A 55,846-nucleotide genomic window follows, 5' to 3' on the forward strand; every position below is an offset into this window, starting at 1 on the left:
GCTCCGCCCCGCCCCCTCCGCCCGCCGCGCCCCGCCCGCCCCCGCCCGCCCCCGCTCGCGCCCGCGGCATCGCGAGGGGGTCGGATTCCGACATCCGCGTCGGCCCTCCGCAGCATCCCTGTCGGAATACGACCCTCTCGGCGGGCGCGCGGGCGCGCGGGCGCGCGGGCGCCGGCGCGCGATCGCTAGCATGACGGCATGGGGGCGACGACGGCGACCGGGGGCAGGCGGCTCTCCGTCAACGCGCTCCTCGACGGCGCGGTCTTCATCTACGCGGGCGTCGCGGCGATCTGGCTCGCCTGGCTCGTGCTCAGTCAGTCCTTCGAGTTCGGCTGGTTCGGCATCCTGTTCTTCGTCGCGTTCTGGCTGCTGCTCGCCTACCTCGTGCTGCCGCGGCTGCACCGCATCCTCACGACGATCTACGTCCCCGACTACTTCATCGGCCGGGCGCGCACGAGCGACGGCCTGCTCGGCGACCCCGTGAACCTCGCGCTGCTCGGCGAGGAGGGCGCCATCCACGAGGCGATGCGCCGGGCGGGGTGGACCCGCGCCGACGACGTCGACGCGGCATCCAGCTGGCGCATCATCCTCTCGACGATCACCCGCCGCAGCTACGACGAGGCGCCGGTGAGTCCGCTCTTCCTCTTCGGGCGGATGCAGGACTTCGCCTACCAGCAGGAGGTGGAGGGCAACCCGGCGAAACGGCACCACGTGCGCTTCTGGCGGGCGCCGGAAGGCTGGCTGCTGCCGGGCGGGCGCCGCGTCGACTGGCTGGCGGCCGGCACCTTCGACCGGGCCGTCGGTTTCTCGCTGTTCACCCTGCAGATCACGCACAAGATCGACGCCGACACGGATGTCGAGCGCGATCACATCGTGCGCACGGTGGTCGGGTCCGGGGTGCCGGCGGCGGTCGACGTCATCCGCGACTTCTCCACCGGCTACCACTCCCGCAACGGCGGCGGTGACACGATCACCACTGACGGCGATCTCCCGGTGCTCGCCCTCGGCTCCGCGGTCGGACGGGCGAGGGATGCCTCGGCCGGGGCCGTCCCGTCGGTGACGCCGGCGGGGGCGGATGCGGCATCCGCGTCGATCCTCGCGGACGCCGAGCCGGGCGGGCCGGCCGACCGCCTCGGGGCCGACCACGTCGGGGCCGACCGCCTCGGGGCCGACCACGTCGGGGCCGACCATCTCGGGGCGGCGAAACGCGCCGCGTTCGAACCGTTCACCCGCCTCGCCGAGCGTGACGCCGAGCGGGCCGCGCTCGCACGGGTGCACCGCCGCCCGGCCGCGACCTCGCTCGGGGCGCTGCTCATCGTGGTCCGCGTGCTGCTCGGCGTGATCTGGCTGATCGGCCTGTACGTGCAGTGGCCGACGGTCGTGCGCGAGCTCGACCTCGTGGCCGACGGCGTCACGGAGGGGGAGGTGTCGGCGTTCGTGCTCGGCTCGATCCTCGTCGTCGGCGCGGTCGTACTGCTCGCCGAGCTGGTGTTCGCGTGGCTCGTGTTCCGCGGCAGCAACTGGGCCCGCATCACGGTGATGATCGTCGCGATCCTCAGCACGTTCGTGTCGGCCGTCGACTACTTCGGCGGCGGCCCGGAGATCACGATCCGCACGACGCTGCTGACGCTCGCCGTCGACATCCTGGTGCTGCTCGCGCTCTCGAGCCGCTCGGCCCGCGCCTACGCCCGCCGGCACGCTCCCGCCCCCTGACCCTCCTCACACAACTCAGGAACATGTGGCAGTTATGCCGGGCGAGGATTCTCGGATCCCGCGGCCCGGCGCGGATCTCGCGCGGGGCGTTCCTGAGTTGTGTGAGAGGGGAGGGGGCTCAGTGCGGCGCGTGGTACTCGGCCTCGCCGCGGCGCCAGTAGCCCTTCACCACCACCTGCTCGGGCGAGAGGCCCCAGCGATCGAGCACGAGTGCGCGCCCGGGCTTCACGATCGCGTGCTCGGCGGCGACGAACGCGAACACCTCGCCGGCGGGCCGCTCGTCGGCGCCGAGCGCGTCGAGGGCGGCGATGAGCGCCGCACCCGGCGCGCGTCCGTCGCGGTGCACCCAGCGCAGCTCGGTGCCGGCGGGCGCCTCGAAGGCGGGCTGGTGCGCGGCGTCGGGCACTTCGACGAGCACGAGCCCGCGCGGCGTCGCGTCGCCCTCGCGGGAGAGTCGGGCGAGGAATCGACGGATGGCGGGCAGCGCCGTCTCGTCGCCCGCGAGCAGCCAGCCGTCGGGTTCGCCGGTGATCACCATCGAGCCGCGCGGGCCGCCGACGCCGATCACGGAGCCGATCGGGGCACGGTCGGCCCAGCGGCCGGCGATGCCGTGCTCGCCGTGCACGACGAACTCGATCTCGAGCACGCCCGCGTCGCCGTCCCAGGCGAGCGGGGTGTACTCCCGGCTCGGGCACTCGCGCAGTGCGTCCACGTCGGCGGCGGCCGCGACGTCGGAGGTGCCGTCGGCCGGCTGCGCGCCGGGGAAGAACAGGCGGAGGTGGTCGTCGCTGCCGAGCGAGTCGAAGCCGCGCAGCGCGTCGCCCTCGAGGCGCAGGCGCAGGTAGTGCGGCGCGAGCCGCTCGCGCGCGGTGAGCGTGACGGGGCGGAACACGAGGTCACGGGGCACGCGGTCGAGCGTGAAGGGCATTGCGGGTCCTTTCGGGGTGGCGCGGATGGCGGTTCAGAACTCAGGAACGGATGCCTCGGCCGCCGCGTGATTCCGCGGCATCCCGAATTCCTCGCCCGGCATAACTGCCAGATGTTCCTGAGTTGTGGGAGGCGGGGCGGTAGTAGACGGCGAGGCGCTGCCCACCGTGCTCCACGACCTCGACGGGGGTGTCGAACACGGCGGAGAGCACCTCGGGCCGCATGATCTCCTCCGGCGTCCCCGAGGCGACGACCCGGCCCTCGGCGAGGGCGATGATCCGGTCAGCGTAGGCCGAGGCGAAGTTCACGTCGTGCACGACGAGCACGATCGTCTTGCCGAGCTCGTCGGCGGCGTCGCGCAGCCGCTGCATCATCGCGGCTGCGTGCCGCATGTCGAGCGCCGCGAGCGGCTCGTCGAGCAGCACCACCTCGGTGTCCTGCGCGAGCACCATCGCCACGAAGGCGCGCTGGCGCTGCCCGCCGGAGAGCTCGTCGAGGAAGCGCTCCTCGAAGCCCTCGAGGTCGAGGAAGGCGAGCGCCCGGTCGACGGCTTCCCGGTCGGCGGCGGTCAGCCGGCCCTGCGAGTGCGGGAAGCGTCCGAACGACACGAGCTGGCGCACCGTGAGCCGGGCGACGAAGTGGTTCTCCTGCTTCAGGATCGAGACGACCTTGGCGAGCTCGCGGGGCTTCGCCGTCACGACGTCGAGGCCGCCGACCCGCACCCGTCCGCTGTCGGGGTCGAGCAGACGCCCGACGATCGTGAGCAGCGTCGACTTCCCGGCGCCGTTCGGGCCGACGAGCGCGGTGATCCCGCCCTCGGCGATCTCGAGGTCGACGGGCCCGAGCGCGCGGGTCGCCCGGTAGTGCTTGTCGACCGCTTCGATGGTGATCAACGCAGCCCCTTCCTGAGGATGACGACGAGGAACGCGAGCCCGCCGACGAACTCGATGACGATGCTGACGAGCCCGGCGGCGGCGAAGACGTGCTGCATCACGAAGTAGGCGCCGAGCAGGGTCGCGAGCCCGAGCAGCACGGCGACCGGCAGGACGTGGCCGTGCCGGTCGGAGGAGACGAACTGGTAGCTCATGATCGCGACCAGGAAACCGAAGAACGTCATCGGCCCGACCATGGTCGTCGACACGGAGACGAGCACGGCGACGACGACGAGCAGCACCACGATCTCGCGGCGGTAGCGCAGGCCGAGGCTGGTCGCGGCATCCCGCCCGAGCGCGATGACGTCGAGCGCCGCGCGCCGCCGCCAGGCCCACACCGCGATCGCCGCGACGACGAGGGCCGCCCACGGCAGCACCTCGGGGTTGCCGCGGCCGATGCTGCCGTAGAGCCGGGCGGAGAGCACGTCGAACTCGCTCGGCGTGAGCATCCGCTGCATGAACGTCGACACCGAGCCGAAGCCGACCCCGAGCACGACGCCGACGAGCAGCAGCACGTGCAGGTTCGCGCGCCTGCCCGAGAACAGCCAGCCGTACAGCAGCGTCGCGAAGAGCACCATGAGCGCGCTCTGCGCGACGATCTTGCCGACGCCCTCGACCTGCGTCGCCGCCATCCCGAACACGAAGACGAGCGCGGTCTGCAGCAGCGTGTAGAGCGCGTCGAAGCCGAGGATCGACGGCGTCAGGATGCGGTTCCCGGTCGCCGTGTGGAACAGCACCGTCGCGAGGGCCTGCGCGGCGGCGACGAGTGCGATCGTCGCGACGGCGACCGAGCGGCTCTGCACGATCACCCAGAAGCCGGGCTGATCGGCGGGCACCGGGTTGCCCCAGACGAGCAGGCCGACGGCGAAGAGGGCGGCGGCGGCACCGGCGACGATCGCGGCGAGCGGGACGCGCCGTTCGCGCGGGCGGCGCGCCGCCGAGGGAGCGGCGGGCCGGGCGGATGCCTCGACGGCGCTCAAGAGCGCACCGCCCGCTGCCGGAGGAGCAGGGCGATGAACACCGCGCTGCCGACGATCCCGAGCACCATCGACACGGGCACCTCGAACGGCATCCGCACGGTGCGCCCGACGAGGTCGCAGGCGGTGACGAGCACGACGCCGCCGACGCACACCCAGGGCAGGTTCGAGCGCAGGTCGTCGCCGCGGACGAGTGACACGATGTTCGGCACCACGAGCCCGAGGAACGGCAGGAAGCCGACGACGACGACGGTTACGCCGGTGGCGACGGCGACGAGGCTGGTACCGAGCAGCACGACGGCCTCGTAGCGGACGCCGACGGTGGTCGCGACGTCGCGACCGAGTCCGGCGACCGTGAGCCGGTCGGCGACGACGAAGACGAGGATGGTGACGATCGCGACCGCCCAGAGCACCTCGTAGCGGCCGCGGACGACGCTCGTGAAGCTGCCCATGAACCAGGTGCCGAGCAGCTGCAGCGCGTTGTTCGTCGCGGCGAGGTAGGTGGTGACGGCGCTCACGACGGCGCCGAGCATGATGCCGATGAGCGGCACCACGAGGGTCGAGCGGAGTGCGATGCGGCGGAGCACCGCGAGGAAGACGAGGGTGCCGGCGAAGGCCGCGAGCGAGGCGACGAGCATCTGCACGGGCAGCGGGGCGGTCGGCACGAGGAGAAGGGTGACGAGCAGGCCGAGGGCGGCCCACTCGGTGGTGCCGGAGGTGGTGGCGTCGACGAAGCGGTTCTGGGTGAGCATCTGCATGACGAGGCCGCTGACGGCCATCGCGCAGCCGGCGAGCACGAGCGCGATCGTGCGGGGGACGCGGGTGATCCAGAGCATCTCGCTCCCGCCCTCGGCCCCGACCACGTCGTAGACGCCGACGAAGAGGGAGGCGGCGAGCAGGGCGATCGCGAGGGCGATCGCCGCGGGCAGGGCGAGCACGCGGAGGCGGGCGCCGCGACCGGCGCGCGCCTCCGGCCGGGCGGCGGGGTCTGCCGCCCGGGCGTGGGACGTGTCGAGGCTCAGGATGCCGCCCCGAACGCCTTCGCGAGCTGCTCGTAGACCCCGGTGTAGGTCTGGATGTCCTCGCGGAGGTAGAACGCCGGGTCGACGTAGACGACCTGCCCGTGCTTCACGGCGGTGACGTTCGCGAGCGCCTCCGAGCCCTCGATGAGCTGCTTGGCGGGGACGTAGCCCTCGGCGTCGGTCATGGCGCCTTCGCGGTCGATCACGACGATCCAGTCGGGGTTCGCGGCGGCGATCGCCTCGACGCTGATGTCGTCGCCGTGCGAGACGTCGTCGGCGGCCTGTTCGATGCCGGGCTTCAGCCCGAGCGCGGGGTAGAGCATGCCGAGACCGCGGCCGGTGACCGGCGCGATGTAGGAGATCTCGCCGCCGGAGGTCATCAGGCTGACGACGGTCGAGCTGCCGTCGTAGGCCTGCTCGGCGTCGGCGACGGACTGCTCGAAGTCGGCGACGATCTTCGCCGCCTCCTCTTCGCGGTCGAAGATCTGGCCGAGGATCTCGACCTGGCGCACGAGCTCGGCGGCGGGGTCCTCGCCCTCGCGCGGCGCGATCTCGATGACGGCCGCGTCGGGGTTCTGGCTCACGATCTGGTCGTACGACTCGGCGAAGCGGTAGCCGCCGATGACGAGGTCGGGCTGCGCGGCGACGATCGACTCGAGGTTCGGCTCGAAGTGGGCGCCCACGTCGAGCACCGCCTCGTCATCGGTGTACTCGGGCCAGATGTCGGTGCCCATGACGCCCTTGGGCGCCGCAGCGAGCGGGATGTCCCAGGCGGACAGGGTCTCGAAGACGTGGTTGTCGAGGGCGACGACGCGCTTCGGGTTCACGGGGACCTCGACCTCGCCGTGATTGTCCTCGATCGTGACCGAGGTGGCGGCCGGGGTGCTCGGTTCGGCCTCGGCCGTACCGCTCGCGCAGCCGGCGAGGAGGAGGCTCGCGGCGGCGAGCGCCCCGGCGGCGATGATCGACTGGCGTCTGGGCATGCGGAAATCCCCGTTCGTAGGAGTGTGCAAGGAATGCCGACCCCTCGTCGCGTCGACTAAGGTGAGGCTAACCTCAATCGACAGCGAATTTCAAACCCCGGCGTGCGCCCCGCAGGGGACCGCCGTGCACCCCTCGCAGACCACGGACTGCTGCCGGCACGAGGCATCCGGGCAGTTCGCCGTGCGGTTCGTCGCGGTGCCGCAGCCCGCGCAGCGACCGATCACCTCGGCGTGATCGCTGAAGTCCACGGAGCCGCGCCCGTCGAAGACGTAGAGCGAGCCCTGCCACAGCCCGTCGTCGCCGAAGCGCTCGCCGTAGCGCACGATGCCGCCCTCGAGCTGATACACCTCGCCGAAGCCGCGGCTCGCCATCAGCCCCGACAGCACCTCGCAGCGGATGCCGCCCGTGCAATAGGTGACGACCGGGCGGCCCTTCAGATGGTCGAAGTCGCCGCGGTCGAGCAGCTCCACGAAGTCGCGCGTCGTCTCCGTGTCCGGCACGACCGCCCCGCGGAAGCGGCCGATCTCCGCCTCGAGCGCGTTGCGGCCGTCGAAGAAGACGACGTCGTCGCCACGTTCGGCCACGAGCTCGTGCAGCGCCTCGGGGTCGAGCCTGGTGCCGCCGCCGACCACGCCGGACTCGTCGACGACGAGCTCGCCGGGCGCGCCGAACGAGACGATCTCGTCGCGCACCCGCACGCTGAGCTTCGGGAAGTCGAGGCTGCCGCCCGCCTCGTCGAGGCCCGTGCCCTCGCTCCACTTGAAGTCGATCTCGCGGAACGGCGCGTACTCGCGCGTCTTGCGCACGTAGCGCTTCAGCGCGCCGAGCTCACCGCCGAGCGTGCCGTTCAGTCCGTCGGCCGAGATCAGCAGTCGGCCGCGCAGCCCGAGCGACTCGGCGAGGTCGCGCTGCCAGAGGCGGATCGCCTCGGGATCGGCGATGGGGGTGAACACGTAGTACAGCAGGATCTTGGCGACGGCCACCCCGAAATCCTACGTGGAGCCGCGACGTAGGCTGGGCGGAGGACCGGATGCCCGGGCCGCCGCGTGGATCGACGGATGGCCCGGCGAACGACGGAAGGACAGAGATGTTCGATTTCGACCCCTACGAGCAGCTGCAGCGTCTGCGGCCGATGGGCTCCTTCGCCCTGACGAGCGACGACCTCGAGCCGGGCCGGCCGCTCGCCGAGGCGCAGCGCGGGGCCGGCCGCGGCGGGGGAGACGTCTCGCCGCAGCTCAGCTGGTCGGGCTTCCCGGCCGAGACGAAGAGCTTCGCCGTGACGTGCTTCGACGCCGACGCCCCGACGGGCTCCGGCTGGTGGCACTGGGCGGTCGCGAACATCCCCGCCTCGGTCACGAGCCTCGCCGCGGGGGCCGGGGCGCCCGACGCGCTCGCCACGGGCGCGCTGCCCGAGGGGGCGCTCGTGCTGCAGAACGAGAACCGCGAACCGCGGTACCGGGGATCCGGCCCGCCCGCCGGCAGCGGCGTGCACCGCTACTACTTCGCCGTGCACGCGCTCGACGTGGCGCACCTCGACCTCGACCCGGCCGTCGCGACGCCCGCCGTGCTCGGCTTCAACTGCTTCTTCCACGGGCTGGCCCGAGGCATCCTGATCGGCACCGACGTCAACCCCGCCGACGCCGACTGAGCCGGTCCGGCCGGCCGGGCTAGTGCTTCGTGCCGCTGAGGGCGAGCACGCCGCCGAGGCCGATCATCATCACGCCGCCCGTGGCGGCGAGGTGCTCGGCGCGCTTCGGCGAGCGGGCGAACCAGTCGCGCGCGGAGCCCGCCGCGAGCGCCCACACCGAGTCGCAGGCGAGCGCGAGCACCACGAACACGACCCCGAGCGTGGCGAGCTGCAGCGGGATCGCCCCCGCCCCGAAGTCGACGAACTGCGGCAGCACGGCCACGAAGAACGCGATCGTCTTGGGGTTCGTCACCCCCACCAGCACGCCCTCGCCGAGCAGCCGCCACGGCGACCGCCGCGCGACCCGGCCGGTGATCGCGGCCGAGGCATCCCTCCGGTGCCGGATGGCCTGCACGCCCAGGTAGGCGAGGTAGAGCGCCCCGACGATCTTCACGATCGTGAACAGCACCACCGACTGCGCCACGACGACGCCGACGCCGAGCGCGACGGCCGCGACGAGCGGGATCATGCCGAGGGCGTTGCCGACCACGCTCAGCAGCCCGCCGACCCGGCCGAGCGCCAGCGAGCGGCCGATCACGAACAGCACGCTCGGACCGGGCACGACGATGAGCACGACCGACGCGGCCACGAAGGCCCAGAGGTTCGAGGCGGGGACCATGCGAGGATGCTACTCCGCTAGCGTGGCGGTGTGAGCCCCCACATCTCCGCCACGGTCGCCGACGGCGTCGGCCACGTGACGCTCGACCGCCCCGAGGCCATCAACGCCCTCTCCTACGAGATGGTGCGCGAGCTCTCCGGTGTGCTCGAGGCGTGGCGGCGCGACACCGAGGTCGGGCTCGTCGTGCTCGACGGCGCGGGAGAGCGCGGCTTCTGCGCCGGCGGCGACATCCGCGAGCTCTACGGCTACGCGACGAGCGACGGGCATGAGGACGCGCGCGCCTTCTTCCGCACGGAGTACCGGCTGGATGCCGCGATCGCCCACTACCCGAAGCCGGTCGTCGCCCTCATGGACGGCATCACGATGGGCGGCGGTATCGGACTCGCCGGGCACGCCGCGATCCGCGTCGTCACCGAGCGCTCGCGCGTGGCGATGCCCGAGACCCGCATCGGCTTCACCCCCGACGTCGGCGGCAGCTGGCTCCTCGCGAAGGCGCCCGGCGAGCTCGGCGTGCACCTCGGCCTGAACGCCAGGACGATGGATGCCTCGGACGCCCTCTACGCCGGCTTCGCCGACGCCTACGTGCCCTCCGAACGGCTGCCGCACCTCGTGCAGGCGCTCGCCGAGCGTGCCGACCCGGGCAGCCCGGCCGAGATCGTGATGCTCTTCGACGAGACGCCCGGCCCCTCGAAGCTCGCGCTCGCGCGCGACTGGGTGGACGCGTGCTACTCGGCGGCGTCGGTCGCCGAGATCGTGCGGCGCCTGCGCGAGCACGGGCACGAGGATGCCGCGGCCGCCGCCGACGAGCTCGAGACCCTGTCGCCGACGGCGCTCGCCGTGACGCTCGCCTCCGTCCGTCGGGCGCGCACCCTGCCCAGGCTCGAGGACGTGCTGGAGCAGGAGTTCCGCGCGGTCAGCTGGTTCCTCGACCAGCCCGACCTGCACGAGGGCATCCGCGCCCGGGTCATCGACAAGGACCGCGCCCCGCGCTGGAACCCGCCGGAGATCCGCGACGTGCCGCTCGACCTGCCGGGCCGCGTGCTGGAGACCCCGGTGCCCGGCGGCGGCGTGTTCGCGTAGCTCGCTCCGACGGGCGCGAGTCGCTCGGCCGCGCGAGTTGCACTACGATCGCCACGGCGCGCCCGGCCGTAGCGGCGCGCCGCGCGTTTCGGTGTGCGACTCGCACGGTCGGGGCCGAGCGGGGCCGGGGCCGAGGGGGCGGGGCCGAGCAGGGCCGGCTCAGGCGCGGGGGGCGCGCGCCTCGGCGAGGCAGGCCTCGAGCGCGACCCAGGAGAGCATCGCGCACTTCACCCGCATGACGTACTTCGAGACGCCGTGGAAGGCGATGGCGTCCTCGAGCAGCTCCTCGTCGGGCTCGCCCGCGCCCTGCGACCGCAGCATCGCCCGGAAGGCGTCGATGCGCTCGCTCGCCTCGGTGACCGTGCGGCCCGCCATGAGGTCGACGAGCGCCGAGGCGGAGGCCATCGAGATGCTGCAGCCGTCGCCCTGCCAGGCGAGCTCCTCGATGCGCTCGCCCGACTCGTCCAGGCGGATGCGCATCGTCAGCTCGTCGCCGCAGGTGGGGTTGTACTCGTGGTGCTCCGCGGCCGCGTGCTCGAGCGGCCCGTCGCCGTGCCTCGCCTTGGAATGATCGAGGATGATCTGCTGGTACAGCCCTTCGAGCCCGCTCACGCCACGACCCCCGTCTGCTCGCCGGCGCCCGCGACGCCGAAGAAACGGCGCACGCCGCCGAGGGCGTCGATGAAGCGGTCGACCTCGTCCTCGGTCGTATACACGTGCGCGCTCGCGCGGGTCGTGGCGGTGACGCCGAGCGCCCGGTGCAGCGGCTGCGCGCAGTGGTGCCCGACGCGCACGACGACGCCCGCCTCGTCGAGGTACTGGCCGACGTCGTGCGCGTGCACGTCGTCGACGACGACGGAGACGAGCCCCGCGCGCTCCTCGCCGGGCGGCGGTCCGATCAGCCGCACGCCGGGCAGCGCGGCGACGGCCTCGACCATGCGTGCCGCGAGCGCGGACTCGTGCCGGGCGACCTCGGCCATGCCGAGCTCGTCGAGGTAGCGGGCGGCCTCGGCGAGGGCGACGACCTGGGACACGGGCTGCGTGCCGGCCTCGAAGCGGTGCGGCGCGGGCAGGAACTCGGCGTGCTCGAGCGTCACCCGGGTGATCGTGGAGCCGCCGGTGCGCGCCGGCGGCAGCGCGTCGAGCAGTTCGGCGCGGCCGTACAGGCCGCCGATGCCGTTCGGCCCGAGCATCTTGTGCCCGGAGAACGCGGCGAAGTCGACGCCGGAGGCGGCGAGGTCCGTGGGCCGGTGCGGCACCGACTGGCAGGCGTCGAGCACGACGAGCGCCTCGGGGGAGCGCTCGCGCACGAGGGCGACGAGCTCGGCGACCGGGGCGAGGAAGCCCGTGACGTTCGACACCTCGGCGAAGGCGACGACGCGGGTGCGCGGCGAGAGCACGGCGGCGAGCTCCGCCGGGCCCCAGAGGCCGCGCTCGTCGACGCGGACCGGGCGCAGCACGGCGCCCGTCCGGGCGGCGAGCCGCTGCCAGGGGATGAGGTTCGCGTGGTGCTCGGCCTCGGTCACCACGAGCTCGTCACCGGGGTGGAGGGCGAACCGGGATGCCTCGGCGCCCCCGAGCCCGGCCGAGGCATCCGCCATTCCGAGTGCGACGATGTTCAGCGCGTCGGTGGCGTTCTCGGCCCAGACGAGCTCCCGCTCGCCGGCCCCGACGAAGCGGGCGACGGTGGCCCTGGCGTCCTCGAAGAGCGTGGTGGAGCGGCCGACGGCGGCGCTCGCGCCGCGGTGCACCGGGGCGAGGTGGTGCTCGAGGTACTCGCGTTCGGCGTCGAGCACCCGGGCGGGCCGTTGGGAGGTCGCGGCGGAGTCGAGGTACGCGGGGGCGTGCTCGCCGGCGTCGCGGAAGACGGGGAAGTCGAGGCGGAGATCGGCGACGCGCCGGGCCCCGAGGGTGTCGCTGCTCATCCCTTCCATCGTCCCACGCCCAGCATGGGTGACACCCGGATGCATGTATACATTCGTGCGGAATCTCGCGGCCGATTCCGTATGGTAGCGTCACAATGTATACATCGAGCGGGAGGTGCGGATGCGGGCCAGCGAACGCGCGTACCAGCGGCTGCGCGAGGAGATCCTCGACGGCGAGCTCGCCCCCGGCGCTCCGCTCGGTGAGGTCGAGCAGGCTTCCCGTCTCGGCGTCTCCCGCACCCCGGTGCGCGAGGCGTTCGCCCGCCTCGAGGCCGACGGCCTCGCCACCGCCGCCTCGGCCCGCGTGCTCGTCGTCGCCGAGCTCAGCCCCGGGAGCATCGCCGCGCTGTACGAGCTTCGGGAGGCGCTCGAGGAGCGTGCGGCCCGCCTCGCCGCGGAGCGCCGCGACCCGGCGCCGTTCCTCGCCGTGCGGCGCCGCATCGTCGCCGCGACCGAACGGCTCGACGGCGGCGCCGACGGCCTCGCCGAGTACTACGGCGCGATCGCCGAGCTCGACGAAGCGGTCGACCGCGCCGCCGGCAATCCGTTACTGACGGCCGCGCTGCGCGGCGCGAGGCTGCACTCCGCACGGGTGCGCCGGCTCGCCAGGCATCACCCCGCGCGACTCCGCCGTGCGGCCGAGGAACACTTGCTCATCGTCGACGCGATCATCGACGGCGACGCCTCGCTCGCCGCGCACGCCACCCACGTCCACCTGCACCTGAGTCTTCGTCACGCCCTCGCCGCCATCGGCGGGCGGAGCGTAGCCTGACACCGACCGAACACCGAAGGGATCCCCGATGCAGACGCACCACCTGCGCACGCACCGCAGCGACGAGCACCTGCCCCGCGAGGGCCAGCTCGCCTGGCAGCTCGCCGAGCTCGCCGCCGACCCGGTCGAGCTCGACGCCGACGTCGTCGACATGGTGGTGAATCGCGTCATCGACAACGCGGCGGTCGCCGCGGCATCCCTCACCCGTCGACCCGTCGTGTCGGCGCGCAGCCAGGCCTTCGCCCACCCCGTCTCGATCGGCGGCGAGGGCGCGACCGTGTTCGGTGCCGACCCGGCCCGCCGCACCAGCCCCGAGTGGGCGGCCTGGGCCAACGGGGTCGCCGTGCGCGAGCTCGACTACCACGACACCTTCCTCGCCGCGGAGTACTCGCACCCGGGCGACAACATCCCCCCGATCGTCGCCGTCGCGCAGCACCTCGCCGCCGCCCGCGGGCTGACCGGTCGCGACGTCGTGCGCGGCATCGCGACCGGCTACGAGATCCAGATCGACCTGGCCAAGGCGATCAGCCTGCACCAGCACAAGATCGACCACGTCGCGCACCTCGGCCCGAGCGCCGCCGCCGGCATCGGCACGCTGCTCGGCCTCGACCGCGAGACGATCTTCCAGGCCATCGGCCAGGCGCTGCACACCACCACGGCGACCCGCCAGTCGCGCAAGGGCGAGATCTCCAGCTGGAAGGCGCACGCGCCCGCCTTCGCCGGCAAGATGGCGACCGAGGCCGTCGACCGGGCCATGCGCGGCGAGACCAGCCCCGTGCCGATCTACGAGGGCGAGGACGGCGTCATTGCTTGGCTCCTCGACGGCCCCGACGGCTCCTACGAGGTGCCCCTGCCCGAGCGCGGCGAGGCGAAGCGGGCCATCCTCGACTCCTACACGAAGGAGCACTCGGCCGAGTACCAGGCCCAGGCGTGGATCGACCTCGCCCGCCGCCTGCACGACGCGTACCCGCTGATCCTCGACGACCCGGATCGCATCGAGTCGATCGTGCTGCACACCTCGCACCACACGCACTACGTCATCGGCTCGGGCGCGAACGACCCGCAGAAGTACGACCCGGACGCCTCGCGCGAGACGCTCGACCACTCGATCCCGTACATCTTCGCGGTCGCGTTGCAGGACGGCGCCTGGCACCACGAGCACTCCTACTCCCCGGAGCGCGCCCACCGCCCCGAGACCGTCGCGCTGTGGCGCAAGATCTCGACGGTCGAGGATGCCGAGTGGACCCGCCGCTACCACTCGCTCGACATCGCCGAGAAGGCCTTCGGCGGCCGCGTGGTCATCACGCTCGCCGACGGCGGCGAGATCGTCGACGAGATCGCCGTCGCCGACGCGCACCCGCTCGGTGCCCGGCCGTTCGCGCGCGAGCAGTACGTGCAGAAGTTCCGCCTGCTCGCCGACGGCGTGCTCGAGCCCGGCGAGATCGAGCGCTTCCTCGACCTCGCCCAGCGCCTGCCCGAGCTCTCGCCCGACGAGCTCGGCGGCCTCACCATCACCGCGGGTCCCGGCCTCCTCGCCGGCCTCGCGATCCCCACCGGACTGTTCTGACGGAGGCCGGCCGATGCTCTACGCCACCACTCCCGCCCACGAGAAGCGCGCCGCGTTCCGCGCCCGGCTCGGCACGGGCGAGCTGCTGCGCTTCCCAGGTGCGTTCAACCCGCTGACGGCCCGGCTCATCGAGCAGCGCGGCTTCGAGGGCGTCTACATCTCGGGCGCCGTGCTCTCGGCCGACCTCGGTCTGCCCGACATCGGCCTCACGACGCTCAGCGAGGTCGCGGGCCGCGCGAAGCAGATCGCCCGGATGACGGAACTGCCCGCCGTCGTCGACGCCGACACCGGCTTCGGCGAGCCGATGAACGTCGCCCGCACCGTGCAGGAGATGGAGGACGCCGGCCTCGCCGGGCTCCACATCGAGGACCAGGTGAACCCCAAGCGCTGCGGGCACCTCGACGGCAAGCAGGTCGTCGACGAGCACACGGCGCTGCAGCGCATCCGTGCCGCCGTCGACGCCCGTCGTGACCCGAACTTCCTGATCATGGCGCGCACCGACATCGCCGCCGTCGAGGGGCCGCAGGCCGCGGTCGACCGCGCGAAGGCGCTCGTCGACGCCGGCGCCGACGCGATCTTCCCCGAGGCGATGCGCTCGCTCGCGGAATTCGAGGCGGTGCGGAACGCGGTCGACGTGCCGTTGCTCGCGAACATGACCGAGTTCGGCAAGAGCGAGCTCTTCACCGTCGCGCAGCTGCGCGACGTGGGCATGAACCTCGTGATCTGGCCCGTCTCGCTGCTGCGCCTCGCGATGGGGGCCGCGATGCGCGGGCTCGACGAGCTCGAGGCGGCCGGGGCGCTCACCGGCAAGCTCGGCGAGATGCAGCACCGCTCGGAGCTCTACGAGCTCATCGACTACGAGGGCTACACCCGCTTCGACTCCGGCGTCTTCGATTTCACCGTCGGCGACACCCCCGGCGGTCGCGCCGGCTGAACCACCGGCCGGGCGACCCGCCCGGCCGTCGACCGCGCCGCACGACGGCGATCGATCCCAACGAAGGGCAGCACGAATGACCGAGCAGGAGATCTTCAAGGGACTGGCCGGGGTGCCGGTCGACTACACCGCCATCTCGAAGGTGAACCCCGAGACGAACTCCCTGCTCTACCGGGGCTACCCGGTGCAGGAGCTCGCCGCGCAGTGCACCTTCGAGGAGGTGGCGTACCTGCTCTGGCACGGCGAGCTGCCGAGCGACGCCGAGCTCGCCGACTTCGAGGAGTTCGAGCGGCGCCACCGCGGGCTCGACCACCAGACGAAGCGGATCATCGACGAACTCCCGCTCGAGGCGCACCCGATGGACGTCGTGCGCACCGCGGTCAGCGTGATCGGCGCGAGCGACCCCGAGACGCCCGTCGACACCCCGGAGGCGAACCTCGACAAGGCGATGCGGCTCTTCGCGAAACTGCCCTCGATCGTCGCCTACGACCAGCGCCGCCGGCACGGGCTCGACTTCGTGGAGCCTCGGGACGACCTCGGCTTCTCGGCGAACTTCCTCTGGCAGACCTTCGGCGAGGCGCCCGAGCTCGCCGTGGTGAACGCCTTCGACGTGTCGATGATCCTCTACGCCGAGCACTCCTTCAACGCGTCGACGTTCACGGCCCGGGTGATCGCCTCCACGCTGAGCGACCTGTACTCGGCGGTCACCGGCGCCGTCGGCGCGCTCAAGGGCCCGCTGCACGGCGGCGCGAACGAGGCGGTCATGCACGCCTTCGCCGAGATCGGTCCGGGTGAGGGCGGCGCCGAGCGCGCGGTCGCCTGGCTCGACTCGGCACTCGCCGAGAAGCGCAAGATCATGGGCTTCGGGCACCGCGTCTACAAGAACGGCGACTCGCGCGTGCCGACCATGCGCGACGCGATGGAGCGGATGGTCGAGCACTACGAGCGCCCGGAACTGCTCCAGGTCTACGTCGCGCTCGAGCAGGCGATGGGGGAGCGCAAGGGCATCAAGCCGAACCTCGACTACCCGGCCGGCCCGACGTACCACCTGATGGGCTTCGACACCGCGACCTTCACGCCGCTGTTCGTCGCGAGCCGCGTCGTCGGCTGGACGGCGCACGTGCGGGAGCAGCTCGCCTCGAACGCGCTGATCCGTCCGCTGTCGGTCTACAACGGGGTCGACGAGCGGCACGTGCCCGCCAAGTAGGCGGCGCGGCCGGTCGGCGACCGGCCGGCTCAGCGTGCGGCGAGGGCGTCGGCCAGGTGCACCGCGCGTCCGAGGGCGCCGTACTCGTGCAGGGCGCCGAACACCTCGATGCGGATCGAGGCATCCACCCCGCCCGCGCGCACCGGCTCGAAACCGGCCGTGCGGATGAGCGCCGAGACCGTCGCCCCGGCGACCTCGTCGTTCGTCGCGTAGAACATGACGAACGGCGGATCCTGGTGCGCCGCCTCGGCGAGCGTCCCGGCCGACAGCGCGCCGAAGGCCTTCACGAAGGCCGCCCCCTCGGGCAGCGCGTCGGCGATCATCCGCCCGGCCGAGGCGCGTTCGTCGATGATCTTCACGAAGCCGCCGACGCCGTCGGGGGCGATCGGGTTCGAGGGGTCCACGACGATCCTGCCGACGAGGCGTGCGCGGTGCTCGGCGATGAGGCGCTGCATCACGTCGAGCCAGACCGCGAAGACCACGACGTCGGCGGCGTCGATCGCGTCGGCGACGCTCGCCGAGCGGGCGCGTTCGCCGAGCTCGGCGGCGAGGGCGGCGGCCCTCGCCCGGTCGGTGCCGGCGAGGACGACGCGTTCGCCGCCCCGGGCCAGGTTGCGGGCGAGGGCGGCCCCGATGCGGCCGGTTCCGATGATGGCGACGGTCAAGCGATCCTCCAGAGTCGTGGCGTGGTGCGGACTGCCGGTCCGGAGGTCGATGCGGCGCAGCGGGTCCAGTGTATGGCGCGGTCCCGGCATGCCGCGGGCGCAGCGGCCGACCGCCGGCCGATCGGTCGCACTGGCGGATCCGCACAAGCGCCGGCCGAGGCATCCGCCATCGGGCTGTGCCGACCCTCAACGGAGCGCGCCATCCGCCCGAAGGCCCCTACGCTCGGTGCTCATGCACATGCTCTTCCGGACGCTCCTCCACGTGCTGTTCCTGTCACGGCGCAAGCCGGACCTCGGACACTACGACGTGGCCCGCACCCGGTTCGTCACCCTGCCGACCGATCTCGACATCAACCGGCACATGAACAACGGCGTCTACTTCTCGATCATGGACGTCGCGCGGTTCGACATGCTCGTGCGCAACGGCGTCTGGGGCCTCATGCGCGAGCGCGGCTGGTACCCGGTGGTGGCGAGCGAGACGATCACCTTCCGCAAGTCGTTGCAGCTCTGGGAGCGCTTCACGATCGAGTCGCGGGTGCTCGGCTTCGACGACAAGGCCGTCTACGTCGAGCAGCGCTTCGTGCGGAAGGGCGCCGACGGCCGGCCGGAGATCTACGCGCAGGGCTTCATCCGCGGGCGCTTCCTGAAGAAGTCCGGTGGCACGGTGCCGATGGCCGAGGTCGTCGAGGCGTTCGGTGCCGGGCCCGGCGACGGGCTCCCCGAGTGGATCGAGCGGTGGGGGCAGGACGTGGCGCTGCCGGCGACCCGCGCCGAGGCGCCGTCCGTCTGGAGCTGAGCGGGGCGCGCCCGCGGGCTCGCGCCGGGCTGTTCGCGCCCCCGGCTCACGCTGGGCGGCTCATGCCGTGCGGTTGAGCCCCTCGAGCACGAGGCCGAGCTTGTCGCCGAAGGTGCACGCGAAGAGCTCGTCGACCCGTTCGTCCTCGTCGATGCGGATCGTGAGGTTCGAGGCGATGAGCGTGTTGATGAGCATGCCCTGCGCCATGAAGCGCATGGCTTCGTCGGCGCTCATCACGTCGCGCATGCGGTCGTAGATGCGCAGGAAGCCGCGCCGGGCCACGGGCCCGATGTTCGGGTCGTGGCCGAGGATGAAGCCCTGCATGAGGGCGAGCAGCACCCCCCGCTCGGTCTCCACGAGGTGCACGTAGGCCTCGCCGATGCGCGGGCCCACGGGCTTCTCGGATGCCTCGTCGGCGACCGCGCGGTCGAGGGCCTCGATGATGAGGGTGCAGGTGCGCTCGAGCACCTCGATGAAGAGCTGCTCCTTGGTGCCGAACATGCGCACGACGTAGGGCTGACTGATGCCGGCGGCCTTCGCGACGCGGTCGGTCGTGGCGCCGGCGTAGCCGAGTTCGCCGAACACCCGAGTGGCCGCTTCGAGGATCTGCTCGCGGCGCTCGGTCGCCGGGATCCGGTCCGTCTTCGACACCATGCTTGACATGTTATCAGTCGATTACTACAGTCGCTCCCGTGAAGTAATCAGTCGATTACCACTCCCGTATCCCATCGCTTCCCGAGGAGCTCGGAATGTTCTCCACCGCACGCCGCACACCGGTCTGGCTCGCGATCGTCGCGGCATCCCTGCCGATGTTCATGGCGACGCTCGACAACCTCGTCATCACGAACGCACTGCCCGCGATGGCGGCCGACCTCGGCGCCTCGATCGAGGAGCTGCAGTGGTTCGTGAACGCGTTCACCCTCTCCTTCGCGGCCTTCATCCTCGGTGCCGCCGCGCTCGGCGACCGCATCGGCCGGCGCACCGTCTTCCTCATCGCGCTCGCGGTGTTCACCGCCGCGAGCGCCCTCGTCGCCCTCAGCACCGAACCGTGGATGGTGATCGCGAGCCGTGCCGTGCAGGGCCTCGGCGCCGCGGGCATCATGCCGCTCTCGCTGACCCTGCTCGCCGGCAGCGTTCCCGAGCGGCGGCGCCCGATGGTGATCGGCATCTGGGGTGGCGTGGCCGGGCTCGGCGTCGCGCTCGGGCCGCTCGTCGGCGGCGCGGTCATCGAGGGCTGGAACTGGGAGGCCATCTTCTGGCTCAACGTCCCCGTCGGCGTCATCGCCATCCCGCTCGCCCTCGCCGCCCTGCCGAACACGCTCGGCGCGCGGGTGCGCATCGACCTGCCCGGCATCCTCCTCGCCGGGCTCGGCGTGCTCGGCGTCGTCTTCGGCATCGTCCGGGGCAACGACGCCGGCTGGGACAGCGCCGAGGTGCTCGGCTCCCTGATCGCCGGGGCCGCCCTGCTGGTGGCGTTCGTCTGGTGGGAGCTGCGCGCACCCGCGCCGCTGCTGCCGCTCCGACTGTTCCGCAATCGCGGGTTCACCGCCGCGAACCTCGTCGGCTTCTGGTTCAGCTTCGGCATGTTCGGCTCGGTCTTCGTGCTCATCCAGTTCCTGCAGGTCGTGCAGGGTGCGACCCCGCTCGAGGCGGGCGTGCAGACCATGCCGTGGACGCTCGCCCCGATGTTCATCGCCCCGATCGCCGGCGCCCTCGCGCCCCGCGTCGGCACCCGAACGCTCATCGTCGCGGGGCTCGCCCTGCAGGCCGCCGCGCTCGCCTGGCTCGCCCTCGAGCTCGACCCCGACGTCGCCTACGCCGCCCTGATCGGCCCGTTCCTGATGGCGGGGATCGGCATGTCGCTCGTCTTCGCGCCGATGTCGACGGCCGTGCTCGCGGGCATGCCGGAGGCGGATCACGCGAAGGCGTCCGGCACCAACTCCACGCTCCGGGAGGTCGGCGTCGCGCTCGGTGTCGCCGTGCTCACCGCGGTCTTCACGGGGGCCGGCGGGGAGCTCACGCCGACCGGCTTCGTCGATGCGGCGGTGCCCGCGGTGCTCGTCGGCTCGGCGGGCCTCGTGCTCGCGCTCGTCGCGGCGTTCTTCTTGCCGCTCGGGCGCAGCGGCGGGCGGGATGCCTCGGCCGAGGCGTCGCCGGAGGGGTCGGTCGATGCCTCGGTGCCCGCCGGCGCCGGGCTCGCGGACGCGGCGCAGCGCTAGCTGCGCGCCTGCCTCGGCACGACGATCTCGCGGATGATCAGCAGGATGCCGGCCGAGATCGGGATCGCGACGAGCGCGCCGAGCAGGCCGAGCAGCGTGCCGCCCGCGAGCGCCGAGATCAGCACGATCGTGCCGGGCACCTGCACCGCCTTGCCCATCACCCGCGGGGTGAGGATGTACGCCTCGATCTGCATGTAGATGAGCATCGCGACGAGCACGATGAGGGCTGCCGTGGGCGAGACGAAGAGCGAGACGATCGTCATCAGGATGGTGGTGAGCACGGTACCGATGAGCGGGATGAGCGTCACGAATAGGGCGACGACACCGATCACGAGCGCGTACTTCACGCCGACGAGGCTCAGCAGGATCGTCGAGAACACCGCGTTGAAGAACGCGAGCACGACCATGCCGCTCAGGTACTTGCCGACCGACTGCATGATGCGCTCGCCGTAGTTCTCGACCTGCTCGCGGTTCGAGGCCTTCACCAGGGAGTAGCAGGCGCGCTTCGTGGCGTCGAGCGTGGCGATGAAGTAGATCGAGAGCACGACGACGAAGAAGCCGGTCGACACCGCGTCGACCACGGCCGCGCCGAAGGCGAGGGCGCCGCCGCCGATCGAGGCCCACACGTTCGGGTCGGAGAGGATGTCCTCGACCGACTGCACGACCGCGGCGAGCACCCCGTTCGTCGTCTCGTTTGCCTGCTCGTACCAGCCGGAGTCCTGCAGCTCCTGCACCTGCGCGGGCAGCGTCGTCACGAGCGAGGTGGCCTGCGAGACGAGCGGCGGGATGATCACCCAGATGATGCCGATCACGACGAGCACGAAGAGCAGGATGACCACGACGATCGCGGCACCGCGCTTCAGCCCGTGCCGCTGGAACCAGCGGATCAGCGGATCGAGGCCGAGCGCGACGAAGGCGGCGATGAACACCGAGAGCAGCACACCCTGCAGGTTCACCACGACGATCGCGAGGAGCGCGGCGAGCAATACGCCGAGCGCGACGACGAAGCCCCAGCGCAGCGGATGCTGCGAGAAGAAGGAGCCCCCCGGGCCGCCGGCGGCCGACTCGCGCCGCCGCATTCGATCTGCCGCTCTCACGCGCGTCAGTCTAGGGGCGGGCCGCGTCGGCGACGGGGAGGCTGCGGTAGTGCGCGGCGAACGCGGGGAAGTAGTCGCCCCACTGCGGCATGGCGAGCCCCTGTCTGGCCGCGATCATGCGGTCGAGGTAGTAGTCCCAGCCCGGGCCGATCTCGCCGACGTCGAGCTTGTCGTCGAGCCGCTGCGAGAAGCTCAGCGTCGTCATTCCCCCCGCCTCGCGCAGGTGGCAGTGCAGGCGCCACGCTTCGGGCTGGGTGTCGACGTCGAGGTGGAAGCGGTGCGGCGCTTCGCAGAGCAGGATGCTCACGTTCTGCCACGGGGCATCCTCGCTCTCCGCGGTCATGCGGAAGCGCACGCCGCCCGTCGAGGGACTGCCCGTGTAGGTGCCGATCCAGGAACGGAGGGCGGTCGGGTTCGTCAGGCTGTACCAGACGTCCTCGATCGGGGCGCGGAACAGGCGATCGAACTGCAGATAGCGGCCGTCGGGCTTCAGCTCGTAGTGACCGGTGGGCTTGGCGCTCATCTCGACCCCCTCGTCGTCCGTTTTCCCAGGCTAACCCTCGGCGCTCGGAACCACTAGCATCGTGGCCATGAGTAGCAAGGGGTCGTCGGCCGCCAAGCGCGAAGCCGCCATGGACATCACCGAGGGCAAGTCCGGGCTCTGGGGCTGGCTCGCCGGTCTCATCGTGCTCGCCCTCATCGCGGTGCCGCTGTCGGCCGCGTTCGCCTTCGCGACGCACCCGCACTCGCAGCAGCTCTTCGCGAACCGGCTCGACGAGGTCGGCCCCGGCGCCTATCAGGCGTTCTGGTGGCTCGTGACGATCTTCCTCGTCATCCTGCCGATCCTCGTCGGCTACGCCATCGCGAAGCTCTCGGCGCGCTCGCTCGCCATCGTGGGCGGCATCGTGGCGCTGTTCGTCATCGCCATCCTGGTGCTCGGACAGCTCTTCGTGTTCTGAGCATGATATTTACGCCTTGACTTATATAAGTCTGGGCGTAACTATTGAACCATGCACGCGTTCGACGTCCTCGGCGATCCAGTCCGGCGGCGCATCCTGGAGCTCCTCGCGGAGGGCGAGGCGCCCGCCGGCGCCATCTGCGCGGTGGTCTCCGCCGAGTTCGGCATCACGCAGCCCGCGGTGTCGCAGCACCTGCGGGTGCTGCGCGAGCAGGGCTTCGCCTCGGTGCGCGCCGACGGTCGGCGTCGGCTCTACGCGGTCGACGCCCGCGGACTCGAGCAGGCGAGCGCCTGGCTCAGCCCGTTCGAGCGCTTCTGGCGCGGCCCGCTCGCCGCGCTCGGCACCGAACTGAAGCGCGGGCAACGGGCCCGCCGGGTCGTCGCCGACGGCGTGCACGATCGGGCCGACGGTCCGGTCGATCCACCCGGAGATGAGGAGGAGTGACCATGGTCGACGTGAACGAACAGATCGATGCGGTGACGCGCGAACTGCGCACCGAAGAACTCGACGGCGAACCGTCGCGCATCCAGATCATCGCCCAGGAGTACCCGGCGGACCTCGCCGACGTCTGGGCGGCGACGACCGAGCCGGAGCGGATCGCCCGCTGGTTCCTGCCGGTGAGCGGCACGCTCGAGCTCGGTGGGCGGTACCAGCTCGAAGGCAACGCCGGCGGCGAGGTGCTCGCCTGCTCGCCACCCGCGGAGGGCCGCGCGAGCTACCGCATCACCTGGGAGTACGGCGGCGGGATGTCGTGGGTGACCGTCCGGCTCTCGTCGATCGACGCCGAGCGCACCCGCTTCGAGCTCGAGCACATCGCACGGGTCGGCGACATCCCCGAGGAGATGTGGCAGACGTTCGGTCCGGGCGCGACCGGGGTCGGCTGGGACCAGGCGCTGCTCGGCCTCGCCCTGCACCTCGGCACGCAAGACGCGCGCATCGCGCCGGAGGAGGCGATGAGCTGGATGCTCTCGGAGGAGGGCCGCGCGTTCTCCCGTGCCGCCGCCGACGGCTGGGCCGCCGCGCATCGGGCGTCCGGTGCGGATGCCGAGACCGCGGCGCGTGCCGCCGACGCCACCTTCGGCTTCTACACGGGCGAGATGCCCGGCGCCTGAGCGGCGCGGCCGGGCTGAGCGGCGCGGCCGGGCTGAGCGGCGCGGCCGGGCTGCTCGGCGCGGCCGTGCTCCTCGGCCCGGCCGTGCAGTGCGGGCACGCGTCAGCCGCGCGCCTCGAGTACGGCCATCGCCGCGTTCTGCCCGCCGATCCCGCTGACCGCCCCGCCGCGCACCGCGCCCGAGCCGCAGAGCAGGATGCGCTCGTGCGCCGTCGCGACGCCCCAGCGCTCGGCGTGCGTGGCGAGCGCCCCGCCGGGTTCCGCCCACGGCCACGACAGCGGCCCGTGGAAGATGTGCCCGCCGGGCATCGCCAGCGCGGCCTCGAGGTCGCGGGTCGTCTTCGTCTCGATGCAGGGGCGGCCCGAGGCATCCCTCGCGATCACCTCGGCGATCGGCTCGGCGAGCACCGAGTCCAGCGAGTCGAGCACGGCCTGCTGCAGTCGTTCGCGCAGCTCGTCGGCGCCGAAGCGCTCACCGAGCCGATCGGCGGCGTGCAGCCCGAAGACGGTCAGGGTGTGCGCGCCGGCGGCGGCGAGCTCCGGCGAGAGGATCGAGGGGTCGCTCAGCGTGTGGCAGTAAATCTCGCAGGGGAGCGGATCAGGGATGGCCCCGCGGGCCGCCGCACGGAACGCCGCCTCGAGCTGCGAGGCGAGCTCGTTGATGTGGAAGGTGCCCGCGAAGGCCTGCTCCGGGGCGACCTCGGGGTCGCGGAGGCGGGGCAGCCGGGTGAGCAGGAGGTTCACCTTCACCTGCGCGCCCTCCGGCGCATCGAGGTGACGGAGGCGTTCGAGCACGACGGGAGGGACGCCCGGCACGCGGTCCTCGGTGAAGGGCGCTTGCGCGCGCGGCGCGGATGCCTCGCCGCCGGCGACGCTCGGGGCACCCGCCGGTGCGGGGGTCGGCGCCCCGGCCGCGAGCAGGCGGTCGAGCACGGCGGGCGCCACGTTCGCGAGGATCGTGCCCGCCGCGACGACGTGCTCGCCCGAAGCATCCCGGTACCTGACCGCGCCCTCCGGGCTCGCACCGAGCACCTCGGTGCCCGTCAGCAGGGTCGCGCCCGCCGCGCGGGCCACCCGCTCGAGCTCGCCGGTGACCGCGCCCATGCCGCCGACGGGGACGTCCCAATCGCCGGTGCCGCCGCCGATCACGTGGTACAGGAAGCAGCGGTTCGCGTCGAGCGCCGGGTCGTCGAGGCCGGTGAAGGTGCCGATCAGGCCGTCGGTCGCGACGACTCCGCGCACCAGGTCGCTCGTGAAGCGGGCGTCGACGGTCTCGCCGAGCGGGCGTTCCACGAAGTCCCGCCACACCCGGTCGTCGCCGACGAGCGCGCGAGCCTCCTCGCGGGTCGGCAACGGCTCGGTCAGCGTCGGGAAGAGTGCGGCGAGGCGGGCGGTGTCGGCGCCGAGCTCGCGCCAGGCGGGCACGTCGGCCTCGGCGCCGACCCGGGCGAAGGCGGCGGCGAGGGCGGCATCGTCGGCGTCGCGGTCGACGAGCAGCCCGCGCGCCGGGTCCGCCGGGTCGGGCGTGTAGGAGGAGAAGCGGCGGCGCACGAGCTCGTGCTCCAGGCCGAGTTCCTCGACGATGCGGGCGGGCAGCAGGCTCACGAGGTACGAGTACCGGGAGAGGCGGGCGTCGACCCCCTGGAACGCCTCGGCCGAGACCGCGGCTCCGCCGAGGTGGTCGTCGCGCTCGAGCAGCAGCACGTCGAGCCCGGCCCGGGCGAGATAGGCGGCGGCGGTCAGGCCGTTGTGGCCCCCGCCGAGGATGACGACGTCGTGCGCGCGCATGGATCGAGCGTAGCCCGCCCGGCCCGCCCCGCCCCGCCCCGGCCCGGCCCGGCCCGGCCGCCCCGGCCGCCCCGCCCGGCCGGCCGGCCGCCGCTCGCGAGGGGGTCGTTCTCCGACGCGGGCACGGGCGTCGGCGGCATCCGCGGTCGGAAAGCGACCCCCTCGGGGATGGGGTGGGCCTCGGGGATGGGGTGGGCCTCGGGGATGGGGTGGGCCTCGGGGATGGGGTGGGGTCAGCGGGCCCGGCGCATCGCGCGCACGCCGACGACGAGGCCGATCGCGCAGGTGACGACCGCTGCGATCGCGCCGCCGAGCACGGCCGGTGCGCCGAAGTCGCCCGCGAGCAGGGCGCGCTCCGCGCCGACGAGGTAGCTGAGCGGGTTCACGGCGGCCGCGACCCGCATCCACTCCGGGCCGTCCTCGAGCGGCAGCAGCATGCCCGAGAGGATCATCAGCGGGAACAGCAGGGTCTGGTGCACCATCCAGAACATCCAGTCCCGGTTGCGGCAGCCGAGCGCGAGCGTGTAGCTCAGCGCGCCGAAGCCGATGCCGAAGACGGCGAGCACGACGAGGCCGAGGAGCAGACCGGGCACGTTCACGCTGAAGCCGAACGGCACGGCGACGAGCACCACGATCGTGCCCTGCACCATGAGCGGCACGACCTCCTTCAGGGCGCGGCCGACGAGCAGCGCGTTCCGCGAGAGCGGGGCGACGAGGGTGCGCTCGTGCGAGCCGGTCTGCATCTCGAACAGCAGGTTCGCGCCGGTCGAGGCGGTGCCGAACAGCGCGACCATCACGAGGATGCCGGGCACGAACCACTGCAGCGTGCCCGCGACGTCGCCGCCCGCCGCGCCGACCAGCAGCGGGCCGAACAGGCCCAGGAAGACGAGCGGCTGCACGAGCGAGAACAGCACGCTGAACGGGTCACGCACGAGCGGGCGGGACTCGCGCACGAAGACCGCCGCGGTGTCACGGGCGAAGCCGGTGCGTCGCGGTGCGGGGCGGCCGGCGGCGGGCGCCGGGGGCGAGTCGCTGGGCGCGGTGCTCGGGGTGGGATCGGCGATCGTGTTCATGGTCGTGCTCCTTCGGTGGCGGTGGCGGTGGCGGTGGCGGTGGCGGTGGTGGTGGGGCGGATGCCGTTCACGCGGCAGCCTGTTCGGGCGCCTCGTCGCCCCCGGCCCGCGCGGACTCCTCGCGGAGGCTGCGGCCGGTGAGCGCGAGGAAGACGTCGTCGAGGGTCGGCGGCCGGTGCGTCGCGGTGACGACCTCGAGCCCGGCCTCGGCGAGATCCCGCAGGTGGCGGGGGAGCGCTCGCGCACCGTCGGCCTCGGTCAGCACGAGGCGGGCCGGGTCGGCGGGGTCGGGCTCACCGCCGAGGCGGGCGGCGGCGGCCGAGGCATCCGCCCGTCCCGCGAAGCCGAGCGTGATCCGGTCGCCCGCGAGCGACTCCTTGAGCGCGACGGCCGTGTCGTCGGCGATGACGCGGCCGTGGTCCATGACCATCACCCGCTCGGCGAGCTGGTCGGCCTCGTCGAGGTAGTGCGTGGTCAGGAAGATGGTCGTCCCGGTCGTGCGGCGGAGCTCGACGATGTGCTCCCAGAGGTTGGCCCGGCTGTGCGGGTCGAGACCGGTCGAGGGCTCGTCGAGGAAGAGCAGCTCCGGGCGGTGGATGAGTCCGAGCGCGATGTCGAGCCGGCGCTTCTGTCCGCCGGAGAGCGACTGGACGCTGCGGCTGGCGAACGGCCCGAGCTCGAGCGAGTCGAGCAGTTCGGCCGCCCGCGCCCGCGTCTCGCGTCGGCCGAGGCCGTAGAACGCGCCCTGGGCGTGCAGCTCGTCGCGGACCCGTTGGGTGTGGCCGCCCGAACTGCCCTGCCCCACGTAGCCGATGCGGCGGCGGACCCCGGCCGGGTCGCGACGGATGTCGCAGCCGGCGACGGTCGCCTCGCCGCTGGTGGCGGGCAGCAGGGTGGTGAGCATCCGGAGGGTGGTGGATTTGCCGGCGCCGTTCGGGCCGAGGAACGCGACGAGCTCGCCGGCGGCGACCGAGAGATCGACGGCGCGCACCGCCTCGACCGTCTGCCCCTTCGAGCGGAACGTCTTCGTCAAGCCCCGGGCGGTGATCATCTGGCCGGTTCCGGCCTGCGTGTGCTTCGTCATGGACTCAGCTTCTCGAGGCATCCGGTCAGTTCCTGTCCGGTATCGGAGGAGAATCGGGGCATGGCCGCCACGACCTCCCGAACGCTCGAACTGCTCTCCCTGCTGCAGAGCCATCGGCACTGGACCGCGCACGAGCTCGTCGATCGGCTCGGCGTCAGCGAACGCACGCTGCGCCGCGATGTCGAACGGCTGCGCGAGCTCGGCTACGGCATCGAGTCGCTCCGCGGCGTCGCCGGCGGGTACCGGCTGGAGGCGGGCACCGGCCTGCCGCCGCTGCTGCTCAGCGACGACGAGGGCGTGGCGATCGCGGTCGGCCTGCGCTCACAGGCGACCGCCGGTCTCCGCGGCGCGGAGCACACCACGCTCAGCGCCCTCGCGAAGATCGAGCAGGTGCTGCCGCCCGCGCTCCGCCGCCGGATCGAGGCGCTGCAGTCGCACGCCGCCGCCGGCGCGCCGCCCCTCGGCGGGCGCGACGGGCGACCGGTGCCCGCCGTCGACCCGGAACTCCTCGGCCTGCTCGCGCTCGCCTGCCGCGACGCCGAGCGGCTGCGCTTCCGCTATACCGACGCGAACGGCGGAGAGACGGCGCGGAGCGTCGAGCCGTACCGCCTCGTGCCGATCGCCCGGCGCTGGTACCTGCTCGCCTGGGACCGGGACCGCGACGACTGGCGCACCTTCCGCGTCGACCGGGTCGACGGCGTCTTCCAGACCCGGGTGCGCTTCGAGCCGCGGCCGATCGACGACGCGGAGGCCCGCGAGCGGGTCGAGCGGGCGACGAGGTACCGGCGCAGCTCGGTCACCGCGCGAGTCGTCGTCGCGCTGCCGCTCGCCGAGCTCGCCGCGCACCTGGGCTGGTGGGGGCGCGAGCTCGAAGCGGTGGATGCCGGGCACTGCGCCTGGCCCATCGAGGCGGACTCCGTCGAGGGGCTCGCCATGGGGCTGATGTGGCTGCCGTCCCGCGCCGAGTACCGGATCGAGGGGGAGGAGCTGCGGGCGTTCCTCGCGGTGCAGGCGGAGCGGTTCGCCGCCGCCGCGACGTGAGGGTGCGGCCGGCGCGACTCAGCCGGCGCGGCGCGGCGCGGGAGCGGCGGCGCGGGCCGCCCGGGCGAGGGCCTCGCGGCACGCGACGACCGCGGGCCGGGTCGCCGCCGCATGCCGAGTCGCCGTGAACACCTCGCGCTCGGGGCGGCCGGGCAGCTCCGCGAGACGAACGCTCGGCGGTTCGCCGGCCCAGACGAGATCGGGCAGCAGCCCGGTGGCGTGGCCGGCCCGGATGAGCCGGATGTGCGCGATGAGGTCCGCCGTCTCGAAGCGCACGTCGGGTTCGAAGCCCGCCTCGCGGCAGAGCTGCACCGCCCACTCGCGCGAGGCGGTGCCGGCCGGCTCCAGGACCCAGGGCAGGGATGCCGCGTCCGCCAGCGTCGCGGCCTCGGGAACGACGCCGCCGGGCAGGGCGAGCCGGATGGGGTCGGCGACGAGCGGAACCCGGTCGAGCTCCGGGCGGTGCGCCCTGGTGTGTCCCGGGTACTGCTCGGCGACGACGAGGTCGAAGTCGCGGGCGGCGACCTCGAACAGCCCCGCCTCGGGCTCGCGCTCGGTGACCTCGACCCGGAGCCCCGGGTGCTCCGCCGCGAGGATCGTCAGCGCCTGCGGCACCACCGCGTGCGCGGCCGACTGGAACACCGCGAGGCGCACCGTGCCGCCGACCGCGGTGAGGGAGCGGGCGACCTCCGCCTCCGCCTCCTCGAGCCGGTCGAGTACCGCGATGCCGTGTTCGACGAGCACGAGGGCCTGCGGGGTGAGCTGCACTCGGCGCCCCGCTTGCACGAGCAGCGGCACGCCGGCCTCGCGCTCGAGCTGGGCGAGCTGCTGCGACACCGAGGAGGGGCTGTAGGACAGCGCCTCGGCAACGGCGGCGAGCGTTCCGCGTCGGCTCAGCTCCACGAGCAGGCGCAGGCGGCGCACGTCGAGCATCGCGGCATCCCCTTTCTCTGCTTCTCCCTATCGACTTGCCCAACTTTCATGAAAGTCGGGCAAGTCGAAAAGTGCGATCACGATTATTCGGAAATCATGAACAGTATCCATCGGAATCATTCGCTGTACCGAACGAACGTGCGGCCGCACACTTGAGTCGACGCCCGGCGTTCCCCCGGCCCCGCTTCCAGTGAAGGACAGTACTGTCGTGACCATGACGAACCTCAGCGCAGCCATCGGCAGCCCGCGCACCGACGACGTCGTCTCCCTCGTTCGCCGCTGGCTCGCCGAGAGCGCCGAGCACCCCGTCGACCCCGCCGCCGAGCGGCTCGCCGGCGTGCTGAAGGACCCGAACGGCCTCGCGTTCACCGTCGGCTTCGTCGACGGCGTCATGCGCCCCGAAGACCTCGGCGTCGCCGGCCGCAACCTCGAGCAGGTCGCGAAACTCACACCGAAGTTCCTCCCCTGGTACCTGAAGGCGGCCATCCGCGTCGGCGGCGTCTTCGCCCCGGTGCTGCCCTGGGTCGTCATCCCCATCGCCCGCCGCGTGCTCCGCGCCATGGTCGGCCACCTCGTGCTCGACGCCACCCCCGCGAAGCTCGGGCCCGCCATCGCGAAGCTCCGCGAGGGCGGCAACCGGCTCAACCTGAACCTCCTCGGCGAGGCCGTGCTCGGCGAGGAGGAGGCCGATCGTCGGCTCTCCGGCACCTACGAGTTCCTCGCCCGCGACGACGTCGACTACGTGTCGATCAAGGTGTCCTCCGTCGTCAGCCAGCTCTCGATGTGGTCCTTCGACGAGGCGGTCGCCAAGGTCGTCGACAAGCTCACCCCGCTGTACGAGCTCGCTGCGAAGCGCTCCGCCGAGGGCAAGCCGAAGTTCATCAATCTCGACATGGAGGAGTACCGCGACCTCGACCTGACCATCGCGGTCTTCACGGCGCTGCTCGACCAGCCCCAGCTGCAGCAGCTCGAGGCCGGCATCGTGCTGCAGACGTACCTGCCCGACGCACTCCGCGCCATGCAGGAGCTGCAGGCCTGGGCGAAGACCCGGCGCGCCGGCGGCGGCGCCCCGATCAAGGTGCGCGTCGTCAAGGGCGCGAACCTCGCCATGGAGCAGGTGGATGCCGCGATCCACGACTGGCCCGTCGCCACCTACTCGACGAAGCAGGACTCCGACACCAACTACAAGCGCGTGCTCGACTGGTCGATGACCCCCGAGCGCGTCGACGCCGTCCGCCTCGGCGTCGCCGGCCACAACCTCTTCGACGTCGCGCACGCCTGGCTCACCGCGAAGGCCCGCGGCGTCGAGTCGGCGGTCGAGCTCGAGATGCTGCTCGGCATGGCGACCGGGCAGGCCGAGGCGGTGCGCGGCGACGTCGGGCAGCTACTGCTCTACACGCCCGTCGTGAACCCCGCCGAGTTCGACGTCGCGATCGCGTACCTCATCCGTCGACTGGAGGAGAACGCGAGCCAGGACAACTTCATGTCGGCCGTCTTCGAGCTCGCCGACGATCGCGGACTGTTCGATCGCGAACGCGCCCGCTACGAGCGCTCCCTCGCGGCGCTCGAGCCCGTCGTCGGCGAAGCGCCCCAGCCGAACCGCACGCAGAACCGCCGCACCGAGTGGGAGGGCGGGGCGCTCGACGCCGCCTTCGCCCGCCTCGATGCGCCCGCGCCCGGCAGCGAGCACGCCGACGAGGGGCTCACCAACGTCGTGCTGGGGATCAGCCGGGGATCGAGTGGCGCTTCGACGGGCTTCGCTTCGACGGGCTCAGCGAACCAGGCGAGCTCAGCGGACCAGACGGGCTCAGCGGGCCAGGGGGGCTCAGCGGGCCAGGGGCCCGGGCTCACGCCGGGGTTCCGCAACGAGCCCGACACCGACCCCGCGCTCGCGGCCAACCGCGAGTGGGGCCGGCGCATCCTCGAACGCGTCCCCGACACGCAGCTCGGCGTCGAGACGATCCGCGCGGCGCGCATCGACGACGCCGACGCGCTCGCCGAGCTCATGGCCGGTGTCGCCGCCGCGGGCGAGGCCTGGGGTCGCAGGACCGGCGCCGAGCGCGCCGCTGTGCTGCACCGCGCGGGACTCGCGCTCGCCGCGAACCGCGACCGGCTGATCGAGATCATGGCCGCGGAGGCCGGCAAGACCATCGCCGAGGCCGACCCCGAGATCAGCGAGGCGATCGACTTCGCCCACTACTACGCCGAGCGGGCGCGCGAGCTCGACCAGGTGCAGGGTGCCGTGTTCGTGCCGTCGAAGCTCACCGTGGTCACCCCGCCGTGGAACTTCCCGGTCGCCATCCCCGCCGGCGGCGTGCTCGCCGCGCTCGCCGCGGGCTCCGGCGTCGTGATCAAGCCGGCGAAGCTCGCGCAGCGCTCCGGCGCCGTCATGGTCGAGGCGCTGTGGGAGGCCGGCATCCCGAAGGAGCTGCTCGCCCTCGTCGACGTCGGTGAGCGCGAGCTCGGCACGCAGCTCGTCGCGAGCCCGAACGTCGACCGGGTCATCCTCACCGGCGCGTACGAGACGGCCGAGCTGTTCCGCTCGTTCCGCCAGGACCTGCCGCTGCTCGCCGAGACGAGCGGCAAGAACGCGATCATCGTGACCCCCTCGGCCGACCTCGACCTCGCCGCGTCCGATGTTGTGAAGAGCGCCTTCGGCCACGCCGGGCAGAAGTGCTCGGCCGCCTCGCTCGTGATCCTCGTCGGCTCGGTCGCGAAGTCGGAGCGCTTCCGCCGCCAGCTCGTGGACGCCGCCCGCTCGATGCGCGTCGGCTACCCGGCCGACGCCCGCACGCAGATCGGGCCGATCATCGAGCCCGCGCAGGGCAAGCTGCTGCACGCGCTCACCCAGCTCGGCATCGGCGAGGAATGGCTCGTCGAGCCGAAGCAGCTCGACGAGCGTGGCGCCCTGTGGTCGCCGGGCATCAAGACCGGCGTGCAGCCGGGCTCCTACTTCCACCTCACCGAGTTCTTCGGCCCGGTGCTCGGCATCATGCACGCGAAGGACCTCGACGAGGCCATCCGCTTCCAGAACGCCGTCGACTACGGGCTCACCGCGGGGCTGCACTCGCTCGACTCGGAGGAGCTCGCGAGCTGGTTCGACCAGGTCGAGGCGGGCAACCTCTACGTGAACCGCGGCATCACCGGCGCGATCGTGCAGCGCCAGCCCTTCGGCGGCTGGAAGCGCTCCGCCGTCGGTGCGGGCGCGAAGGCCGGCGGGCCGAACTACCTGTTCGGGCTCGGCAGCTGGGAGGCCGAGCACGGCCGCCAGTCCTCGACGCTGCACCTGCGCGGCCTCGACAAGCGCGTCACGGAGGTCATCGAGGCATCCCAGTCCGCGCTCGACTACGAGTCGTTCGATGTGCTGCGCCGCTCCGCGCTGAGCGACGCGGTCGCGTGGGCCGAGGAGTACGGCGTCGCCCGCGACGCCTCGCAGCTCGGCGTCGAGCGGAACGTGTTCCGCTACCGCCCGCTGCCCGTCACCGTGCGCATCTCCGACGACGCCGAGCTCGCCGAGGGCCTCCGGGTCATCGTCGCCGGCCTGCTCTCGAAGTCGCGCTTCGAGGTGTCGACCGCGCTCGAGCTGCCGAAGGGCGTGCGCACGGTGCTCGCCGCGCGCGAGGTGCGGATCACCCGCGAGGACGACGCCGCCTGGCTCGCCCGCGTGGCGAAGCGCGGCGCGCGGGCGCTCGGCGCGAGTCGGGTGCGGCTCGTCGGCGGGGATGCCTCGGCGCTCGCGCAGGCGCTCGGCGGCGCCCCGGATGTCGCGGTGTGGTCGCACCCCGTGACGCCCTCTGGCCGGGTGGAGCTGCTGCCGTTCCTGCACGAGCAGGCGATCTCGATCACGAACCACCGCTTCGGCAACCCGACGACCCTGTCCCAGGGCGTGATCTAGCCGCTGCCCCGCTCCAGGGTTGCCCGACTTTCATGAAAGTCGGGCAACCCTGGAGCCGGGGGTCAGTCGCGGCCGCGGTTGCGGCGGCGGGCGTGCTTCGGCGCGCGGCCGCCCACGAAGGAGCGGCCCGAGTCGACGACGAAGCCCTGGCGCAGGGCCTCACGGCCGACGAGCATGCGGAACCCCATCTCGTCGCGGTTCGTGAGCGTGACCTCGGCGGTCACGGTGCGGCCGAGCAGCACGACGTCGAGCAGCACCACGATGCGTTCGGCGGTGTGGCCCGAGGAGCTGCGCACGAGCCGCCGGTCGTGCACCGGCAGCTCGACCCGGACGTCGTCCTCGTCGGAGCCTTGCCAGGGCCGCACGCCGAAGCGCACCCAGGGCTCGCCGTCGCGCTCGAACTCCTCGAGATCGAAGGCGTGCAGCGCGGAGCTGCGGGCGCCGGTGTCGAGCTTCACCTTGATCCAGGCCACCCCGAGCCCGGGGAGGCTCGCCCATTCGCGCCATCCGGCGATGGTGCTTGAATGGGAACTCGAATTCACTCGTCCATCTTGGCAGGGCACCCAGCATGAAACTCGCGATCCTCTCGCGCGCGCCGCACGCGTACTCGACCCAGCGCCTCCGGGCCGCAGCTCAGCAGCGCGGTCATCAGGTCAAGGTGCTGAATACGCTGCGCTTCGCGATCGACCTCGCTGGGCCCGAGCCCGACCTGCAGTTCCGCGGCCGGCAGCTGAGCGACTACGACGCGATCCTGCCGCGCATCGGCAACTCGATCACGTACTTCGGCACCGCCGTGGTGCGGCAGTTCGAGCAGATGGACGTGTACACGCCGAACACCGCGAACGGCATCTCGAACGCCCGCGACAAGCTGCGCGCGAACCAGATCCTGTCCAGGCACAACATCGCTCTGCCGCCGACCGCGTTCGTGCGCAACCGTGCCGACGTGCGCCCGGCGATCGAGCGCGTCGGCGGGGCGCCCGTCGTCATCAAGCTGCTCGAGGGCACGCAGGGCATCGGCGTCATCCTCGCCCCGCAGGTGAAGGTCGCCGAGGCCATCATCGAGACGCTGCACTCGACGAAGCAGAACGTGCTGATCCAGAAGTTCATCGCCGAGAGCCGCGGTCGAGACATCCGCGCCCTCGTCGTCGGCGACCGCGTCGTCGCGGCCATGCGCCGCGTCGCGCACGGCGACGAGTTCCGCTCGAACGTGCACCGCGGCGGCACCGTCGAGCCTGTCGAGCTCACTCCCGAGTACGAGCAGGTGGCCGTGCGCTCGGCGCAGATCATGGGGCTGAAGGTCGCGGGCGTCGACATGCTCGAGGGCGAGCACGGCCCGCTCGTCATGGAGGTGAACTCCTCGCCCGGCCTGCAGGGCATCGAGGCCGCGACGAACCTCGACGTCGCCGGCGCGATCATCGACTACATCGCGAACCAGGTCGCGTTCCCCGAGATCGACGTGCGCCAGCGGCTCACCGTCTCGACCGGGTACGGCGTCGCCGAACTGCTCGTGCACACGAACGCCGACCTCGTCGGCAAGACGATCGGCGAGTCCGGGCTCTGGGAGCGCGACATCACGGTGCTCACCCTGCACCGAGGAGCGAACGTCATCCCGAACCCGCGCAAGGGCGTGCTGCTCGAATCGGGCGACCGGCTGCTCTGCTTCGGCAAGCTCGAGGAGATGCGTTCGATGATCCCCGAGCGCCGCCGCCGCCGGGCGAAGGTGCGCAAACTGCCGAAGCAGGCGATGCCGACGAGCGAGTAGCGGCTGGGGCCGCGGCCGCGGTCGCGGCTGGGGCCGCGGCCGAGGCGGGTGCTGGGCTGGGGCGGGTGCGCCCGCGTCCAGCGGATCGACTCCCCTCGCCTGGCGCGCATCGCGATCGTCGGAGCCGTGCTCTCCGGGCTCGGCCCGCGGATGCCTCGGCAGCCCGCGCCCGGGTCAGCCGCGCAGGGCGGCGTCGACGATCTCGCGCGCCTCGGCGGCGTCGACCCCGACCCGGCGCGCGAGGGCTGCGAAGTCGGCCGCGGCGCGCTGCAGCGCTCGTCGGCCGGCGTCGCCGTATTCGGCAATGACCGTGCCGTTGCGGCCGCGGGTCTCGATGACGCCGTCGCCCTCGAGCGCGCGGTACGCCTTCGCGACCGTGTTGGTGGCGAGGCCGAGGCGTTCGGCGAGGGCGCGGACGGTCGGCAGCCGGTCGCCGGGGGCGAGCCTCCCGGACTGCACGGCATCGACCACCCCGGCGCGCAACTGCTCGAACGGAGCGGCGGCTGCGGCGGGATCGATCGTGAGCGACAGCCCGGCGTCCGTCCCGTCGCCGGAGCGCGGTGCTGGCGTCGTCGGCATCTCGGGCCCGCTCAGTCCCGCACCCGGTTGACGAGGCGTGAGAGGACGATCGCGCTGCGGGTGTGATCGACGTTCGGGGCGATCCGCACGCGTTCGAGGGCGTCTTCGAGCGACGCGATGTCACGCGCGCGGATCTGCACGATCGCGTCGGCGGACCCCGTGACGGTGCCCGCGTAGACCACCTCCGGGACCTCCTGCAGGATGCGCTTCAGCTCGTCGGGAGCGACCGTGCCGCGGCAGAACAGCTCCACATAGGCCTCGGTCGACATGCCGTCGACGGTCGGGTCGACCTGGATCGTGAACGAGCGGATGACGCCTTCGGCGACGAGCTTGTCGACCCGGCGCTTGACCGCGGAGGCCGACAGGCCCACGGACGAGCCGATGTCGCCGTAGCCGGCGCGGGCGTTCTGCCGCAGAAGATCGAGGATCGCTCGGTCCAGGTTGTCCATGGAACGCGAGTGTACGCGGGACTGTTGCGCACTGTCGTCCAGTCGCGCGCGAATCCTGCGGGTCGTTGCGGAATCGTTCGCAAACGGGGCACACCACCCCAGGGTTGCCCGACTTCCATGAAAGTCGGGCAACCCTGGTGCGACCGAAACCGACTTGCCCGACTTTCATGAAAGTTGGGCAACCCTGGTGCGACCGAACCGACTTGCCCGACTTTCATGAAAGTTGGGCAACTCTGGTGCGGAAGTGAGGAGCGGGGAGTCAGGCGGGGGCGACGGTGGCGCGGCGGGCGCGGAGGCCGTCGAGGAGGGCGCGGATGCCGAGCTCGAACGCGGCGGCGGCGCTCGTCGACTCCTCGTACTCGGGGTCGAGCGCGGCGCGCACGCGGGCGAGCTCGGCCGGCACCGAGGCCTGGTCGAGCATGTCGCTCGGCGCCACGAGGTCGAGCGCGGAGCCGAGCACGTGCGCCTCGACGGTGCGCATCACGGCGACGGCGTCGTGCATCGGCCAGCCGGCCTCGATCAGGGCGCCGATCACCACGTCGTAGATCTCGAAGGTCGAGACGTCGCGGATGGGGGTCGTCGCGAGGATGCGGATGAGGTTCGGGTGCGCGGCGAAGACCCGGAGGTAGGATCGCGCCCACGCCTCGAGCGCGACGTCCCAGGGCTCGTCGGCGAAGGGGCTCGTGTCGATGCCCACGACGATGCGCGCGCGGACGAGTTCGATCAGCTCGTCGCGGCTGCCGACATGGTTGTAGAGCGAGGAGACCTGCCGGTGCACCCGGCTGGCGAGGGAGCGCATCGTGAGCGCCTCGCTGCCGTGCTCGTCGACGATCGCGAGCGCGGCGGTCACCAGCTGCTCGCGGTTCACCGTCGGCATCGAGGCGTCCCCCTTCCCTCAGCCCTGCCGAGAGTGTAGCCTCTCAGCACCTACACGAACAGTGTTCGTACGAACACTGTTCGTCCGAGTGAAAGCAATGGTGCATGACGGCGATCCACTTCTCCGGCGGAACGATCTGGCGCGGCGCGGGCGAGCCCCCGGCCCACTCCCTGCTCGTCGAGGACGGCCTCGTCGTCGCGCTCGACGACGCGGCGGACACCGCGGCCGAGGGCCTCGAGCAGGTCGAGCGGGTCGATCTCGATGGCGGATTCCTGATGCCGTCCTTCGGTGACGGCCACGCCCACCCGCTCTTCGGCGGACTCGAGGCCGAAGGCCCGGCCGTCCGGGAGTGCACCTCCGTGGAGGGGATCGCCGCCGCCGTCGCCGAGTACGCGGCCGCCCACCCGGAGCAGGACTGGATCTTCGGCGCCTCCTACGACCCGAGCCTCGTCGAGGGCGGGCTCTTCGACGCCCGCTGGCTCGACGCCGCGGTGCCCGACCGTCCGGTCGTGCTGCGCGCCTACGACTACCACACGGTGTGGGTGAACTCGCGGGCGCTCGAGCTCGCCGGCATCGACGCCTCGACGCCCGACCCCGTGCTCGGCGAGATCTGCCGCCGCGCCGACGGCAGCCCGCTCGGCACCCTCCGCGAGTGGGGCGCCGTCGACCTCGTCTTCGACGCCGCGCCCGTACGCCCGGCCGAGCAGCGCATGCGCGCGCTCGTGCGGGCCGGCGAGTACTACCTCGAGCGCGGAGTCACCTGGGTGCAGGATGCCTGGGCCGAACCCGGCGACGTCGACAGCTACCTCGAGGCGGCCGAACGCGGCATCCTGCCCGTCCGCTTCAACCTCGCCCTCTATGCCGACCCGCGGCGCTTTCCCGCGCAGCTGCCCACCATGCTCGACTCGCGCGAGCGGGTCGAGGCGCTCGGCTCGCCCATGCTGACCGCGCACACCGTGAAGTTCTTCGCCGACGGCGTCATCGAGTCCGAGACCGGGGCGCTGCTCGAGCCGTACTGCTCCGCCCTGCACAAGCACGGCATGTCGGTCTGGGAGGGCGACTCCCTCGCCGACGCCGTGCGCCAGGTCGACGCCGCCGGCTTCCAGGTGCACATCCACGCGATCGGCGACGCCGCCGTGCGCCAGGCGCTCGACGCGATCGAGGGCGCCATCGCCGCCAACGGGCCCCGCGACCGACGCCCCGTCATCGCGCACGCCCAGCTCGTCGACGACGCCGATCTCGACCGCTTCGCCGCGCTCGGCGTCATCGCCTGCATGCAGCCGCTCTGGGCGCAGCTCGACGGGCTCATGACCGTGCTTACCGTGCCCCGGCTCGGCCAGGAGCGCGCCGACCGCCAGTACCGCATGGCCTCCCTCGAGGCATCCGGCGCCCCGCTGTCGTTCGGCTCCGACTGGCCCGTGAGCTCCGGCGCCCCCCTCGACGGCCTCGCGATCGCCGTGTCGCGGCAGACCGCCGACGGCGTCCCGGCCGGCGGCTGGACGCCCGCCGAGATCCTCGACCCGGCGATCGCCTTCGACGCCTACTCGGCCTCCGTCGCCCACCAGGGCTTCGCCGACCGTGCTGCCGCCCCGTGGGGGCGCATCGAGCCCGGTGCGAGCGCCGACTTCGTCGTGCTCGCCGCCGATCCCCGCCAGCTCGCCCCCGCCGAACTGCCCGCCATCGCCATCCGCTCGACCTACCTCGCAGGAAGCCCCCGATACCGCGGCGCAGCGTAGCGCCGCACCACGAAAGGAAACCCGGCCATGCCCCAGGCTTCGCCCCACGATCCCCTGATCTCGGCGACCACCGCCACCGCGCAAGTCACGGAGGGCCGCTTCAAGCGCGTGCTCGGCGTGCCCTCGCTCGTGCTCTTCGGGCTCGTCTACATGGTGCCGCTCACCGTGTTCACGACCTACGGCATCGTCACGCAGGTCACCGGCGGCCGGGTGCCCGTCGCCTACCTGATCACCCTCGTCGCGATGGTCTTCACCGCGCGCTCCTACGCCAGGATGTCGGTCGCCTACCCCTACGCCGGCTCGGCCTACGTGTACACGCAGCGGAGCTTCGGCGGCGCGGTCGGCTTCCTCTCCGGCTGGGCGCTGCTGCTCGACTACCTGTTCCTGCCGATGATCAACTACCTGGTGCTCGGCATCTACCTCTCGGCCTCGTTCCCCGGCATCCCGGCCTGGGTCTTCGTCGTCGCCGCGATCGCGCTCGTGACCATCCTGAACGTCGTCGGCATCGTCTCGGTGAACCGGGCGAACTTCGTCATCATCGCCGTGCAGACGATCTTCATCGTCGTGTTCGTCGCCCTCGGCTTCTCGACCGCGGCCGGCAACAGCGTCGACCCGTTGCTGCCGTTCCAGGGCGACGGCACGGTCGAGGGCTTCGGCGCACTGTTCGCGGGCGCCGCGATCCTGTGCCTCTCCTTCCTCGGCTTCGACTCGGTCTCGACGCTCGCCGAGGAGGCGAAGGACTCGAAGCGCACCGTGCCGCGGGCGATCATGATCACGACGATCAGCGCGGGGCTCGTGTTCGTGCTGCTCTCGTACGTGGCGCAGCTCGTGTTCCCCTCGAACGATTTCACCTCGGTGGATGCCGCGGGCGTCGACGTCGTGAGCGCCGCGGGCGGGCAGTGGCTGTCGACGCTGTTCATCGCGGGCTACGTCGCCGGTGCGACCGGGTCGGCGCTGACCTCGCAGGCCTCGGTCGCGCGCATCCTGTTCGCGATGGGCCGCGACGGGGTCCTCCCGCGGCGGGTGTTCGGCCACCTGAACACGCGGTTCGGCACGCCGGTCGTCGCGATCCTCATCGTCTCGGCCATCTCGCTGCTCGCCCTGGTCTTCGACCTCACGCTCCTCAGCGAGATGATCAGCTTCGGCGCGCTCATCGCGTTCTCGGTGGTGAACCTGTCGGTCGTGAAGCACTACTTCATCGACGGCAGGCAGCGCACCGGCCTCGGGGTGCTGAACAACCTCGTGCTGCCGCTCATCGGCTTCGCGCTGACGGTGTGGCTGTGGACGAGCCTCTCCGGCCGCACCTTCGTCATCGGTCTGTCGTGGCTCGCGCTCGGCGTCGTCATCCTCGCGATCGTGACGCGCGGCTTCCGCCGGCCGACGCCGATGCTCGACCTGAAGGAGTAGCCGCCTCGCCGCCTTCCAGGGTTGCCCGACTTTCATGAAAGTCGGGCAACCCTGGAGGGGCGGGCGTGCGCCCCCGGGCAGACCGTAGGCTGACGAGATGACCCTCGAATCCCGCGCACGCCTGGGCGTGCAGCTCCAGCCGCAGCACGCCGAGTACTCCGCCATCCGCGACGCCGTCCTGCGCGTCGAGGAGCTCGGCGCCGACGTCGTCTTCAACTGGGACCACTTCTATCCGCTGTACGGCGACCCTGACGGCCTGCACTTCGAGGGCTGGAGCATGCTCGGGGCCTGGGCCGAGCAGACCGAGCGCATCGAGTTCGGCACGCTCGTGAACTGCAACTCGTACCGCAACGCCGATCTGCAGGCCGACATGGCCCGCACCCTCGACCACGTCTCGGCCAAGGGCGGCACGGGCCGCTTCATCTTCGGCACGGGCGCCGGATGGTTCGAGCGCGACTACGACGAGTACGGCTACGAGTTCGGCACCCCCGGAACCCGGCTCGCCGCGCTCGCGGAGGCGCTGCCGCGCATCCGTTCCCGCTGGGCGAAGCTGAACCCGGCGCCGACCCGGGACATCCCGGTGATGATCGGCGGTAAGGGCGAGCGCAAGACGCTGCGCATCGTCGCCGAGCACGCCGATATCTGGCACTCCTTCGTGCAGCCCGACGAGCTCGGCCACAAGCTCGACGTGCTGAAGCGCTGGGGCGACGAGGTCGGTCGGGACGTGTCCACGATCACCGTGTCGAACGAGCTGGACCGCCACGGGGTCGACCTCGAGCACGCCGACGCGCTCTACGACGCCGGGGTGCGCCTCTTCACCATCGGCGTCTCCGGCCCCGACTACGACCTCACGCCGGTGCGCCGCTGGCTCGAGTGGCGCGACGCGAAGAACGCCTGAGGCCGGGCCGCCGGGCCGCCGAGCCGCGCAGTGCGGGGCCGAGCTGCGCAGTGCGGGGCCCGGCGACCCGGCCCGGCGACCCGGCCCGGCGGCCGGCGCCGCTCGGCGTCACTCCTCGCCGGTCGCGGAGCGGAGGAACCGCTCGCGGTACTCCGGGGAATCGGCGGGTTCGCTCTCGCCGAAGATCGCCCGGACCCAGTGGCCGTCGGTCGGGTTCGGGAACAGCACGAAGCGACGCCCGAACGCCTCGGCATCCTCCCCGACGAGACTCCGGCGCTCCTCGACACCGTCGACGTAGTACGCGCGCGAGAAGTCGTTCAGGTTGTCGCCGAGGTACGCCACGACCTCGTACTGCTCCGCCACGGCCGACTGGGCTTCCTCCTTGTCCGAGGAATCCCGCTGGATGGTGACGTGCTCGGCGTCCGCGAACGGAAGCCCGGCCTGCCGGAGATTGGCCAGCCCGAACTCGTCCGTCCGCTCGCCCTGATCGCGCTGGGAGACGTAGAAGACCTCGACCCCGCGCGACTCGGCGTACTCGAGGAACTCGACGGCTCCGGGAGTCGCCGTCGGCCCGTTCTCCGCCACCCAGCGGTCCCAGAGCGCGTCGTCGAAGGCGTGCCCGCCCTCTTCGAGCAGCAGCCGCCAGTAGCTGTCGGAGCTCAGCACCGTGTCGTCGATGTCGGAGACGATGGCGAGCGGGCGTTCGTGGCCGGCTGCCAGGGCGTCGTCGAGGAGATCTCGGGCCACGTTGAAGCCCTGGCGGTAGAGCGCGTCGCGCTCGGCCGCCGTCACCCGCCACGCCACCGCCGCGGTGTAGAGGTTCTCGTCGCTCGGCGCAGCCGGGGTGGTGTCGCCACCGCCGGGGGTGCAGGCGGTCAGCAGGCCCGCTGCGACGACGGCGGTGACCGCCGGCAGCACTCGGGAACGTCGGCGGGTGGGAGAGTGCATGGGAGGGCTCCTTCGGTCGACGCCCGGTCGGGCCTCGTCCCTCACACCTTGGCAGATTGGCATCCCGAAGCGCCGACGATTCGTGCGAGTCGCGCAATCGGGGTGCGGAACAGGCGGAACCTGGGGCCTGGGCGTGGGTGCGACGAAAGGATGCCGCACTCCAGACGGGGCGGCGGGGTTCCAGCCTATGTCGTGCCGTCGGCGAACCGGGTTGCTCGCAGCGTGATCAGACCGGCCTCGCCGCCGCGTCATTCCCCGCCCGGCTTCGCATTCCGGGGGGATTGGTATCCGGACAGGCAGACGATGAAGGCGAGGCCTTCAGCTGCCGGGCGATCGCCGGCCCACGGCCAGCCCCGATCGGCTCAGAGCAGCGGGATGCCGATCTGCACCGTGCCGTCGGCGAACCAGCTCGCGCGCAGTGTGATCAGACCGTTCTCGACGGCCGGGTCGTTCGTGCCCATCTCGAGCGAGAGCCCGTTGGGCGGGATTCGGCCGCCGTGCGTGCAGGTGGACCCGCCGCCGCCCATGCGCTCCCAGATCAGCGCGAGACAGAGCTCCTTGCCGTCGGTGCTGCGGGAACCGTAGACGACGACCCCGCTGTCGACCGAGGCGATGCGGCGGAGGCTGTCCCGGTCGATCCCGGATTCCGCGTCGAAGATCGCCGGACGGTCGTCGAAGTCGGAGGAGCGGTCGAGCAGCGCCGCCGCCCCCGAGCCGACGACCGGGGTGCCGAGGGTGCCGTCCGCGCTGGCCGCTCGCGAGAGCTGCCAGCCCGCGAGGCCGCCGATGGCCAGCCCGAACACAGCCGCGGATGCCGCGACGAGCAGCGTGCGGGAGCGGTACCAGGCCTTTGGCGGGGCGGACGTCACGCCGGCGGTCGCGTCAGGGAGTGCGCGCAGGCCGGAGCTGTGCTCCGAGGCCTCAGATTCCGCCGCGGGCGCCGGGCCCGGCGGGGCATCCGTCGCTTCACCGACGGCGGCGGTCGAGGCATCCACCCCCGCCCTCGCGTCGTCGCGCTGGAGAGCCGCGAGCTCCCGCTCGGCCGCGGCGCGCTCCTCCTCGCTCGCCTCCGCACCGTAGACGAGGCGTTCGAGGCGGGCGCGCCGTGAACCGCTCGTGGAAGGGACGTCGGGCTCGGTCATGCGGACTCCGTTCTCCGGCGCGGGCCGATGGCCTCAGCATGCCGCATCCCACGGCGGGGCGGGCGACGGCGCTACGCTCGGCACAACATCCGCGCTCGAGAAGGAGCCGCCATGACCCCTGAGATCAACTACTGGGCCGTCATCCTCGCCACGCTGTCGAGCATGGTCGTCGGCTCGATCTGGTACACGCCGAAGGTGTTCGGCACCCGGTGGGCGAAGCTCGCGAAGGTCGATCTCGACGGGGCCGCATCGAGCGCCGTCGGCGCGATCCTCGTGACCGTCCTCGTGAGCTTCATCACGGCGTGGGTGCTGGCGGGTGCGACGGCGATCGCGTGGCACTTCTACGGCGGGAACTTCCTGCTCGGCGCGCTGCTCACCGCGGGCGCCCTGTGGGCCGGCTTCACGGCCGCGCGCTTCATCACGCACGACGCGTTCGAGGGCCGGCCGCCCGCGCTCACCACGATGAACATCGCGCACGAGCTCGTGACCGTGCTGGTCATGGCGCTCATCATCGGCGTCTGGCCGCCCGCCGGCACCGTTTAGCCCGCGCGCCCGCACTCCAGACCGAGTTGCCCGACTTTCATGAAAGTCGGGCAACTCGAGCTCCCCCCAGGGTTGCCCGACTTTCATGAAAGTCGGGCAAGTCGGGAATTGGGGCGGGGGTAGGGTGGCGGGCATGGGGGAGCAGCGCGCGACGACCGACGGTGGCGCCCGGAACGACCACAGCTTCTTCGGGCAGCCGCGCGCGCTCGCGAACATCTTCGGCGTCGAGATGTGGGAGCGGTTCAGCTTCTACGGCATGCAGGGCATCCTGCTCATCTACCTCTACTACTCGGTCGCCGACGGCGGCCTCGGCCTGCCGGAAGCCTCGGCCGCCGGCATCGTCGGCGCATACGGCGGCGGGGTCTACCTCTCGACGATCCTCGGCGCCTGGATCGCCGACCGCCTGCTCGGCAGCGAGCGCGTGCTGTTCTTCAGCGCCATCGTCATCATGGCCGGACACCTCGCGCTCGCCCTGCTCCCCGGCTTCGTCGGCGTCGGCGTCGGACTCGTGCTCGTCGCCTTCGGCTCCGGCGGCCTCAAAGCGAACGCCACGAGCGTCGTCGGCACGCTCTACGCCCCCGACGACATGCGTCGCGACGCCGGCTTCTCGCTCTTCTACCTCGGCATCAACCTCGGCGGCTTCCTCGGCCCGATCCTCACCGGGCTGCTGCAGTCGACCCTCGGCTTCCACTGGGGCTTCGGGCTCGCCGCGCTCGGCATGGCCATCGGGCTCGTGCAGTACTCCTTCGGCCGCAAGCGACTGCCGGCCGAGGCATCCGCCGTGCCCAACCCGCTTCCCCGCGGGCGCATCGGCCTCGTGATCGGCATCGCCGTCGCGGGCGTCGTCGTCATCGTGGTGCTCGTCGCGACCGGGCTCATCACGGCCGAGAACCTCGTCGTCTGGGTGATCGGAACGACGATCGTCGCCGCCGTCGTGTACTTCGCGGTGATCCTGTCGAGCCGGCGCATCACCGCGGTGGAGCGCAGCCGGGTCGTCGGCTTCATCCCGCTGTTCATCGCGAGCGTCGCCTTCTGGTCGCTGTACCAGCAGCAGTTCACCGTGCTCACGATCTACAGCGACAAGCAGCTGAACCGCGACCTCTTCGGCTGGGAGATGCCCGTGTCGTGGGTGCAGTCGATCAACCCGATCTTCATCATCATCCTGTCGGGCGTCTTCGCCGCGATCTGGACGAAACTCGGCGCCCGGCAGCCCTCGACGCCGGTGAAGTTCGCGCTCGGCACGGCGATCATGGGCGTCGGGTTCCTGCTGTTCATCCCGTTCGCGGGCGGCGGCCCGAACTCGACCCCGCTGCTCGCGATCATCGGCATCCTGTTCGTGTTCACCGTCGCCGAGCTGCTGCTCTCGCCGGTCGGGCTGTCGGTCACGACGAAGCTCGCGCCCGAGGTGTTCCACACCCAGATGGTGGCGCTGTTCTTCCTCTCCGTCGCGCTCGGCACGGCCATCTCGGGCCGGCTCGCGGAGTTCTACTCCGCCGAGACGGAGGTCGGCTACTTCGGCGTGCTCGGCGGCATCGCGATCGTGCTCGGCCTCGCGCTCGCGGTCGGCAGCCGCGGCGTGCTGCGGCTCATGCGCGGCGTGCGCTGAGCGGGCATCGACCGGTTACGATTCGAGGGATGCCCAGCCCGCTCGTGGTGATCCCCACGTACAACGAACGTGAGAACCTCGCCGCGATCGTCGGCCGGGTGCGCTCGGCCGTGCCTGCCGCTGCGGTGCTCATCGTCGACGACGCCTCGCCCGACGGCACGGGGGCGCTCGCCGACGAGCTCGCCGCCGCTGACGAGCGCGTGCTCGTGCGGCACCGGGCCGGCAAGGAGGGCCTGGGCGCCGCGTACCTCGACGCCTTCGGCTGGGCGCTCGAGGCGGGGTACGACCCGATCGTGCAGATGGATGCCGACGGCTCGCACCTGCCCGAGCAACTGGTCGGCCTGCTCGCGCCGCTCGGCCAGGGGGCCGACCTCGTGATCGGCTCCCGGTGGATCCCGGGCGGCCGGATCGAGAACTGGCCGAGGTACCGCGAGCTCCTTTCCCGCGGCGGCAGCGCCTACGCGCGCTGGGTGCTGCGCCTGCCGACCCGCGACGCGACGGCGGGGTACCGGGCGTTCCGGGCCGACGGGCTCCGCCGTATGCGCCTCGACGAGGTGCACACCAAGGGCTACGGCTTCCAGGTCGACATGCTGTGGCACGCGCACGAGGCCGGGCTCGACGTCGTCGAAGTGCCCGTGACTTTCGTCGAGCGCGAGCTCGGGCACTCGAAGATGAGCCTCGGGATCGTGCTCGAGGCGATGCTGCGGGTCACGGGCTGGGGCATCGCGGCGCGCTTCCGCCGTCGCTGAGCGGTTCCTGCACCGAGCCCCGGCGTCCGGCGGTCCGCCCTTCCGTCTCCGCCGTTCCGTCTCCTCCTTCCGCCTCCCAGTTGCGAGTTGCACGACCGATCACGCGGCGCGCCGGGTGTGCTGGCGCGCATGCGCTTCCGTCGTGCAACTCGCGGCGTGAAAGGGCGGGGAGGACGGGCGGGCAGCGTGCAGGCGGGGCGGACGGGGTGGGCGGACGAGCAGGCGGGGCGGGGAGGACGGGTCAGGTGGGCGGGTCAGCGCAGGGGGCCGACGGACGCGTAGGCGTCGGGCTGCACATGGGAGGGCACGTCCCACACCTTCGCCGTCGGGGCGGGGCCGTGCGCCGTCGGCCAGCCCGGATCGCCCGCGCCGACGAAGGCGACGGCGGCCGCGTGCAGCTCGTCGGCGAGCGCCTGGGGTGGGTTCGGGCCGGCCAGCGGCACCATCGCGGGGCCGTCGAGGCAGTCGAAGAAGAACGGCACGTCGAGGCAATGCTCGGCGAAGCCGAAGGTGCCGGAGGGCCACGAGAAGCGGTACAGCCAGGTGCCGGCCGAGGCATCCGTCGCCGTGCCCGCCCCCGCCCCGGCCGACGCGCCGGCCGACGCCCCGGCCTCGCGTGCTTCGACGACGCGCAGCAGCGCCGTGCGGAACATCCGGTCGCTGAGGAAGCGCCCCGCGATCCGCGCGGTGCCCTTCGCGGCGACGTCGGCGTTCGCCCGCAGGTACGGCTTCAGCCGCTCCTTCGGCATGCCGAGCTTCTTCAGCAGCAGCGCCTTCGGCACCCAGCGGAGCTTCTTCTCGGCCTCAGCGAAGGCCATCGTGAACTCGTCGTCGGTCGCGCCGAGCACGAGCGGGATGCCGCGGCCGACGCCGGCGGCCAGCGACTCGAGCGTCGGCCGCTCGATGAGCTCGCCGTCGACCGTGGGGCCGAGCGGGAGGCCGTCGTCGATGATCGAGCCGAGCGAGTCGGGCCCGAGCTCCGTCGCCCGCTGCTGCAGCTCGAGCACCCGCTCCTCGGGGAGGCTGCCGAAGCCCGCTCGGGTCGGTTCGACCCCGGCCTCGGCGGCGAGCGCCCGGCCGAAGGCCTCGCTCCGGGCGGGGGCGACGTCGGCGAGCGCGCCCGACAGGGCGTACACCCCGTGGAACAGGTGCTGCGCCGTCGGCATGCCGAGCAGGGTGAGCACCGCTCCGCCGCCCGCTGACTGCCCGGCGATCGTGACCCGGCCCGGATCGCCGCCGAACGCGGAGATGTTCTGCTGCACCCAGTCGAGCGCGAGCATCCAGTCGCGCACGCCGCGATTCGAGGGGGCGTCCGCGATCCAGCCGAAGCCGTCGAAACCGAGGCGGTAGGAGATCGTGACGGTGACGACGCCGTCGCGGTTGAAGCTGCGGCCGTCGTACCAGGGGCTCGCGGGCGAGCCGGCGAAGTAGCCGCCGCCGTGGATCCAGACGAGCACGGGCAGGCCAGCCTCGCCGGCCGCGGGTGCGCTGGGCGACGGGGTGAAGACGTTCACGTTCAGGGTGGCGTCGCCGGGCACGCTCGGCTCGGGGATGAGCGTCACGCCGGGGTCGCCGCGCTGCGCCGTCGGTGCGAACTCCAGGGCGTCGAGCGTGCCGGGCCACGGGGCCTTCGGCACGGGCGCGGCGAAGCGCAGCTCGCCGACGGGCGGTTCGGCGAAGGGGATGCCGAGGAACGCCGCCGATCGTTCGGCGCCCTCACCACCGCTCGCATCGCTCGCGCGGCGCACCGTCGGGCGCCAGCGGCCGCGCACCCGGCCGGCGAGGGTGTCGACCTCGACGAACTCGGCCGGGTCGTCCGGCGTGCGTTCGGCGCTCGTTGCGGGGGCGGTGCCGGGGGCGGATGACCCGGTGGCGGGGGTGTGCGACATGCAATGCTCCTCACGAACGCTCGTGATCGGGGCGGTGGCGATCGCCGCGACGATGACCAATACGATGCCGAAGATGACGGGCATCGGGTAGCCCCCGAGCGCGCCGATGCTGGTGCGGCGACCGCGGTGACCGCGGCGACGCGGCGTGGTGAATTCCGAATGGCGTTCGGGATCTGGGGCACCAGTGTGGCCCGCCCGCACCGAAACCTCAAGTCCTGAACTCGTGGAGTGCGGCGCTAGGGGACCCGGAGTTCGGTGATCGGCTCGCGGCGCGCCGCGGAGAACGCCGGGAGCAGTGCGGCCAGCGTTGCGACGAGCACCGCGAGCGTGCCGACGCCGAGGAGGTAGCGCGGCCCTGGCAGGGGGTCGCCGGCCGCAGCCAGGACGCCGATCGCGAGCGCCGAGCCGGCCGCGGCGCCGATCCCGGCGACGATCGCCGTCTGGATGGTGACGAGAGCGACCACGAGTCGTTGCGAGGCGCCGAGGGCACGGCGCCGACCGAAGTCCTTGCGACGGAGTGTCACCATTCCGAACTGCAGCACGCCCACCAGCACGGCGCTCACCCCGAGGATGCCGAGGGTGAGCGCGCGGCCGAATGCGCCGAGCTGCCCCTCGACGAGCCCGCGGAGCGTTGCAAGGGTCTCGCTGGTGCGCAGTTCGACCCGGGTCGGGTCCGCGACATCGAGCACGGAGCGGACAACGTCGGTGAGCGGTGCGACGAGCTCGGGCTGCGCCGCGATGACGACGAGCGCGCCGACGGGGACGGCCTGCTCGGCGGGCGGCTGCGGGGCGACCACGAGGGGCTCGAGGAAGGAGAGGTGCTCGGGCGTCTCGACCCGGCCGCCGACGGCGTAGCCGTGGCCGTCGTCGAGGGCCAGTTCGCCCACGGCGCCGTCGATGCCGAGCCGGTCGAGCGCGGTCGCCGAGGCGAAGGCGACGGCGCCGTCGACGGACGCGCGGGGCGGCAGGCCGAGCTCCCGCCAGTCTTCACTCCACGCCTGGCGCAGCGGCACCGGAGTGCCACCGGCGAACGCGGCGTTGCGGGCGTCCTCGGCGAGGCTGAACGCGCCGGCCCACTGCACGCCCTCGACGCCGGCGAGGCGGTCGAGGACCGAGGTGTCGAGCCCCGCGTCGGCTTCTGCCCGCACCACGATCGCGCGCGTTCCGGCTGAGTCGATCGACGCCACGACCTGCTGTTCGGCGGCCACCGTGCGGCCGGAGGTGAGGAGGACGGCCGCGCACATGCCCGCGACCACGACGAGGGCGATGGCCGAGCCGATCGGCTGGGCGATGGCGGAGGCGAATGCCTCTCGCACGACGGCGAGGAGGCCGCGCACGCCGCTCACAGCACGAGCTCACGATCGCAGCGGGCGACGAGCGCCGGATCGTGGGTGACGACGACGACCGCTGCACCGCGGTGCGCCTGTTCGTGCAGGGCCTCCAGGACCACGTCGGCCGAGGCGGGGTCGAGGTTGCCGGTCGGTTCGTCGGCCAGCAGGATGCGCGGATCGCCGAGCAGTGCACGGCAGAGGGCGATGCGTTGCGCCTGCCCGCCGGACACCTGGCCCGGTCGCGCCTCGGCTCGAAGGGCGACGCCGAAACGCTCCAGCAGCGCGTGCGCCCGTCGCGCCGATTCACGACGGTCGTCGCCGCGATAGAGCGTCGTTTCGAGCACGTTGTCGAGCACCGTGCGGGAGCTGTCGAGCGCCGCATCCTGGAACACGAAGCCGAAGGTGGCGGCGCGGCGCGCGGCCCGTTCGCGATCCGGGCGCGCGTGCATCGCTTCGCCGTCGAGCAGCACCTCGCCCGAGACGGGACGCAGCATGAGGCCGAGCAAGTAGAGCAGCGTCGATTTGCCGCGCCCGGACGGCCCCGTGACCGCGACCACCTCGCCGGCGTCGAACCGCGCCGACCAGCCTTCGAGGAGCGGGGTGCCCGGTTGGTACCGGAACGACAGCGCGTCGGCTCGGAGCAGGCCCGGACCCGAGCCCGTCATCGCGCCGCCGCCGGCTGCGTCTGGCGGTCGGTCGAAGCTCCGCCGCGGGCGCCGGCGGACTCGTCGCCGCCGCGCGCGTCGGCGGGCACGCGGACCCGCAGGCCCGCCCGGACACCGTCGACCACCGCCATGCCACGGGCCGAGGCGACGACCGTGACGGGGTGCCCGCGACCTTCGCGGTCGACGACGGCGACCGTGCCGTCGGCCGACGAGCGAAGGGCGGCCGCGGGCACCACGAGCCCGCTCGTCGCGGCCTGGGTGACGACCGTCGAGGCGAGGCGGGCGTCGCCGAGCACCGGGATCGTGGCGCACGCATCGGCGCAGATCGGCGCGCCGTCGGCGGTGCCGAGCCGCAGCCCCACCTGGTCGTCGGCCTCCGCGGACGGCTCCTGCGCGACGATCGCAGCCGACCACACCCCGCCGTCGGGCGCGCCGATCTCGACCGCCGTCCCGATCGGCATCGTCGCGGCCTGCGCCCGGCTGACGGGGATCGTGAACTCCGGCTGCCTCGGCAGCATCGACACGAGCTGTTCGCCGCCGGACAGGCTCGCACCGGGCCGAACGAGCTTGTCGTCGAGCGTCACGCGACCGGGGAGGGCCGGGAGGAAGACGAGGTCGCCCGCTTGGACGACGCCGTCGGCGGGCAGCTCGAGTGAGCCCTGCCATGCCTTCACCGCCGCTTCGGTGCGGGGCCCGAAGCCGCCGTCGACGAGCCCGTCGTAGTGGCCGAGGTCGGTGAGGAGCTGCTGCAGCTGGCGCACGTCGGGCCCCTGGGCGTCACGCCCGATCTGACGGAAGGCGGGCACCTCGCCGACGGCTGCGACCACGGGCCGCAGTTCGACCGAATACAGCACCGACCCGGCCCGCACCTCGTCGCCGGCGGCGAGCTCGACGGAGGTGACCGTGCCGGCCGCGCGGTTGGTGCCCGCTGGAACCTGGCGCCAGGCCGCCACCGTGGTGAGACGGACCGAGGAGCCCACCTCCCCGGCGACGACCTCGACGTAGGTATAGGGGGAAGCGGTCACCTCGTCGGGCGGCGCGAACACCGCGGTCGCCGCCCAGCCCGCCCCGGCGCCCGCCACGAGCAGCACGAGTGCCGCGATGATCCGCGGTGCGCGTCGGGGCGCGGGGCGTTCCGTCGCCGTCAAGACCTGCACGGGCATCGACCTCCTTGGTATCCCGGTGCATCGAGCGTACGCGACGCCGCCGACAGGAATCCAGCAAAGTCCAGAGCGAATCTGCCTCGCGCCCGTTCCGCCGACTCCGCGCGAGGCATCCCACCCCGGACTCAGCGCGCGAACGGCGGGGCGAGGCGGCCGACGCCGCCGCTCGCGCGCGAGCCGCTCAGGTGGCTGCCGGGGGCCTCAGCAGGGTCAGCAGGTACTCGATGTGCTCGGCCATGTCGATCGACGGGTCCATCAGCCACTGGGTCTGCAGGCCGTCGGCGGCGGCGAGCATCAGGCTCGCGATCATCTCCGGGTCGAGGTCGGCGCGAAGCGTGCCGTCGCGCTGGCCCTCGCGGATGCTCTCGACCGACATCTCCCGGAAGAGCCGGAAGCGTTCGGTGAAGAAGGGGCGCGCGGCGTGGTCGGCCTCGGTGGCCTCGGCCGAGAGCCGGGCGTAGAGCTGCACGAGGCCGGGCACGTCGGCGTTGTGGCGCATCACCTCGACGAAGCCGTCGATCATGCTGAGCTGCTCGTCGGCGTGCGCGGCGTCGAGGGTCTCGCGGTCGACCTCGTCGCGCTTGCGGAGGATCTCGGCGAAGAGCTCCTCCTTCGAGGCGAAGTAGTGCAGCAGGCCGGCCTGGCTGAGCCCGACGGCGTCGGCGAGCTCGCGCACCGAGGCGCGGCCGTAGCCGTTGCGGGCGATGACCTCGAGCGCGGCGGTGAGGATCTCCTCCCGCTTGGCGATGCCCTTCGCGTACGAACCCCTGCGTGCCATACGTGCATGGTAATGCTTGCGGGGTAAAACCGAGTGCCGTATGGTTTTCGCACCGCCTCGACGATGAGGCCTCCCGGAAGGACTTGCCCGATGACGATGTCGTCCGCCCCGCAGCCCGCTGCCGAATCCCGACCCGACGAGCCCCAGTCGCCCGAGCCCGCGGCGTCGCTCGACCCCGCCGCCTTCGTCGAGGACGCCTCGGGCAACGAGGACCCGCCCGCGCCGATCACGGGCGTCGGACGCCTCCTCGGCTGGATCATCCCCGCGAACCTCGGCATCTTCCTCATCTGGGGCGCCGTCCCCGGCATCCTGCTGCCGCGTCAGGTCGAGCTGACCTTCGGCAGTGCCGACAAGGTCGCGAACCTGGCGATCGTCATGACCATCGGCGCGTTCTGCGCGATGATCGCCCAGCCCATCGCCGGACAGATCTCCGACCGCACCCGCTCACGCTTCGGCCGACGCGCCCCGTGGATCTTCCTCGGCGCCCTTGCCGGAGGCCTCTCACTCGTCGGCCTCGCCTTCGCCGACTCCCTCGTCGGCGTCGTGATCGCCTGGACCCTCGTGCAGATCACCTACAACTTCGCGCAGGGCCCGCTGAGTGCCGTCATGCCCGACCGGGTGCCGCTGAAGCGCCGCGGCACCTTCGCCGCGCTCTCCGGCATCGGGCTCATGGTCGGCGCACTCGGCGGCCAGGTCGTCGGCTCGATGTTCTACGACAGCCTGACGGCCGGGTACTTCACCTTCGCTGCGATCGCGATCGTCGTGCTCACGCTCTTCATCGTGTTCAACCCCGACCACTCCTCGAAGGACCTCCCCGTCGAGCCGTTCAAGCTCGGCGACTTCCTGCGCACCTTCTGGGTGAACCCGCTCAAGCACCCCGATTTCTTCTGGGCCTTCACCGGGCGCCTGCTGCTCTACACCGGATACTTCGCCGTGACCGGCTACCAGCTGTTCCTGCTCACCGACTACTTCGGCGTCGAGCGCCCGCAGGACGTCATCCCGCTGCTCGGCCTGATCAGCCTCGCCGGCATCCTCATCGCGACGATCGTCTCCGGGCCGCTCTCCGACAAGCTCGGCCGCCGCAAGATCTTCGTCTTCGCCTCCTCCGTCGTGACCGGGCTCGCGTTCCTGCTGCCGTGGGTCTGGCCCGACGTGACCGCCTGGATGATCATGACCTTCATCTCGGGCCTCGGCTTCGGCATGTTCCAGGCGGTCGACACCGCCCTCATGAGCGAGGTGCTGCCCTCGGCCAAGTCCTTCGCGAAGGACCTCGGCGTCGTGAACATCGCCGCGACCCTGCCGCAGACGCTCGCCCCCGGCGTGGCCGGCGCGATCGTGCTCGCCTTCGGCTTCGCGGGCCTGTTCCCGGTCGCGATCGTGCTCTCCGTGCTCGGCGCCTTCGCCGTCTGGCCGATCAAGGCCGTGCGATGACGGATGCCTCGCGGCCCCGCCGGACGACCCCGGCACCGCTCGACGCCCGGCCGGCGTCATCCTACGAAGGAGCATCGGTATGACCGACCCCATCGACCAGGCCGCCGAGTTCACCGCGCGCGACGCGGCGGAGCTCGTCGCGGAACTCACGCTCGAGGAGAAGGCGTCGCTCACGAGCGGCGCCAGCTTCTGGAGCACGAAAGCGGTCGAGCGTGCCGGCATCCCGCCCATCGTGCTCACCGACGGCCCGCACGGCGTGCGCCTGCAGCGCGGCTCGAGCGACCACCTCGGGCTCGCCGACAGCGTGCCGGCCACCTGCTTCCCACCCGCGGTCGCGCTCGGCTCCGCGTGGGACCCCGAGCTCGCCGAACGCGTCGGCCGCGCCCTCGGCGAGGAAGCGCGTGCCGAGGGGGTCGGGGTACTGCTCGGCCCGGGCATCAACATCAAGCGCTCGCCGCTCTGCGGGCGCAACTTCGAGTACCTCTCCGAGGACCCGATCGTCTCGGGCGTGCTCGGCGCGGCGCTCGTGCGCGGCCTGCAGGCGCAGGGGGTCGGTGCCTCGCTGAAGCACTTCGCCGCGAACAACCAGGAGTTCGACCGCATGCGCGCGTCGAGCGACGTCGACCCGCGGCCGCTGCGCGAAATCTACCTGCGCGGCTTCCAGCGGGTCGTCGAGGACGCGCAGCCGTGGACCGTGATGTGCTCGTACAACCGCATCAACGGGGTGTTCGCGAGCGAGGACCCCTGGCTGCTCACGAAGGTGCTGCGCGAGGAGTGGGGCTTCGAGGGGCTCGTCGTCAGCGACTGGGGCGCCGTCAACGACCGGGTCGCCGGTCTGCCCGCCGGGCTCGATCTCGAGATGCCCTCCGCCGAAGGGCGCACCGACGCGCAGCTCGTCGAGGCCGTGCAGGACGGCCGGCTCGCCGAGTCGGCGCTCGATCTCGCGGCCGAGCGCGCCGTGCGGCTCGCACAGCGGGCGGCCGCCGGAGCGGACGCGGATGCCTCGTACGACATCGACGCCCACCACGCCCTCGCCCGCGAGGCCGCGGCCCGCGGCGTCGTGCTGCTGAAGAACGACGGCGTGCTGCCGCTCGCCGCCGGCGCGAGGGTGGCCGTCGTCGGCGAGTTCGCCCGCACCCCGCGCTACCAGGGCGCCGGCTCCTCGCTGATCAACCCGACCAGGCTCGACACCGCGCTCGAGGAGATCGGCCGGCTCGCCGGGGCGGCCCCCGCCTTCGCGCCGGGCTTCACCCTAGACGCGAAGGCCCCCGCGGACTCCGCGCTCGTCGCCGAGGCCGTCGCCGCGGCCGAGGACGCCGAGGTCGTGCTCGTCTTCCTCGGCCTCCCGGCCGCCGCCGAGTCGGAGGGCTTCGACCGCGAGCACCTGCGTCTCCCCGAGGCGCAGCTCGAACTGCTCGCGGCCGTGCGCGCCACGAACCCGAACGTCGTCGTCGTGCTCGCGAACGGTGGCGTGGTCGAGCTGCCCTTCGCCGGGGAGGTGCCGGCCGTCGTCGAGGGCTGGCTCGGCGGACAGGCCGGTGGCGGCGGGGTGGCCGACGTGCTCTACGGCGTCGTGAACCCCTCGGGCCGGCTCACGGAGACGATCCCGCTGCGGCTCTCGGACACCCCGGCGTACCTCGACTTCCCGGGCGAGTTCGGGCACGTCCGCTACGGCGAGGGGCTCTTCGTCGGCTACCGCTGGTACGACGCGCGCGACGCGGCCGTGCACTTCCCCTTCGGCCACGGCCTCTCCTACACCTCCTTCGCCTACTCGGCGCTCGAGGTCTCGGCCGACGCGAGCGGCATCGCCGCCCGGGTCACCGTGACGAACTCGGGCGAGCGCGACGGGCGCGAGGTCGTGCAGCTCTACACCGGCCTCGCCGGTTCGGCCGTGCAGCGGGCGCCGCGCGAGCTGAAGGCCTTCGCCTCGGTCGAGCTCGCGGCGGGGGAGTCCCGGGTGATCGAGCTCTCGGTGCGCCGCGAGGATCTCGCGTACTGGGATGTCCGCGTCGACCGCTGGGTCGTCGAGGGCGGCGAGTACCTCGTCACGGTCGGCGCCTCGAGCCGCGACCTCCGCGCCGAAGCCGGCGTCGTGATCGAGGGGGACGCGGTGCGGCTGCCGCTCACGACGGAGTCGTCGATCGGCGACCTGATGGGCGACCCGGTCGCCGGTCCGATCGTCGCCCAGGCCCTCGGCGGGCTCTTCGGCGGGGACGCGGCGATGGCGGCCATGGCCGACGACGAGGGCATGGCGAAGATGATGGCCTCGTTCCCGATCGGCCGGCTCGTCGGCTTCCCGGGCATCCCGGTGACGCGCGAGCAGATCGAGCAGCTGCTGCAGGCGGCGAACGCCGGGCGCTGAGTCGCCGGCACGGCGAGCGGATGCCTCGGGCGCGCGAGGCCCGGGGCATCCGCGGTGCCCGGCGGTTGTCGGGGCGAGCGGCGCGCGGGGTGGCCCGCCGTCGCCGGGTGGCGCTACCATCGGCGGGTCGGGGGGCGACACTCCCCGGACCACGTCCGCGACTCGGAGGAGCCCATCATGACCGACCCCAACGCCCCGCAGGGCGAGCCGCAGCAGCCGGCCGAGCCGGCCGTGCCGGCCGAGCCCGTCGTCCCCGCCGAGCCGGCCGTCCCGGCCGAGCCCGTCGCCGCGCCCGCCGAACCGGCCGCGGCTCCCGCCGAGCCCGCGGCACCGGCCGCTCCCGCGTACGAGGCCCCCGCCGAGCCCACGGCGCCGGCGGCGCCCGCCGCTCCGGCGTACGAGGCGCCCGCCGCTCCGGCGGCCGAGCCCGCAGCCCCGGCCTACGCCGCGCCGCCCGCGCCCCCGGCCTACGGCGCCCCGCAGGGGCAGCCCGCCGCCGGCGCCGCTCCGGGTCAGCCGGCCTA

At 72.6% G+C, this 55,846-nt stretch carries 52 protein-coding genes (1 of these 52 cut by a window edge); 24 read left to right on the plus strand and 28 right to left on the minus strand.

Going from position 1 to position 55,846, the window contains the following annotated elements; genetic code table 11:
• Positions 1-198: 198 nt before the first annotated feature.
• The gene (locus tag M3147_RS18095) at positions 199-1,713 is read left to right on the plus strand and encodes an LssY C-terminal domain-containing protein (protein WP_251204812.1); all 1,515 of its coding nucleotides are present in this window, start codon (positions 199-201) and stop codon (positions 1,711-1,713) included.
• A gap of 118 nt (positions 1,714-1,831) precedes the next feature.
• On the opposite strand, the gene M3147_RS18100 is transcribed toward M3147_RS18095, so the two are convergent.
• From M3147_RS18100 to trhO, 6 genes are all read right to left on the minus strand, one after another.
• Positions 1,832-2,641, minus strand: a complete 810-nt coding sequence (locus tag M3147_RS18100) for a siderophore-interacting protein (protein WP_251204813.1) — start codon at positions 2,639-2,641, stop codon at positions 1,832-1,834.
• Positions 2,642-2,681: 40 nt separating this feature from the next.
• Positions 2,682-3,533 (minus strand): iron ABC transporter ATP-binding protein, encoded by an 852-nt coding sequence (locus tag M3147_RS18105; RefSeq protein WP_251204814.1) that lies wholly within the window; start codon positions 3,531-3,533, stop codon positions 2,682-2,684.
• A complete protein-coding gene (locus tag M3147_RS18110) occupies positions 3,530-4,552 on the minus strand; it encodes an iron chelate uptake ABC transporter family permease subunit (RefSeq protein WP_251204815.1) in 1,023 nt (340 codons plus the stop codon). The genes M3147_RS18105 and M3147_RS18110 overlap by 4 nt, the downstream gene beginning before the upstream one ends.
• Positions 4,549-5,487 (minus strand): ABC transporter permease, encoded by a 939-nt coding sequence (locus M3147_RS18115; RefSeq protein ID WP_251204816.1) that lies wholly within the window; start codon positions 5,485-5,487, stop codon positions 4,549-4,551. Before M3147_RS18115 ends, M3147_RS18110 begins: the two co-directional genes overlap by 4 nt.
• Before the next feature lie 80 nt (positions 5,488-5,567).
• On the minus strand, positions 5,568-6,554 hold the full coding sequence (locus M3147_RS18120) for a siderophore ABC transporter substrate-binding protein (RefSeq protein WP_251204817.1): 987 nt from the start codon (positions 6,552-6,554) through the stop codon (positions 5,568-5,570).
• 90 nt (positions 6,555-6,644) lie between these two features.
• A complete protein-coding gene (gene trhO, locus M3147_RS18125) occupies positions 6,645-7,538 on the minus strand; it encodes an oxygen-dependent tRNA uridine(34) hydroxylase TrhO (protein WP_251204818.1) in 894 nt (297 codons plus the stop codon).
• Positions 7,539-7,642: 104 nt separating this feature from the next.
• On the opposite strand from trhO, the gene M3147_RS18130 reads away from it, so the two are divergent.
• Positions 7,643-8,203, plus strand: coding sequence for a YbhB/YbcL family Raf kinase inhibitor-like protein (locus tag M3147_RS18130; RefSeq protein WP_251204819.1), 561 nt, complete (start codon positions 7,643-7,645; stop codon positions 8,201-8,203).
• A 19-nt stretch (positions 8,204-8,222) separates the two neighbouring features.
• Here M3147_RS18130 and M3147_RS18135 read toward each other — a convergent pair whose 3' ends face one another.
• Positions 8,223-8,861 carry a LysE family translocator gene (locus M3147_RS18135; RefSeq protein WP_251204820.1) on the minus strand — a complete coding sequence of 213 codons (639 nt, stop codon included), beginning with the start codon at positions 8,859-8,861 and terminating at the stop codon, positions 8,223-8,225.
• Positions 8,862-8,891: 30 nt separating this feature from the next.
• Here M3147_RS18135 and M3147_RS18140 point away from each other — a divergent pair, with 30 nt between their 5' ends.
• Positions 8,892-9,941, plus strand: a complete 1,050-nt coding sequence (locus M3147_RS18140) for an enoyl-CoA hydratase/isomerase family protein (RefSeq protein WP_251204821.1) — start codon at positions 8,892-8,894, stop codon at positions 9,939-9,941.
• 159 nt (positions 9,942-10,100) lie between these two features.
• Here M3147_RS18140 and sufU read toward each other — a convergent pair whose 3' ends face one another.
• Positions 10,101-10,553: a Fe-S cluster assembly sulfur transfer protein SufU gene (sufU, locus tag M3147_RS18145; protein WP_251204822.1), complete on the minus strand. Its 453-nt coding sequence runs from the start codon at positions 10,551-10,553 to the stop codon at positions 10,101-10,103.
• The gene (locus M3147_RS18150) at positions 10,550-11,866 is read right to left on the minus strand and encodes an aminotransferase class V-fold PLP-dependent enzyme (RefSeq protein ID WP_251204823.1); all 1,317 of its coding nucleotides are present in this window, start codon (positions 11,864-11,866) and stop codon (positions 10,550-10,552) included. The genes sufU and M3147_RS18150 overlap by 4 nt, the downstream gene beginning before the upstream one ends.
• 121 nt (positions 11,867-11,987) lie before the next feature.
• Between M3147_RS18150 and M3147_RS18155 the strand changes: the two genes are divergently transcribed.
• The 4 genes from M3147_RS18155 to M3147_RS18170 all read left to right on the plus strand — a co-directional run bounded on the left by M3147_RS18155 (position 11,988) and on the right by M3147_RS18170 (position 16,346).
• A complete protein-coding gene (locus tag M3147_RS18155; protein ID WP_251204824.1) occupies positions 11,988-12,638 on the plus strand; it encodes a GntR family transcriptional regulator in 651 nt (216 codons plus the stop codon).
• A 28-nt stretch (positions 12,639-12,666) separates the two neighbouring features.
• On the plus strand, positions 12,667-14,205 hold the full coding sequence (locus M3147_RS18160) for an MmgE/PrpD family protein (protein WP_251204825.1): 1,539 nt from the start codon (positions 12,667-12,669) through the stop codon (positions 14,203-14,205).
• A 13-nt stretch (positions 14,206-14,218) separates the two neighbouring features.
• Positions 14,219-15,139: a methylisocitrate lyase gene (gene prpB, locus M3147_RS18165; protein WP_251204826.1), complete on the plus strand. Its 921-nt coding sequence runs from the start codon at positions 14,219-14,221 to the stop codon at positions 15,137-15,139.
• A gap of 76 nt (positions 15,140-15,215) precedes the next feature.
• Positions 15,216-16,346 (plus strand): bifunctional 2-methylcitrate synthase/citrate synthase, encoded by a 1,131-nt coding sequence (locus M3147_RS18170; RefSeq protein WP_251204827.1) that lies wholly within the window; start codon positions 15,216-15,218, stop codon positions 16,344-16,346.
• Between the two features lie 29 nt (positions 16,347-16,375).
• On the opposite strand, the gene M3147_RS18175 is transcribed toward M3147_RS18170, so the two are convergent.
• On the minus strand, positions 16,376-17,011 hold the full coding sequence (locus tag M3147_RS18175) for an NADPH-dependent F420 reductase (protein WP_251204828.1): 636 nt from the start codon (positions 17,009-17,011) through the stop codon (positions 16,376-16,378).
• A gap of 232 nt (positions 17,012-17,243) precedes the next feature.
• Between M3147_RS18175 and M3147_RS18180 the strand changes: the two genes are divergently transcribed.
• Positions 17,244-17,807, plus strand: a complete 564-nt coding sequence (locus M3147_RS18180) for an acyl-CoA thioesterase (protein WP_251204829.1) — start codon at positions 17,244-17,246, stop codon at positions 17,805-17,807.
• 60 nt (positions 17,808-17,867) lie between these two features.
• Here M3147_RS18180 and M3147_RS18185 read toward each other — a convergent pair whose 3' ends face one another.
• A complete protein-coding gene (locus M3147_RS18185; RefSeq protein ID WP_251204830.1) occupies positions 17,868-18,470 on the minus strand; it encodes a TetR/AcrR family transcriptional regulator in 603 nt (200 codons plus the stop codon).
• An 86-nt stretch (positions 18,471-18,556) separates the two neighbouring features.
• Between M3147_RS18185 and M3147_RS18190 the strand changes: the two genes are divergently transcribed.
• Positions 18,557-20,026: a DHA2 family efflux MFS transporter permease subunit gene (locus M3147_RS18190; RefSeq protein WP_251204831.1), complete on the plus strand. Its 1,470-nt coding sequence runs from the start codon at positions 18,557-18,559 to the stop codon at positions 20,024-20,026.
• Here the strand turns inward: M3147_RS18190 and M3147_RS18195 are convergent.
• The gene (locus M3147_RS18195; RefSeq protein ID WP_251204832.1) at positions 20,023-21,123 is read right to left on the minus strand and encodes an AI-2E family transporter; all 1,101 of its coding nucleotides are present in this window, start codon (positions 21,121-21,123) and stop codon (positions 20,023-20,025) included. The two genes, M3147_RS18190 and M3147_RS18195, sit on opposite strands and share 4 nt — an antisense overlap.
• A gap of 10 nt (positions 21,124-21,133) precedes the next feature.
• The gene (locus M3147_RS18200) at positions 21,134-21,646 is read right to left on the minus strand and encodes an SRPBCC domain-containing protein (RefSeq protein ID WP_251204833.1); all 513 of its coding nucleotides are present in this window, start codon (positions 21,644-21,646) and stop codon (positions 21,134-21,136) included.
• Positions 21,647-21,713: 67 nt separating this feature from the next.
• Between M3147_RS18200 and M3147_RS18205 the strand changes: the two genes are divergently transcribed.
• Genes M3147_RS18205 through M3147_RS18215 form a run of 3 tightly spaced genes read left to right on the plus strand, consistent with a single transcriptional unit; the run spans position 21,714 to position 23,194 of the window.
• Positions 21,714-22,082, plus strand: a complete 369-nt coding sequence (locus M3147_RS18205) for a hypothetical protein (RefSeq protein ID WP_251204834.1) — start codon at positions 21,714-21,716, stop codon at positions 22,080-22,082.
• Positions 22,083-22,133: 51 nt separating this feature from the next.
• On the plus strand, positions 22,134-22,526 hold the full coding sequence (locus M3147_RS18210; RefSeq protein ID WP_251204835.1) for an ArsR/SmtB family transcription factor: 393 nt from the start codon (positions 22,134-22,136) through the stop codon (positions 22,524-22,526).
• A 2-nt stretch (positions 22,527-22,528) separates the two neighbouring features.
• Positions 22,529-23,194 carry an SRPBCC domain-containing protein gene (locus M3147_RS18215; protein ID WP_251204836.1) on the plus strand — a complete coding sequence of 222 codons (666 nt, stop codon included), beginning with the start codon at positions 22,529-22,531 and terminating at the stop codon, positions 23,192-23,194.
• Positions 23,195-23,295: 101 nt separating this feature from the next.
• Here the strand turns inward: M3147_RS18215 and M3147_RS18220 are convergent, their stop codons facing one another.
• The 3 genes from M3147_RS18220 to M3147_RS18230 form a co-directional block, all read right to left on the minus strand.
• The gene (locus tag M3147_RS18220) at positions 23,296-24,981 is read right to left on the minus strand and encodes a phytoene desaturase family protein (protein ID WP_251204837.1); all 1,686 of its coding nucleotides are present in this window, start codon (positions 24,979-24,981) and stop codon (positions 23,296-23,298) included.
• Positions 24,982-25,214: 233 nt separating this feature from the next.
• Positions 25,215-26,054: an ABC transporter permease gene (locus M3147_RS18225; RefSeq protein ID WP_251204838.1), complete on the minus strand. Its 840-nt coding sequence runs from the start codon at positions 26,052-26,054 to the stop codon at positions 25,215-25,217.
• Between the two features lie 67 nt (positions 26,055-26,121).
• Positions 26,122-27,138, minus strand: coding sequence for an ATP-binding cassette domain-containing protein (locus M3147_RS18230; protein WP_251204839.1), 1,017 nt, complete (start codon positions 27,136-27,138; stop codon positions 26,122-26,124).
• A gap of 60 nt (positions 27,139-27,198) precedes the next feature.
• On the opposite strand from M3147_RS18230, the gene M3147_RS18235 reads away from it, so the two are divergent.
• The gene (locus M3147_RS18235; protein ID WP_251204840.1) at positions 27,199-28,179 is read left to right on the plus strand and encodes a helix-turn-helix transcriptional regulator; all 981 of its coding nucleotides are present in this window, start codon (positions 27,199-27,201) and stop codon (positions 28,177-28,179) included.
• Between the two features lie 18 nt (positions 28,180-28,197).
• Here M3147_RS18235 and M3147_RS18240 read toward each other — a convergent pair whose 3' ends face one another.
• The gene (locus M3147_RS18240) at positions 28,198-29,112 is read right to left on the minus strand and encodes a LysR family transcriptional regulator (protein WP_251204841.1); all 915 of its coding nucleotides are present in this window, start codon (positions 29,110-29,112) and stop codon (positions 28,198-28,200) included.
• Between the two features lie 214 nt (positions 29,113-29,326).
• On the opposite strand from M3147_RS18240, the gene M3147_RS18245 reads away from it, so the two are divergent.
• A complete protein-coding gene (locus tag M3147_RS18245) occupies positions 29,327-33,007 on the plus strand; it encodes a proline dehydrogenase family protein (protein WP_251204842.1) in 3,681 nt (1,226 codons plus the stop codon).
• Positions 33,008-33,069: 62 nt separating this feature from the next.
• On the opposite strand, the gene M3147_RS18250 is transcribed toward M3147_RS18245, so the two are convergent.
• Positions 33,070-33,549: an ATP-dependent zinc protease family protein gene (locus M3147_RS18250; RefSeq protein ID WP_251204843.1), complete on the minus strand. Its 480-nt coding sequence runs from the start codon at positions 33,547-33,549 to the stop codon at positions 33,070-33,072.
• Positions 33,550-33,575: 26 nt separating this feature from the next.
• Here M3147_RS18250 and M3147_RS18255 point away from each other — a divergent pair, with 26 nt between their 5' ends.
• Positions 33,576-34,769, plus strand: coding sequence for a RimK family alpha-L-glutamate ligase (locus M3147_RS18255; RefSeq protein WP_251204844.1), 1,194 nt, complete (start codon positions 33,576-33,578; stop codon positions 34,767-34,769).
• Between the two features lie 174 nt (positions 34,770-34,943).
• Here M3147_RS18255 and M3147_RS18260 read toward each other — a convergent pair whose 3' ends face one another.
• From M3147_RS18260 to M3147_RS18270, 3 genes are all read right to left on the minus strand, one after another.
• A complete protein-coding gene (locus M3147_RS18260) occupies positions 34,944-35,348 on the minus strand; it encodes a GntR family transcriptional regulator (RefSeq protein WP_251204845.1) in 405 nt (134 codons plus the stop codon).
• 11 nt (positions 35,349-35,359) lie between these two features.
• On the minus strand, positions 35,360-35,797 hold the full coding sequence (locus M3147_RS18265) for an Lrp/AsnC family transcriptional regulator (RefSeq protein ID WP_243569691.1): 438 nt from the start codon (positions 35,795-35,797) through the stop codon (positions 35,360-35,362).
• Between the two features lie 259 nt (positions 35,798-36,056).
• On the minus strand, positions 36,057-36,674 hold the full coding sequence (locus M3147_RS18270; RefSeq protein ID WP_251204846.1) for a TetR/AcrR family transcriptional regulator C-terminal domain-containing protein: 618 nt from the start codon (positions 36,672-36,674) through the stop codon (positions 36,057-36,059).
• Positions 36,675-36,778: 104 nt separating this feature from the next.
• Here M3147_RS18270 and M3147_RS18275 point away from each other — a divergent pair, with 104 nt between their 5' ends.
• The 3 genes from M3147_RS18275 (at position 36,779) to M3147_RS18285 (ending at position 40,715) form a co-directional block, all read left to right on the plus strand.
• Positions 36,779-38,410, plus strand: a complete 1,632-nt coding sequence (locus M3147_RS18275) for an amidohydrolase (protein WP_251204847.1) — start codon at positions 36,779-36,781, stop codon at positions 38,408-38,410.
• Between the two features lie 27 nt (positions 38,411-38,437).
• Positions 38,438-39,817 carry an APC family permease gene (locus tag M3147_RS18280; RefSeq protein WP_251204848.1) on the plus strand — a complete coding sequence of 460 codons (1,380 nt, stop codon included), beginning with the start codon at positions 38,438-38,440 and terminating at the stop codon, positions 39,815-39,817.
• A 97-nt stretch (positions 39,818-39,914) separates the two neighbouring features.
• Entirely contained in the window at positions 39,915-40,715 is an 801-nt protein-coding gene (locus M3147_RS18285; protein WP_251204849.1) for an LLM class F420-dependent oxidoreductase, read from the plus strand.
• A gap of 108 nt (positions 40,716-40,823) precedes the next feature.
• Here M3147_RS18285 and M3147_RS18290 read toward each other — a convergent pair whose 3' ends face one another.
• Together M3147_RS18290 and M3147_RS18295 are read right to left on the minus strand one after the other, a co-directional pair.
• Complete coding sequence (locus M3147_RS18290) at positions 40,824-41,663, minus strand: 5'-nucleotidase, lipoprotein e(P4) family (RefSeq protein ID WP_251204850.1); 840 nt, start codon at positions 41,661-41,663, stop codon at positions 40,824-40,826.
• Between the two features lie 362 nt (positions 41,664-42,025).
• Complete coding sequence (locus tag M3147_RS18295) at positions 42,026-42,805, minus strand: hypothetical protein (RefSeq protein ID WP_251204851.1); 780 nt, start codon at positions 42,803-42,805, stop codon at positions 42,026-42,028.
• A 111-nt stretch (positions 42,806-42,916) separates the two neighbouring features.
• Here M3147_RS18295 and M3147_RS18300 point away from each other — a divergent pair, with 111 nt between their 5' ends.
• From M3147_RS18300 to M3147_RS18310, 3 genes are all read left to right on the plus strand, one after another.
• A complete protein-coding gene (locus M3147_RS18300) occupies positions 42,917-43,348 on the plus strand; it encodes a DUF1761 domain-containing protein (protein ID WP_251204852.1) in 432 nt (143 codons plus the stop codon).
• 133 nt (positions 43,349-43,481) lie between these two features.
• On the plus strand, positions 43,482-44,954 hold the full coding sequence (locus tag M3147_RS18305; RefSeq protein WP_251204853.1) for a peptide MFS transporter: 1,473 nt from the start codon (positions 43,482-43,484) through the stop codon (positions 44,952-44,954).
• A gap of 29 nt (positions 44,955-44,983) precedes the next feature.
• Entirely contained in the window at positions 44,984-45,703 is a 720-nt protein-coding gene (locus M3147_RS18310) for a polyprenol monophosphomannose synthase (RefSeq protein WP_251204854.1), read from the plus strand.
• Between the two features lie 254 nt (positions 45,704-45,957).
• On the opposite strand, the gene M3147_RS18315 is transcribed toward M3147_RS18310, so the two are convergent.
• The 5 genes from M3147_RS18315 to M3147_RS18335 form a co-directional block, all read right to left on the minus strand.
• Positions 45,958-47,592, minus strand: coding sequence for a carboxylesterase/lipase family protein (locus M3147_RS18315; protein WP_251204855.1), 1,635 nt, complete (start codon positions 47,590-47,592; stop codon positions 45,958-45,960).
• 236 nt (positions 47,593-47,828) lie between these two features.
• Positions 47,829-48,938 (minus strand): FtsX-like permease family protein, encoded by a 1,110-nt coding sequence (locus tag M3147_RS18320; protein ID WP_251204856.1) that lies wholly within the window; start codon positions 48,936-48,938, stop codon positions 47,829-47,831.
• Positions 48,935-49,588 carry an ABC transporter ATP-binding protein gene (locus tag M3147_RS18325; protein WP_251204857.1) on the minus strand — a complete coding sequence of 218 codons (654 nt, stop codon included), beginning with the start codon at positions 49,586-49,588 and terminating at the stop codon, positions 48,935-48,937. The genes M3147_RS18320 and M3147_RS18325 overlap by 4 nt, the downstream gene beginning before the upstream one ends.
• Positions 49,585-50,751 (minus strand): peptidoglycan-binding domain-containing protein, encoded by a 1,167-nt coding sequence (locus tag M3147_RS18330; protein ID WP_251204858.1) that lies wholly within the window; start codon positions 50,749-50,751, stop codon positions 49,585-49,587. Before M3147_RS18330 ends, M3147_RS18325 begins: the two co-directional genes overlap by 4 nt.
• 181 nt (positions 50,752-50,932) lie before the next feature.
• Complete coding sequence (locus M3147_RS18335; protein WP_251204859.1) at positions 50,933-51,529, minus strand: TetR/AcrR family transcriptional regulator; 597 nt, start codon at positions 51,527-51,529, stop codon at positions 50,933-50,935.
• Positions 51,530-51,619: 90 nt separating this feature from the next.
• Between M3147_RS18335 and M3147_RS18340 the strand changes: the two genes are divergently transcribed.
• The 3 genes from M3147_RS18340 to M3147_RS18350 form a co-directional block, all read left to right on the plus strand.
• Positions 51,620-52,960: an MFS transporter gene (locus M3147_RS18340; protein WP_251204860.1), complete on the plus strand. Its 1,341-nt coding sequence runs from the start codon at positions 51,620-51,622 to the stop codon at positions 52,958-52,960.
• Between the two features lie 79 nt (positions 52,961-53,039).
• Positions 53,040-55,322, plus strand: a complete 2,283-nt coding sequence (locus M3147_RS18345; protein WP_251204861.1) for a glycoside hydrolase family 3 C-terminal domain-containing protein — start codon at positions 53,040-53,042, stop codon at positions 55,320-55,322.
• Between the two features lie 177 nt (positions 55,323-55,499).
• Positions 55,500-55,846, plus strand: partial view of a DUF4190 domain-containing protein gene (locus tag M3147_RS18350; protein WP_251204862.1) — the 5' portion only. It continues 319 nt past the right edge of the window; the window shows 347 of its 666 coding nt (coding positions 1-347); its start codon is at positions 55,500-55,502; its stop codon lies off the right edge, out of view.

Source organism: Agromyces mediolanus (assembly GCF_023715325.1).
Lineage (GTDB): Bacteria > Actinomycetota > Actinomycetes > Actinomycetales > Microbacteriaceae > Agromyces > Agromyces mediolanus_A.

Excerpts from the sequence above, each read along its gene's own strand:
- M3147_RS18235 (WP_251204840.1), top strand. The coding sequence starts at position 27,199 with ATGGCCGCCACGACCTCCCGAACGCTCGAACTGCTCTCCCTGCTGCAG.
- prpB (WP_251204826.1), top strand. The coding sequence starts at position 14,219 with ATGCTCTACGCCACCACTCCCGCCCACGAGAAGCGCGCCGCGTTCCGC.
- M3147_RS18155 (WP_251204824.1), top strand. The coding sequence starts at position 11,988 with ATGCGGGCCAGCGAACGCGCGTACCAGCGGCTGCGCGAGGAGATCCTC.
- M3147_RS18310 (WP_251204854.1), top strand. The coding sequence starts at position 44,984 with ATGCCCAGCCCGCTCGTGGTGATCCCCACGTACAACGAACGTGAGAAC.
- M3147_RS18300 (WP_251204852.1), top strand. The coding sequence starts at position 42,917 with ATGACCCCTGAGATCAACTACTGGGCCGTCATCCTCGCCACGCTGTCG.
- M3147_RS18120 (WP_251204817.1), bottom strand. The coding sequence starts at position 6,554 with ATGCCCAGACGCCAGTCGATCATCGCCGCCGGGGCGCTCGCCGCCGCG.
- M3147_RS18275 (WP_251204847.1), top strand. The coding sequence starts at position 36,779 with ATGACGGCGATCCACTTCTCCGGCGGAACGATCTGGCGCGGCGCGGGC.
- M3147_RS18200 (WP_251204833.1), bottom strand. The coding sequence starts at position 21,646 with ATGAGCGCCAAGCCCACCGGTCACTACGAGCTGAAGCCCGACGGCCGC.
- M3147_RS18150 (WP_251204823.1), bottom strand. The coding sequence starts at position 11,866 with ATGAGCAGCGACACCCTCGGGGCCCGGCGCGTCGCCGATCTCCGCCTC.
- M3147_RS18295 (WP_251204851.1), bottom strand. The coding sequence starts at position 42,805 with ATGACCGAGCCCGACGTCCCTTCCACGAGCGGTTCACGGCGCGCCCGC.
- M3147_RS18290 (WP_251204850.1), bottom strand. The coding sequence starts at position 41,663 with ATGCACTCTCCCACCCGCCGACGTTCCCGAGTGCTGCCGGCGGTCACC.
- M3147_RS18260 (WP_251204845.1), bottom strand. The coding sequence starts at position 35,348 with ATGCCGACGACGCCAGCACCGCGCTCCGGCGACGGGACGGACGCCGGG.
- M3147_RS18240 (WP_251204841.1), bottom strand. The coding sequence starts at position 29,112 with ATGCTCGACGTGCGCCGCCTGCGCCTGCTCGTGGAGCTGAGCCGACGC.
- M3147_RS18325 (WP_251204857.1), bottom strand. The coding sequence starts at position 49,588 with ATGACGGGCTCGGGTCCGGGCCTGCTCCGAGCCGACGCGCTGTCGTTC.
- M3147_RS18225 (WP_251204838.1), bottom strand. The coding sequence starts at position 26,054 with ATGAACACGATCGCCGATCCCACCCCGAGCACCGCGCCCAGCGACTCG.
- M3147_RS18160 (WP_251204825.1), top strand. The coding sequence starts at position 12,667 with ATGCAGACGCACCACCTGCGCACGCACCGCAGCGACGAGCACCTGCCC.
- M3147_RS18170 (WP_251204827.1), top strand. The coding sequence starts at position 15,216 with ATGACCGAGCAGGAGATCTTCAAGGGACTGGCCGGGGTGCCGGTCGAC.
- M3147_RS18230 (WP_251204839.1), bottom strand. The coding sequence starts at position 27,138 with ATGACGAAGCACACGCAGGCCGGAACCGGCCAGATGATCACCGCCCGG.
- M3147_RS18270 (WP_251204846.1), bottom strand. The coding sequence starts at position 36,674 with ATGCCGACGGTGAACCGCGAGCAGCTGGTGACCGCCGCGCTCGCGATC.
- M3147_RS18255 (WP_251204844.1), top strand. The coding sequence starts at position 33,576 with ATGAAACTCGCGATCCTCTCGCGCGCGCCGCACGCGTACTCGACCCAG.
- M3147_RS18220 (WP_251204837.1), bottom strand. The coding sequence starts at position 24,981 with ATGCGCGCGCACGACGTCGTCATCCTCGGCGGGGGCCACAACGGCCTG.
- M3147_RS18205 (WP_251204834.1), top strand. The coding sequence starts at position 21,714 with ATGAGTAGCAAGGGGTCGTCGGCCGCCAAGCGCGAAGCCGCCATGGAC.
- M3147_RS18305 (WP_251204853.1), top strand. The coding sequence starts at position 43,482 with ATGGGGGAGCAGCGCGCGACGACCGACGGTGGCGCCCGGAACGACCAC.
- M3147_RS18340 (WP_251204860.1), top strand. The coding sequence starts at position 51,620 with ATGACGATGTCGTCCGCCCCGCAGCCCGCTGCCGAATCCCGACCCGAC.
- M3147_RS18335 (WP_251204859.1), bottom strand. The coding sequence starts at position 51,529 with ATGGCACGCAGGGGTTCGTACGCGAAGGGCATCGCCAAGCGGGAGGAG.
- M3147_RS18265 (WP_243569691.1), bottom strand. The coding sequence starts at position 35,797 with ATGGACAACCTGGACCGAGCGATCCTCGATCTTCTGCGGCAGAACGCC.
- M3147_RS18285 (WP_251204849.1), top strand. The coding sequence starts at position 39,915 with ATGACCCTCGAATCCCGCGCACGCCTGGGCGTGCAGCTCCAGCCGCAG.
- M3147_RS18345 (WP_251204861.1), top strand. The coding sequence starts at position 53,040 with ATGACCGACCCCATCGACCAGGCCGCCGAGTTCACCGCGCGCGACGCG.
- M3147_RS18315 (WP_251204855.1), bottom strand. The coding sequence starts at position 47,592 with ATGTCGCACACCCCCGCCACCGGGTCATCCGCCCCCGGCACCGCCCCC.
- M3147_RS18245 (WP_251204842.1), top strand. The coding sequence starts at position 29,327 with ATGACGAACCTCAGCGCAGCCATCGGCAGCCCGCGCACCGACGACGTC.
- M3147_RS18190 (WP_251204831.1), top strand. The coding sequence starts at position 18,557 with ATGTTCTCCACCGCACGCCGCACACCGGTCTGGCTCGCGATCGTCGCG.
- M3147_RS18130 (WP_251204819.1), top strand. The coding sequence starts at position 7,643 with ATGTTCGATTTCGACCCCTACGAGCAGCTGCAGCGTCTGCGGCCGATG.
- M3147_RS18210 (WP_251204835.1), top strand. The coding sequence starts at position 22,134 with ATGCACGCGTTCGACGTCCTCGGCGATCCAGTCCGGCGGCGCATCCTG.
- M3147_RS18330 (WP_251204858.1), bottom strand. The coding sequence starts at position 50,751 with ATGCCCGTGCAGGTCTTGACGGCGACGGAACGCCCCGCGCCCCGACGC.
- M3147_RS18280 (WP_251204848.1), top strand. The coding sequence starts at position 38,438 with ATGCCCCAGGCTTCGCCCCACGATCCCCTGATCTCGGCGACCACCGCC.
- M3147_RS18185 (WP_251204830.1), bottom strand. The coding sequence starts at position 18,470 with ATGTCAAGCATGGTGTCGAAGACGGACCGGATCCCGGCGACCGAGCGC.
- M3147_RS18100 (WP_251204813.1), bottom strand. The coding sequence starts at position 2,641 with ATGCCCTTCACGCTCGACCGCGTGCCCCGTGACCTCGTGTTCCGCCCC.
- M3147_RS18215 (WP_251204836.1), top strand. The coding sequence starts at position 22,529 with ATGGTCGACGTGAACGAACAGATCGATGCGGTGACGCGCGAACTGCGC.
- M3147_RS18135 (WP_251204820.1), bottom strand. The coding sequence starts at position 8,861 with ATGGTCCCCGCCTCGAACCTCTGGGCCTTCGTGGCCGCGTCGGTCGTG.
- M3147_RS18095 (WP_251204812.1), top strand. The coding sequence starts at position 199 with ATGGGGGCGACGACGGCGACCGGGGGCAGGCGGCTCTCCGTCAACGCG.
- M3147_RS18180 (WP_251204829.1), top strand. The coding sequence starts at position 17,244 with ATGCACATGCTCTTCCGGACGCTCCTCCACGTGCTGTTCCTGTCACGG.